Raw genomic sequence first — 55978 nt, 5'->3', positions numbered from 1 at the left:
GCCGTCCCGTACCTGGTCCCGGACGCGCTGGGCAAGCGCGTCGGCCCCCGCCGCAACGCCGTCAAGGCGCTGCGGTTCATCGACGGGGACGTCGCCGGGGCGGCCCGCGTCCACGGGGACGAGGCCGCCGCGGCGGTCGCCGCCCTTCTCGCCGCCGCGCCGCCCGACGCGGCCCCCGCCGAACCCCCGTACACGCCGCCGCCCCTGCCCAAGTGGCTGGACCTGGACGCGCTGCCCGGACCCGCGCTGCGAGGGGGCGGGGAGCTCGCGCCCGACGCGGTCCGCAACCTGCTGCTCGCCATGACGGTGCCGGGAAGCCGGGGGATCGACGTGAACCCGGTCCTGGACGGGGCGGTCGAGGTCTGCGGGCGGGAGGCGCTGGCGGAGTTCTCGCGGGCGCTGTTCGCGGCCTGGCTGGAGGCGGGCCTTCCGGGCCGCAGCGGCTTCGTGCTGTCCATGCTCGGCCGGTTCGGCGACGAGGAGACGGTCCGCCTCCTCGCCCCGCACATCAGGAGGTGGCCAGGGGAGAGCGGCGGCTACGGCCGCGCGGTCCACGGCCTCGGCGTGCTCGCCGAGATCGGCGGCGACGTGGCCCTGACGCACATCAGCGGCATCGCGCGGAAGTCCAAGTACAAGGGGCTGAAGGCCGAGGCGGAGCGCAGGCTGGAGGCGGTGGCGAAGCGGGAGCGCCTGACGCCGGACCGGCTGGCCGACCGGCTCGTCCCGCGGTTCGGCCTGGACTCCGCCGGGACGCTCACGCTCGACTACGGTCCGCGCCGGTTCATGGTCGGCTTCGACGAGCAGCTCAGGCCCACCATCGCCGACGAGAACGGCCGGCCCCGCAAGTCGCTGCCCAAGCCGGGGGCGAAGGACGACCCGGACCTCGCGCCCGCCGCCCACAAGCGGTTCGCGGAGCTGAAGAAGGACGTCCGCGCGGTCGCGTCCGGCGAGGTGGCCCGGCTGGAGTCGTCCATGGTCATGGGCCGCGCCTGGGCGCGCGCCGAGTTCGCCGAGTTCCTCGTCGGCCACCCGCTGATGTGGCACCTCGCCCGCCGGCTGGTCTGGCTGAGCGGCGACCGGGCCTTCCGCATCGCGGAGGACCGCACGTTCGCCGACCTCGACGACGACGCGGTCGAGCTTCCGGAGGCGGCGACGGTCCAGCTCGCCCATCCGCTGCGGCTGGGCGACTCGCTCGGCGCGTGGTCGGAGCTGTTCGCCGACTACGAGATCCTGCAGCCGTTCCCGCAGCTCGGCCGGCCCGTCCGCACCCTCGCCGACGGGGAGGCCGCGGACGGCCGGCTGGAGCGGTTCGAGGGCCTGACCGTCCCGACCGGGAAGATCCTCGGCCTCACCCGGATGGGCTGGCGGCGCGGCGCCCCGCAGGACGGTGGCGTCGAGCACTGGATCTCCTGGACACTCGACCCGAAGGTGACCGTCGTGGTCGAGCTGAGCCCCGGCGTCGCCGCCGGCTCCGTCGACCTGTTCCCCGAGCAGAAGATCGCGCGCGTCCGGGCCGGCCGGGCGGCCGGGGAGTACCACCCGTCCCGCACGGCCGAGAACGGCCTCGCCGACCTGGACGCGGTCCTCGTCTCCGAGCTGCTCGCCGACCTGGAGAACCTGACCGCCTCCTAGACGAACCTGCTGCTCGGCACCGGCCCGGGGGAATGCACCGTGTCCCTCGGGCCGCTGAGCCACCGGCCGGCCGCCGCGCGGGCGAAACCGGCGAGCACCTCGTCGGGGTCGGGCGGCGCGCCGTCGTCCGCGCCGTCGTCGGGCTCGTGGGGATCGGCGCGGACGATCTCCTCGGCCAGCTCCTCCACGGGGCGCTCGTCCGGCGGGACGGTCTCGGTCTCGCCGCTCGGCGAGAACCGGAGCTGCTCGCCCCACGGCGCCTTCACCACCTGGTGCAGGAGGCCGGTGACGTCGGCGCTCACCGCCGGCGGGTCCGTCCAGCACGTCGCGTGCTCGAACAGCACCTGGCCCTCGGCCCGTTCCCACAGCCCCTCGGCGTCCGTCTCGTTCAGGTCGTAGGCGACCGCGAGCACACCGGGACGCCCCGGGGCGAACGGCTCGGCGGGCAGCCCGAGCAGCCGCGCCGCGGCCAGCCCCAGGATCCGGCTCGACCGGTCGGGCAGCAGCCCGACCGACGTGGGCCGCCGGCCCGCCGCGTCCAGGACCAGCCGCAGCCGGTCGAGGCTGCGCCGGCACGTCGAGAAGGCGTCCGAGGTGAAGGCGAACCGGCCGGTCATCCCGTCGCCGTACCCGTACGGCGAGATGGTGAGCAGGACGCTCCCGCCGAGCGCGTAGTGCCAGCCGCGCAGGTCGGTGCCGTCGAGGGGGCTGACGTCCCGCACCGCGCGGGCCCGCTGGAGCATGCGCGCCAGCCGGTCGCGGGCGGGCGTCCAGGTGTCGTCCGGCGCGGGCAGCCGCCCCGCCTCGTGCTCCGCGCGGGCCAGGTCGCCGGAGAACAGCGCGTTGTAGGCGAGCAGGTACCGTGCGGGCCACGGGTCCAGGGAGTCGACACGCGGTTCCAGTGCCGCGACGGCCTCGGCGTGCCGGTTCTCGCGCTCCAGGGCCGACACGAGCTCCATCAGCAGCGCGGGCTCGTCGGGCAGCATCTCCAGCGCCCGCCGCAGCGGCGGAATCGCCAGGAACGCGATGCCGCGTTCGATGCACGCGTAGCCGAAGTCGTACAGCTCCTGCGGTGTCTGCTCGCGGGCCATCGCCGCGGCCGCCTCGCGCATGTCGTCGAATCCCGACAGGGTCGCCGCGCCCTCCATCAGACGCCCGACCTCGGCCAGGTCCATGCCGTCCGCGTTGAAACGCAGATGCCGGATCAGCCCGGCGATGTCACCGCTCTCCAGGAGTGCCCGCGCGTCGCTCATGGGCCGCCACGCTACAGCCGGCGGCCATCGTCGATCATGGGATTTTCGCCAGAGCCTGGAGGACGTCCGCCACGAGGTCGCCGGTGTCCTCGACCCCGACGGAGAAGCGCACGAAGCCGGGATCGACGGCGTCGCCGCCCCATCGCCCGCGCCGCTCCGCGGAACTGTGCACGCCGCCGAAGCTGGTGGCCTGCATGACGAGCCGCAGCGAGCCGAGGAACGCCTCCGCGGCCGCCTCGTCCCGCAGCGAGAACGACACGACGCAGCCGTACCGCCGCATCTGCCGGGCCGCGACCTCGTGGGCCGGGTCGTCCGGGAGCCCCGGATACCTGAGCCCGGAGATCTTCGGGTGCTCCCGCAGCGCCTCGGCCACCGCGAGCGCGTTCGCGTCCTGCCGGTCCAGCCTCAGCTGCAGTGTGGCGAGCGACCGGTGCGCCAGCCACGCCTCCATGGGCCCGGGGACGGCGCCCACGGTCTTGCGCCAGAACCGGACCGCGTCGGCCGACTCCGGATCGCGGGTGGCGACGTGGCCGAGGAGCAGGTCCCCGTGCCCGGTCAGGGCCTTGGTGTCGCTGGCGACGGAGAAGTCGGCGCCCAGGTCCAGCGGGCGCTGCCCGAGCGGGGTGGCCAGCGTGTTGTCCACCGCGACGAGCGCCCCGGCCGCGTGCGCCGCCTCGGCGATCCGCCGGATGTCGCACACGTCCAGCCGGGGATTGGACGGCGACTCCAGCCACACCAGCCGGGTGCCGTCCAGCAGGTCCAGCTGCGCGTCGCGCGCGGTCGGCCCCATCCGCACGACCGCGCCGAACGATTCCAGCCGGTCCTTCAACGCCCGCGTGGTCTGGTAGCAGTCATCGGGCAGGACCACGACATCGCCGGCGCGCACCTGCGACAGCAGGACGCCCGCGACGGCCGCCATCCCGGAGGAGAACGCGACGACCTCCGCGCCGCCCTCCAGCTCGCCGATCGCCCGTTCGAGCAGCGTCCACGTCGGATTCGAGTCGCGCCCGTAGGTGTAAGGGCCGCTCGCTTCCCCGGCGAGGTGGTAGTACGCCGCGAACACGGGCCCCGGCAGAGCCGGCGCGTGGTTCTCCGCCTCCGGCCGTCCGGCGCCCACCGCCAGCGTCCCGTCCCCGACCTGCACGCCCGCCCCCCTCAGAAGACCGGACGCCATCCTGCCATCCGCGGTTCCGCGCCGGTGCGCGAGGCCCGCTAGAGCAGTAGGACCGCCGCCAGGACGATGACCACGGCGATCAGGACGAGGCCGGCGACGCCGGCGCCGATGAGGGCCGCGACGAGACCGGCCTTCTCGGCCCCGCTCCGCCGGAGCGTCCAGCCGAGCGCCGTGGCGGCGTCCACGACGAGCCGGCGCGCGTCGTCCGTGCGGAACCGCTGCTCGTCGATCTTCCCGAACGTGCCGTCCTTGCGGCGGCCGAAGGTCATCTCGAAGCTCCTGTGGGAGTACCGTCCGCGCTGCGCCGAACGGCCGCCCTCCGCGTCCCGCCCCCGGATCTCGTCGGTGATGGTGAGCGTCCTGGTCCGCTCGTCCAGCCGGACGTGGTGCGTGACCCCGGCGATCATTTCGCGGTCTCGAAACGGCGAGCTCGTGTGGACGACGAAGCCGTCCTGCGTGGGCACCAGCGTGGACGCGGTCCCCTGGACGGCCGCCTGGACCCGTGACATCAACTCGGCCCGGGAGCCGGCCGGTCGAGCCATCCCCATCGCCCCACCCCTCCGGTAGCGAACGGTTCACCGTTGGACGGCCCCGCCCGCGGCCGGGTTCCTGCCCCCACCGGCCCGTGTTCTCGCCGGATCAGGCGGATTTGTCGGCGTGCTCCTCTACGGTTGGGCGACATGGAAGATCACCTCCCCGACGAAGACGTCCTCACGATCCCGGACTCGTGGCGGCGGTCGCTGCACGCCCGGCGGGGCGGAGCGCCCGGCCCCACGATCAAGGTGGACGCGGCGGCGCCGGACGCCGTCCGGGACCTCATCGGGCAGGAAGGCGACAGGGTCGGCGCGCTGCGGGAGGGCGGCGCGGGCGACCCGGCCCTCACCGAGGCCGCGCGGCGGCACCTGGACGGGGAGGCCGATCCGTCCGGGGCCGCGGTGGTCGCGGCCGTCACCGCGGTGCGCGCCGGGCGGCTCGGGTCACCGCGCAGTGACAAGGTGCACCGCGCGTTCGTCGACGCCTGGATCGTCGAGCACGGCCTCCCGTTCGCGGCGTGCGCGCTGGTCGAGCTGAGCCGTACCGAAGCGGCGTTCGCGGAGTTCGGGACCAAGGTGGGCGCCGTCCACCTGAACGACGATCACAAGGTCGCGGTGCCGGCGGACGACGCGCGGCGCGTCCGGAACCTGCTGGCCGCCGCGGACGAACCCGTCTATGCAGAGGCGATCGACCGGCTGGCGGAGCACAGGTCGGGCTGGATCACGCGGTGGCTCGTGTCGTACCTGGTGCCGACGCGCGAGGACTGGGTGGACGAGTGCTGCACCGCGCCGATCCCGCCGCAACGCCGCTACGACCTGCTGTGGATGGCGGCGGGGGCGCTCGGGAGAGGCGACCAGCTCACCACGCCGATCATGGCGCGGGGTCTCTTCTGGGGCCAGGCGAGCCGGGGGCTGCTCATCACGCTGGCGGACGGGCTCGGCGCGGACGCGCTGCCCTGGCTGGCCAGGGAGGCCGGCAGCGGGTACCTGGAGGCGGAGGACCGCAAACGCATCCTGGAGACGATCGCCCTCCTGCCGTCGGACGAGGCGTTCCAGGCACTGCTCGATCGGCAGGACCAGAAGTACGCCCGGGCCGCGCTGGGCGAGGCGGCCCGGCGCTTCCCCGTCCGGGCGCTGCGGATGCTGGCGCGGGCCGGCGAGCACGACATGCTCCGCGGCCATGCCGCGGCCAACGCCGACCTGGTCGCCGCCGTCCTGCCGGACCTGCCGGACGACGTCGCCGCGGTCGTCGGGCGCGTCGCCGACACGTCCGCGCGCGTCCCCGACGCGGCACCGGACGACCTGCCCGCCGTGCTCACCGAGCGCCCGTGGCTGCGACCCCGGCGCCCGGTCCTGCCCGGCCTGAGCCTTCCGGAGCCCCGGCTCGTGTGGCGGGAGGGCGAGCGCCAGGCGTGGCTGGAGACCGATCCGCACATAGGGAAGCCCGACAGCGACGACTGGGAGATGCTCGTCGAGGCGTACCGGAGGGGCACGCCCAAGACCGCCCCCTTGCAGCTCCTGGTGCACGGGCCGGAGGAGCTGATCCGCCCTCTCCTGCGCGACTACGCCTACAGCCGCCCGGCCTACGCCCACCAATGGAAGCGGGTCCTCCTGGCCCGGTACGGGCTGGACGCGCTGCCCGTGGTCACGCCGACGTCGTCGACGGCTCCGGATCTCGCCGTGGACCCGCTGATGCCGTGCCTGGACGCCGGTGTCGCCATGATCATGGCTGAGTGGGCGACCAAGCGCGGCTCGTTCCTCGCCCCCGCACGCGCGTGGCTCGACCGGCACGGGCTCGACGCGGTGCCGCTGCTCGTCCCCGCCGCGCTGGGAAAGAAGGCCAAGGACCGGCGGCACGCCGAGACCGCCCTCCGGTACCTGAAGGAGGCGCACGGAGTCGCCGGTATCGCGGACGCCGCCCGCGGCGCCCATGGCGACGAGGCCGCGGGCGCGGTCGCCGAACTGCTGTCCCTGGCACCCGCCGAGACGGGCCTCGACCAGCCCGCGAAGGTCGGCGGATGGGTGGACCCGGCGCCGCTCCCGCAGGTGCTCCTGCGGGGCCGCGAGCGCGCGCTGCCCCTGGACGCCGCCCGCCACCTGATCGACCTGCTGACCCTCCAGACTCCCCATGGGACGCAGGAGCTGAAAGAGGCGTGCGAGCCGGATTCGCTGGCCGAGTTCGGCTGGGCGCTGTTCGAGCAGTGGCGGGGAGCGGGGAACCCGTCCAAGGACGGCTGGGCGCTGCGCCAGCTCGGCCGCCTCGGCGACGACGAGACCGTCCGGCGGCTGACGCCGGTCATCCGGGCCTGGCCGGGGGCGGGCGGGCACAAGAACGCCGTCAACGGCCTCGGCGTCCTCGCCGAGATCGGCTCGGACGTGGCGCTGATGCATCTGCACGGCATCGCGCAGAAGGTCAAGTTCAAGGGCCTGCAGTTCGAGGCGCAGGAGCGGATCCGGCAGGTCGCGGACCGGCTCGGCCTCAGCACCGAGCAGCTCGCGGACCGGCTCGTGCCCGACTTCGGCCTGGACGCCGACGGCGGCATGGTGCTCGACTACGGGCCGCGCCGCTTCGTCGTCCGGTTCGACGAGCAGCTGAAGCCCTTCGTCGCGGACGAGGACGGCAAGCACCGCAAGGCCCTGCCCAAGCCCGGCGCCAAGGACGACCCCGAACTCGCGCCCGCCGCCTACAAGGCGTTCGCCGGGCTGAAGAAGGACGTCCGGACCGTCGCCTCCGACCAGCTCCGGCGCCTGGAGCAGGCCATGGTGACGCAGCGCCGGTGGACCTCGGCCGAGTTCGGCGAGTTCATCGTCCGCCACCCGCTCGTCTGGCACATCGCCCGCCGCCTCGTCTGGATCTGCGAGGACGGCGACACCGCCACCGCGTTCCGCATCGCCGAGGACAGGACGCTGGCCGACGCCGGCGACGACGCGTTCACCCTGCCCGCGGCGGCCCGGGTCGGCATCGCCCATCCGCTGCACCTCGGCGACACCCTCGGCACCTGGTCGGAGGTGCTCGGGGACTACGAGATCACGCAGCCGTTCCCGCAGCTGACCCGCGCCGTCCACACGCTGACGGACGACGAGCGGAACAGCGAGCGGCTGGAGCGGTTCGAGAAGCTGAAGGTCCCGTTCGGCAAGGTCCTCGGGCTCGTCAAGCTCGGCTGGGAACGCGGCGTGCCGCTGGACGGGGGCGGCGAGCGGTGGATCTCCCGGCGGGTCGCCGACGACCGCTACGTCCTGATCGACCTCGATCCCGGCATCTCGGTCGGTCACGTGGACGCCACCGGTGACCACCAGGTCCTCGACTACGTGTGGCTCGGCGCCGAACTCACCGACTACCGGTACCGCAAGGACAACCCGCTGACGTTCGGCGAGCTGGACGACGTCATGGCGTCCGAGATCCTCGCCGACCTGACCACGCTCGCCGAGGCGGCGGAGCGATGAGCGGCGCCGACCGCCACCAGAGGCCGCCGGCGGAGGTGCGCTTCGCCGACGAGCTGGACCGGCTCCGCGAGGACGACTCCGGACCGGTGCCGCCCGGCTGGGCGCTGAGCCTGACCGCCGCGCGGCGGTTCATCGTCGGCGACGAGGCGCTCGGCGTCACCCGCAAGTTCGTCGGCGACACCGCCCTCATCGACCGGGCCCTCGTCACCCTCGCCACGAGCCGCGGGCTGATGCTGGTCGGGGAACCGGGGACGGCGAAGTCGCTGCTGTCGGAGCTGATCGCCGCGGCGGTCAGCGGCGCGTCCACGCTGACGATCCAGGGCGGCGCCGCCACCACAGAGGACCAGATCAAGTACTCGTGGAACTACGCGCTGCTGGTGTCGGAGGGGCCGTCCGCGCGGTCGCTCGTACCGGCGCCGCTGCTGACCGGCATGGCCGAGGGGAAGATCGTCCGGTTCGAGGAGATCACCCGCTGCCCGCTGGAGGTGCAGGACTCGCTGCTGTCGCCGCTGTCCGACCGGGTTCTCGCGGTCCCCGAGCTGTCCCGCGCGGTTGCCGGGGGGCGTGGGGGGTCGTCCCCCCACACAGAACAGAGCCCGGACGCGATGGTGTTCGCGCGGGACGGGTTCAACGTCATCGCGACCGCGAACACCCGCGACCGGGGCGTCAACGAGATGAGCGCGGCGCTCAAGCGGCGGTTCAACTTCGAGACGGTGTTCCCGATCGCCGACTTCGCGACCGAGCTGGACCTGGTCGAGCAGGAGGCGACCCGGCTGCTGGAGCGCAGCGGCGTCGGCGTCGCGCCCCGCCGGGACGTCCTGGAGGTCCTGGTCACCACGTTCCGGGAGCTGCGCGACGCCACGACCGGCGAGGGCCGGCCGATGGACCGGCTGTCGGCGGTGATGAGCACCGCCGAGGCGGTGTCGGTCGCCCACCAGATCGGCATCCGCGGCTGGTTCCTGCGCGGCGAGCCGGGCGGCGCCGCCGACATCGTCGAGTGCCTCGCCGGGACGGCCGCCAAGGACAGCCCCGACGACCTCGCCCGGCTGCGCCGCTACCTGGAGCGGCAGGCGGCCCACCGCGGCGGCGAGCAGTGGGAGGCGCTGCACGCCGCCCGGCACCTGCTTCCCGGCTGATGGCGGTCACGTTCATCGGGGTGCGGCACCACAGCCCCGCGTGCGCGCGGCTCGTCCGGGACACGATCCGGCGGCTGCGCCCCGCGTACGTGCTGGTGGAGGGCCCCGCCGACTTCGGGGCGCGGGTGGACGAGCTGCTCCTCGGCCACGAGCCGCCCGTCGCGATCTTCAGCTACCACCGGGACGCCGAGCGCGTGCACGCCTCGTGGTCGCCGTTCTGCGCGTACTCGCCGGAGTGGGTCGCACTCGGCGAGGGCCGGGCGGCGGGCGCGGAGCTGCGGTTCATCGACCTGCCGGCGTGGCACCCCGCCTTCGCCGCCCGCAGCAACCGGTACGCCGACGCCGAGCTCCGCTACGCGGAGGTGACCGCCCGGCTGTGCCGCGAGTTCGCCGTCGACACCACCGACATCCTCTGGGACCACCTCTTCGAGATCGACCCCGACCGGGCGGCGGAGCGGCTCGACGCCTACTTCGGCCTGCTGCGCGGCGAGGCGGAGGCCGGGGAGGACGACACCGCCCGGGAGTCCTACATGGCGGAGTGGATCCGCGCGGCCGACGCCGACGCCGGCGACCGCCCCGTCGTGGTGGTGACGGGCGGGTTCCACAAGCCCGCCCTGGAGGCCCTCGCCGCGAGCGGCGGCACGCGATGGCCGGACGTGCCGGAGCCCGCCGAGGGCGCGACCGGCGGCAGCTTCCTCGTGCCCTACTCCTTCCGGCGGCTGGACGCCTTCACCGGATACCAGTCGGGCATGCCGTCGCCCGAGTACTACCAGTGCCTCTGGGAGAGCGGCCCGGAGGGAGCCGCGTCCGGGCTCATCGAGCGGGTCGTGGCGCGGCTGCGCGAGCGCCGGCAGGTGGTCTCGACCGCCGACCTGATCGCCGCCCGCACCCTCACCGAGGGCCTCACCCGGCTGCGCGGCCACCGCGCGCCCGCCCGCACCGACCTGCTGGACGGCCTGGTGTCCGCGCTGGTGAACGACGACCTCGACCAGCGGCTGCCCTGGACGTCCCGCGGCGCCCTCGCCCCGGGCGCCCACCCGGCCGTCGTCGAGATGGTCGCCGCGCTGAGCGGCGACCGCACCGGCCGCCTGCACCCCCGCACGCCCGCGCCGCCGCTCGTGCACGACGCGACCGCCGAACTGGAACGGCTCGGCCTCGGCCGCGGCGGGCCGTTCCACCTGAAGCTGACGACGCCGCGCGGGCTGGAGCGCAGCCGCGCCCTGCACCGCATGCGCGTCCTGCGGATCCCCGGCGCCGAGCGCGAGTCGGGGCCGACGGCCGGCACCGACCCGGTGCTGGAGGAGCGCTGGGTCCTGGACGTGGCCGACGACGGCGGGCGGCGGCACTCCGCGCTCATCGAGGCGGGCGCGTACGGGCCGACCCTCGCCGCCGCCGCGGCGGCCGCCCTGGACGAGCGCGTGACCGCCGCCGGCACCGACATGCGGGTGCTCGCCGGCGCGCTGTTCGACGCGGCGCTGTGCGGGTGCGCCGACCAGTCCGGCCGGATCGCCGCGTCGATCGCCGCCGGGGTCGCCGGCTCGTCCGACATCGCCGCGCTCGGGGCCGCGCTGGACACCGTCCTCGGCCTGTGGCGGCACGACCGCGTCCTCGGCACGGCCGGCAGCCCGCTGTTCGGGACGGTCATCGAGGAGTGCGTGCTCCGCGTGCTGTGGCTGGTCGAGGGGGTCCGCGGCGGGCCCGCCCCCGCCGACCTCGGCCGGCTGCGCGCCGTCGCCGCGACCCGGGACGCGCTGCTGCACGCCGCCGGCCCGCTCGGCCTGGACCGCGGCGCCGCCCTCGGCGTCGCCCGCCGCGTCGCCGCCCACCCGGACGCCCCGCCCGATCTGCGGGGCGCCGCGTTCGGGCTCGGGCGGGCCCTCGGCGACGCCGGCGACGCCGGCGACCCGGCGCGGGCGGTGCGCGGCGCGGCCGGGCCGAAGACGTTCGGCGACTGGCTCGCCGGCCTGTTCGCGCTGGCCCGGCAGGAGGTGCTCGACCCGGACGCGTCCGTCCTCGGCGTCCTCGACGAGTTGATCTGCGGCCTGACCGACGAGGAGTTCCTCGTGGCGCTGCCCGCGCTGCGGCAGGCGTTCGAGTTCTTCCCGCCGCGCGAGCGCGAGACGATCGCCGGGGGGCTGCTGGAGCGCCGCGGCCTGCGCGGCTCCGCGCGCTCGCTGCTGCGGGCGCCCGCCTCGCCGGCCCTCGCCGCCGAGGCGCGCGCCCTGGAGACGCGGGTCGACCGGGCCCTCGCCGCGGCGGGGCTGGGGGAGGGAGGGTCGTGATCCCGCCGGATCTGGAACGCTGGCGCCTGGTCCTCGGCACGCCGGCCGAGCCGAGCCTCGGGGCGCCCGGCGGCGCGGGCGCCGAACGGGACGCCGCGCTCGACTGGCTCTACGGCCGCGACCCCGACCTCGGCGAGCGCGGCGTGCGGCGCGGGCCCGGCGGGCCCGGCGACGGCGAGGCGTCCCCGTCAGGCGACCGGACCGGCGGCGACGGGCCGTCCCGGCTCACCACCGTCGACTGGCTCGACGCCGTGCACCGGCTCTTCCCGAAGGAGACGATCGAGCGGCTCGAACGCGACGCCGTCGAGCGGTACGAGATCCACGAGGTCGTCACCGACCCGGCCGTCCTCGCCCGGATCGAGCCCGACGCGACGCTGCTGCGCGCCGTCCTGCGCACCAAGCACCTGATGAACCCCGAGGTGCTCGCGCTCGCCCGGCGTATCGTCGAGACCGTCGTCCGGCAGCTCATGGAGAAGCTCGCCACCGAGGTGCGCACCAGCTTCCACGGCACCCGGACGCGGCGGCCCAGCCGGATCAAGAACTCCCGCAACTTCGACTTCCACGCGACGATCCGCGCGAACCTCGCGCACTACCGCCCGGACGAGAAGCGGCTGTACATCGAGAACCCCCGGTTCGTGTCCCGGACGCGGCGGCACGTCGAGCAGTGGCAGCTCGTGCTGCTGGTCGACCAGTCCGGGTCGATGCTCGGGTCCGTCGTGCACGCGGCCGTCACCGCCGCGTGCCTGTGGGGTCTGCCGGGCCTGAAGACGCACCTGGTCGCGTTCGACACGGCGGTGGTCGACCTGACGGCCGACGTCACCGACCCCGCCGAACTGCTGATGAAGGTCCAGCTCGGCGGCGGCACCGACATCGCGCGGGCCGTCGCCTACGGGGCGGGGCTCGTGGAGAACCCGCGCCGGGCCATCGTCGCGGTGATCACCGACTTCTTCGAGGGCGGCGACCCCGGGCGGCTCGTCCTGGAGGTGCGGCGGCTGGTGCAGCAGGGCACCCACGTGCTCGGCCTCGCCGCGCTCGACGAGCACGCCAACCCGTCCTACGACCGGGGGACCGCGCAGCGCCTCGCCGACGAGGGCGCCCACGTCGGCGCCATGACCCCCGGGGAGCTCGCCGCGTTCGTCGCCGAACGGATCGGCCGATGACCCGCACGGACCTGCTGTCCCTGACCCCGGACGCGCTCGCCGCCCTCGCCAACCGCGGGCTCGTCAAGCGCGCCGCCAAGGACCTGGACGCCGGCAACGGCCCCGAGATCGCCGTGTCCCCCGACGGCGGCGTCGAGGGCACGTTCCCCGACGGCACCACGACGTCCCTCCCCGCCGGCGCGGGGCTGGAGGCGGCGGCCTGCTCCTGCGCGGCGACCGGGACGTGCCGCCACCGGATCTGCCTCGTCCTGGCCTACCAGCGCACCGCCGCGGGCGCGGCGGACCCGGGACCGGACGGCACCGGGCCGGAGCCCGCGACCGCCTGGTCACCCGGGGCGTTCGACGACGGCGCGCTCGCCGGCGTGGTCGGGCAGCGCGCCGTCACCGCCGCCCGGCGCACCCTGCGCGCCGGCTACGCCGCCCGGATCCGCCGCCCCACCGCGCAGGACCCGGTGGCCCAGGTCGAGCTGCCGACCTGCACCGTCCGCTTCCTCGTGCCGGGCGAACTCGGCTACGTGGACACCGACGCGAGCGCGTCGGTGCGCGGCGAGATGACCGTGCTGGCCGCGTGGGCCTTCCGGGCGGCGGACGAGCGCGGCCTGACCGGCGACGAGGCCCGCCTCCTCGTCGGCGGCTCGGCAGCGGCCGCCGCTGACGGGCCGGAGCGGGTGCTCGACGCGGCGCTCGACCTCGCCGACCAGGTCCTGCTGGACGGCGCCGCGCACGCCGGCCCCGTGCTGCCCGGCGCGCTGCAGCGCACCGCCGCCGAACTGTCCGGCCGCGGCCTGCACTGGCCGGCCGGTGCGCTGGACGACCTGGCCGCCCAGCTCGCCGCCCACCACGAGCGCCGCGCCGACCACGACCCCGGGCGGATCGCGGAGCTGCTCGCCGAGGTCCACGCCCGGCACCGCGCCGCGGCCGGGGGCGCGGACCGGGCCCAGGTGCTCGGCACGAGCGAACCGGCCGAGACGCCGCTGCGCCGCGTCCGCCTCGCCGCCCTCGGCTGCCGGATCGCCGGCACCCCCCGGACCCGGACGGCCGACATCCACCTCGCCCACACCGGCACCGGGGTCGTGCTCGTTCTGCGACGCCGCTGGGACGTCCCCGAGGGCGAGCGGCTCACCGGCGCCGACCTGGCGGGCCGCCGGATCCTCGGCGCCTCGCTGCGCTCGCTCGCCGCCGCGAACGTCGTGTCCGAGAGCGCCACCCGCAGCGCCCGCCGTGTCGTCCGGGTCGCCGCCGGCCGGGTCGCGAAGACCACGGTCACGCCGCTCGGCGAGGCGTGGGAGACATTGCCGGACGGGATCCTCGTCCGGGACCTGGCGGCGGAGGGGCGCGCCCTCGACGCGCTGCCGCCCCGTCTCGTCCGTCCCCGCATCGAGGCCGAGCTCGTCCGCGTCGTGGCGGTCGCCGAGGTCCGCGACATCGGCTACCACCCGGGCGCGCAGCGCCTGGACGCGCTGGTCGCCGACGCCGCGGGCACGACGGCGGTGGTCTCGGCCGACTACAGCCCGCACCGTCCCGCCGCGCTCGACGCCCTCGCCGAGGCGCTCGCCGCGGGTCCGCGCTACATCAGCGGCGCCGTGCGCCGGGACCGCGGCCGGCTGCTCGTCGCCCCGCTCGCCGTCATGACGGAGGGCGGCGTCGTGGTCCCCGACCTCGCCCCCGGCGACGGCACCGCCGCGCTGGGCGGCCCGCCCCCGCCCGTCCCCGACCCCCTCGCGCAGGCCCTGGACGAGGCGCTCACCGCCTGCGCCGATGCCGCCCAGCGCGGCCTGCTGCGGGCGTCGCCGGCGTCGCGCGACCGCATCGGCCGCGCCGCGGAGGACCTGGAACGGGCGGGCCTGCGCACCGCCGCCGGAACCGTCGCCGCGCTGGCCGCCGCGCTCGGCGGGGACGACCCGCGGCACATCACGCGGGCCTGGGCGACCGCGCACATCCGCCTCGTCACGACGTCCGAGCTCCGCTGACCCGGCCCCATCGCGGCGAGGGGGCGGCGGCGCGTCACGCGCGGCAGGTGAGGGGCCGGCCGCCGTTGTAGGTGATCATGTCGTTGAGGGCGGCGAGCAGGTCGATCGTGCCGCCGGGCTCGACCCCGTCCAGCTCGGCGTAGGCGCGGTGCAGGTTGCCGACGATCCGCTCGGAGTCGGTCAGCTCCGCGAACGGGCCGAGATCGGCCTCCCGCGCCGCCTCCAGCGGGGACAGCCCGGCGTTCTTGGCCGCCGCGGCCGTCGCCTGGACGAACCGCGCGTAGGCCAGCACCGGCTCGATCAGCTCCGGCCCGCCGACCGGCCCGTGGCCGGGGACGATCGTCTCCGCGCCGAGCGGCGCGACGACCTCCTCCAGGACCGTGATCGCACCGGCGATCGACCCCTGCATCAGGAACGGGGTGCCGCCGTTGAACAGCAGGTCGCCGCTGAACAGCACGCGCCGCTCCGGGATCCACACGATCGAGTCGTTGGTGGTGTGCGCGGGCGTCCCGACGTGCCGGACCTCGCAGCGCAGGTCGTCCACCCAGAGCGTCACGCCGTCGGTGTAGGTGAGGAACGGCGGCTCGATCTCGATGTCGCCCCACTCGACCTTCGTCCAGTACGGCTCGTCGAAGGGCTTCCCCCAGGCGAGCGCGCCCTCCCGCGTCCCCTCGTGGCCGACGACGGTCGCCCCGGAGAACAGGTAGTTGCCGAACGTGTGGTCGCCGTGGTGGTGGGTGTTGACCAGCGTGCGGACGGGCCGGTCCGTGACAGACCCGATCGCCTCCAGGTACGCGCGGGTGCGGCGCTCTGTCGAGCACGCGTCGACGCCGGTGACACCGCGCTCGCCGGCCAGGAACCCGGTGTTGTTGATCCACCAGCTGCCGTCCGGCTGGACGTAGGCGAAGATCCCCTCGGAGACCTCCTGGAGCCGGGGGGTGCCGGTGCCGTCCCGGCCGGGTGCGTCGCTCATGGCACCGGACTCTAACGGGGCGGGAGCCGGTCGTCCGACGGGCGGGCCGGTTCCGGACCGTCCGGGCCGACGCGGACGATCCGGGTGACGCGGACGATCCGGAACCGCCGGCCGCACGCGACGAACTCCACGCCGTCCCCCGCCTCGACCCGGTCGGCGGCCCGGGCGTACTCGGCCAGCTCGCCGGGGCTCGCCGGCGCGCACCCCTCCTGCGTCTCCTTCGGCAGCAGCACCCGGAAGTAGAACGCCAGCGCGGTGCGCGCGTCCTGCGGCCCGGTGCCGCCGGTGATCGGGCACCAGTGGTCGTCGCGGTCCTCCAGGACGTCGAACCGCGGCGGCAGCAGCACCACCCCCGGATACGCCCGGACCGCGGCGGCGGCCTCGCGGCGCAGCGCGTCGGGGACGGTCCCGGCGGCGGGCAGCAGGCCGAGCAGCTCCAGCCGCAGCGCCGCGTCCGCCGGGGCGACCGGGGCGGCGGGGTCGATCCGGAACGAGCGCAGCGGCCCCGACTCGCCGTCGGTCACGCGGGCGGGCTCCGGCCCGTCGTTGCCGGACCGGGCGAAGCCGGGCACGCGGACGACCCGGTAGCGCAGCGGCCCGGCGGCGCACTCGTCGCGGGCGTCCGGCTCGCCGTCGGCCGGGGCGAGCAGGGCCGCGAGGCGCAGCATCTCCGCGCGCACCGCCGCGCCGTGCCCGCCGGCCGCCTCGCGCAGGTGCCCGCCGAGATCGGCGCGCGCCTCGCGGGGAGCCCGCGCGCCGAGTCGCAGGATCCGCCACACCCCGGCCGCCTGCTCGGCGACGCCGAACACCGGCGGCCCCAGCTCCGCGAGGCGCGGGTACGCGCGCCGCCGCTCGGCGGCCTCCTGGTCGCGGACGGCCGCCACCGGCTCCAGCTCGCCGGCGACGTTGATCACGTCGTGTCCCGGCATCCCTTCGAAGGCCATGCACCCATCGTGACGCGGCGGTGCACCTCGCGTAGCGGAAACGACCCGGGGGTCAGTACTCCGGCACGGCCGTCAGCAGATGCGGGCGCGGGGAGCCCGCGCGGGCGGACGGCTCCTGCGAGCGGGCCGAGCGCAGCACCTCCCCGGCGCCGAGCACGGCCGCGTCGCCGGTGTCGTCCCCGAGCCGCGCGTCCAGCCCGGTCCGGTCGTGGATCAGCCGCTCCAGCCCGGGCAGCCGGGCGCAGCCGCCGGTGAGGGTGACGCCGACGCCGAGCAGGTCGCCGGAGATCTCGGGCGAGCAGCCGGCGAGGCCGGCGCGGATGGCGTCCACGATCCGCGCGACCGGCCCGGCGATCGCGCGGCCGACGTCCACGGTGGTGAGCACCAGCCCCCGCGGCATGCCGGTCGTGATGTCGCGGCCGTTGACGACGGTCTGCCGCACCGGGTGCCGGCCGAGCGGCGGCACCGCGCCGACCTCCAGCTTCGCGGCCTCCGCGGCGGACGGCGACAGCACGACGCCGTGCTCGCGGCGGACCAGCGCGACGATGGCACGGTCCAAGGCCGACCCGCCGATGGGCGCGGTGTGCGAGGAGACGAGGCCGCCGAACGAGATGACGCCGACGTCGGTGAGGTCCGCGCCGATGTCGGCGATCACGGTGATCTCGGACCGCCCCGACGAGGTGAGGCCCATGCCGATGGCGGCGGCGATCGGCGTCGGCACGAGGGTGAGCCGCCGCGCGCCGGCCTGGAAGGCGGAGAACTGCAGCGCCCGGTAGTGGACGGACGTCATCCCGCTCGGCACGGTGACGACCAGCCGGGGACGCGCCGTGTAGTGGCGCCGGTGGTGGCGGCGGACCAGGTGCCGCATCAGGTACTCGGCCTCGTCGGTCTCGGTCGGCGCGCCCTCGCGGATCGGCCGGACGAGGGTCACGTCCGGGTTGCGCCCGGCCATGTCCCGGGCGGGGGAGCCGAGGGCGAGGATCCGCCCGGTGTGCCGGCACCGGGCGAGCAGCGACGGTTCCCGGCACACGACGCCGCGGTCCCGTACATGCATCCGCACGGTCGTGCTGCCCAGGTCGATAGCGGTGTCACGGCCCGCGAAAGCCCACATCGCGCCCCTCCCAATCGCCCCGTAAGTCGCAAGCGCCCGGATCATTCCCGTGCCGGTCGCGGCGATGCCCACGGCCGGGTAAGCGAATCGCAACGTCCCGGCGAACGCGGGTCCGGCATATCCGGAACGGCGGCGCGGAGGCGGTGCGCGCCGGGCGCACCGGGCCGGGCGGGCACCAAGAGATCATGTAGAGATCATGTGGGGACGGTGTCGAGCCGGGCCGGGCCGCGCCGCGCGGTCCAGCCCCGCCGCGCGCGGACGGCGCCCGCCGCGCGGCAGACGCCGTACAGCAGGAACGAGATCGTCGTGACGTACGGGCTGATCGGGATGCTGGAGCCGATCGACAGCAGGATGCCGCCGACCACCGACACGGTCGCGAGGACCGTGCTCAGTACCGGCACGAGCACCGGCGACGCGGTGACCCGGACCGCCGCCGCGGCCGGGGTGCAGATCAGCGCGAGCACCAGCAGCGCCCCCACGACCTGCACGGACACGGCCACCGCGAGGCCGAGCACGAGCATGAACATCAGCGACAGCGTCCGGACGGGCACGCCCCGCGCCGCCGCCACGTCCGCGTCGAGGCTCGCGAACGCCAGCGGGCGCCACATGACGGCGAGGCACACCAGCACCACCGCCGACGTCGCCAGCAGCCAGGACAGCCGGGGCGTGTCGATCGCGACGATCTGGCCGGTGAGGAGGCCGAACTTGTTGGCCGACCGCCCCTTGTACAGCGACAGGAACAGCACGCCGAGGCCGAGCCCGAACGGCATCAGCACGCCGATGACCGAGCCCCGGTCGCGGGCGCGGGCGCCGAGCACCCCGATCAGCGCGGCGGCGGCGAGCGCACCGGCGATCGAGCCGCCCGCCACGCTCGCCCCGAGCAGCAGCGCGGCCGCCGCGCCGGCGAACGACAGCTCGCTGATGCCGTGCACGGCGAACGCGAGGTCGCGCATGACGACGAACGTGCCGGCCAGCCCGCCGACCAGCCCGAGGACGGCCCCGGCGACGAGCGAGGTGCGGACGAGCCCGAGCAGCGCCCCGTAGTCCTCGAAGTTGAAGATCTCGTGCCACATCGCGTGCCAGCTCATGCCGTCTCCCGGTGCGGGGCGGGCGACCCGGCCCGCGGGGCCGGCGCCGCCGCGGGCCGGACCTCGCCCATGTCCAGGACGCGGTCGGCGAACGGCAGGACCGGGCCGGCCTCGTGGGTGACGAACACGACGGCCGTCCCGTGCTCGCGCCGCCTCCGGTCGGCCAGCCCGCTCACGATCCGCTGGTGCTCGTCGTCCAGCGAGGAGAGCGGCTCGTCGCAGAGCAGGACCCGCGGGTCCGACGCGAGCGCCTGCGCCACCCGCACCCGCTGCAGCTCGCCGCCCGACAGCACGTGGAGCGGGACGTCCGCGAACGGCGCGGCGCCCACGTCCCGCAGGACGTCCTCGACCCGGCGGCGGGTCTCGCGGCGCGGCCGCCACGGCCCCCACCGGTGCCCGTCGACCCCGAGCCGCACCAGGTCGCGCGCCCGGAGCGGGGTGTGCGGCGGGACGGACCGGTGCTGCGGGACGTAGCCGACGAGGTCGCCGCCCCGGCGCGGGCGGCGCCCGTCCACCGTGACCGTCCCCGAGGAGAGCCGCTGGAGGCCGAGCAGCACCCGGAGCAGGCTCGTCTTCCCCGACCCGTTCGGCCCGACGACGACCAGGAACTCGCCCTCCGCCACGTCCAGGTCCAGCCCGCGCCACACCGTCCGCTCCCCGTAGGAGAGGGCGGCGTCGCGCAGAGCGATCATGAGAGCGCCTTCTGGAGCGCGGTGATGGTGCCGTCCATCCAGGTGAGGTAGTCCTGGCCGGCCGGGAGGGTCTCGGTGACGGGCACCACCGGCACGCCGCCGTCCTTCGCCGCCCGCTGGACCCGCTCGGTCTGCGGCCCGCTCGTCTGCGCGTTGTAGACGAGCGCCTTCACCTTCTTGTCCGCGAACAGCGCCAGCGTGTCCCGCAGCACCCTCGGGGGGACGTCGTCGCCCTCCTCGATGGCCTCGCTGAACTCCTCCGGTGTCTCGTTCTCCAGGCCCGCCGCCTCCAGCAGGTAGCCGGGCACCGGCTCGGTGATCGCCACGGCCTCACCCGCGTGCGCGGCCTTCAGCGCCGCCACCTTCCCCTCCAGGGCCTTCAGCCTGGTCTTGAAGGAGGCGGCGTTCGCGGAGAAGACCGCGGCGTCCTCGGGAGCGGCCTTGGCGAGCGCGGCGGAGATCCGGTCGGCGAGCCGCGCGACGGACGCCAGGTCGTACCAGACGTGCTCGTTCAGCTCCTCGCCCGCCGGCGCGGCCTTCCCGGAGATCTCGACGGCGTCGAGCACCTCGGCCTTGGAGCCGGCACCCTTCAGCAGGGTGCCCATGAAGTCGTCGTAGCCGCCGCCGTTCTCGATCACCACGGCGGCCTTGGCGACGGCGAGGCGGTTGCGGGCCCCCGCCTCGAAGGAGTGCGGGTCCTGCGCGGGGTCGCTGATGAACGACGTCACCGTCACCTCGCCGCCGCCGATCCGCCGTGCGATGTCGCCGTACACGTTGGTCGAGGCGACGACGGCGACCGGCCCGCCGGCCGGCTCCGCGGCGCCGGACGACCCGCAGGCGCCGAGCCCGAGCACCGAGGCGGCGACGGCGGCGGCCGTCCCGAGCACGCGGGCACGCTGAGCTGAGATCATGGGGGCTCCCGGAAACGATAATGGTTTTCAGATGCAACTTAGCATGGCTCGTCCGGGTAGGTCCCATTCGTGTTGCCGTCCCGGCAAGTCCGGCGGACATGCGAGAGGCCGCCGCCCCGGTGCCGGGGACGGCGGCCTCTCGCCCGCGAGGTTCTCGGTGGCCGCTGCCGGTTCGACGGCTCTTACCAGGCGAACGCCTCCGGGGCGGGTCCGGGGCCGGGGAAGATCTCGTCCAGGGCCGCGAGGAACTCCTCGGACAGCGTCAGCCCGGCGGCCCGCACGGCGGAGTCGAGCTGTTCCCGGACGCGCGGGCCGACGATCGGGCCGGTCACGCCGGGGCGGGTGAGGAGCCAGGCGAGGCCGACGTCCCCGGGGTCGAGGTCGTGCTTGCCGCAGAGGTCCTCGTAGGCCTGCACGCGGGCCCGCTCCGCCGGGTCGGCCAGCATCTCGGCCGCGCGGCCGGACCGGGAGCGCGAGCCGCTCCCGTCCCGCTCCTTGCGCAGGGCGCCGCCCAGTACCCCGCCGTGCAGCGGCGACCACGGGATCACGCCGAGCCCGTACGCCTGCGCGGCCGGGACGACCTCCATCTCGACGCGCCGCTCGACGAGGTTGTACAGGCACTGCTCGCTGACCAGGCCGAGGGAGCCGCGCCGGGCGGCGGCCTCGTTGGCCTGTGCGATGCTCCAGCCCGGGAAGTTGGACGAGCCGGCGTACAGCACCTTCCCCTGCTGGACGAGGACGTCGATCGCCTGCCAGATCTCGTCCCACGGCGTCGTCCGGTCGATGTGGTGGAACTGGTACAGGTCGATGTGGTCGGTGCCGAGCCGCTTCAGCGACGCCTCGGCGGCGCGGCGGATGTTCAGCGCGGACAGCCGGCCCTGGTTCGGCCAGGGCGCGCCCTCCGCGCCCATGTCGCCGTACACCTTCGTGGCGAGGACGGTCTTCTCGCGGCGCCCGCCGCCCTTCGCGAACCAGGTGCCGATGATCTCCTCGGTCCGGCCCTTGTTCTCGCCCCACCCGTAGACGTTCGCGGTGTCGAAGAAGTTGATCCCCTCGTCGAGGGCCGCGTCCATGATGGCGTGGCCGTCGGCCTCCTCGGTGAACGGGCCGAAGTTCATCGTGCCGAGGACCAGGCGGCTCACCTTCAGGCCGGTGCGGCCGAGCTGCGTGTACTCCATGGGTTCTCAGCCAAGCATCTGGAGCGCACTCCAGGTCAAGCACGCCGCGCCCGGTCGCGGACGCCCCGGCGCCGGGCGCGGCGGACGGGCCCCGATCAGGGGCTCGGTCAGAGGCCGGCGTACTTCGCCCAGGGCAGGGACTCCCCGCGGTGCCAGTGGCGGTGCCGGCTGGAAACGATCTTGCGGAGGTCGAGCCGCGGCCGCGGTCCGGGCTTCGCCCTGCCGGGCGGGCCGGCGGGCGTCCCGCCGGTGCGCGGCGGTGGTGCCGCGGAGTCGTCATCGTCCGGCACCGAGGGGCGGCCGCCGGGTGGCGCGGTCTGCTGCGCCGGGTTCGGCCGGGGGGCGATCATTGGGGGATTGTCGGTTTTCTTGGGTGATGTAGCGGCGGGCGGCGGAATCTGGGGGGTCCGCTCCTTATCTGGCGGTTTCCGGTCCGCGCGCTTCTCCGCGCTCATTCTGTCGATTCTCTCGACGAGTTCCTTCACCGACGGCGACCATTCCTTGTAGGCCGGTGCGCCGGGCCTCACCGCGCCGGCGAACTGCCTCTTGCGCCGGGCGCCGAACTTGTCGATGCGCACGTTCGCCCCGGAGTGCGGCGCGTGCAGGAACCGGCCGTGCCCGGCATAGAGGCCGACGTGGCTGCGGCCGTGGAAGAAGACGAGGTCCCCCGGCTTGAGGTCCTTCAGCCTCACCTTCCTGGCCACCCTGCGGTACTGCGCGTAGGTGACGCGCGGGATCTTGACGCCCGCCCTGCGCCACGCGGCCATGGCGAGCCCCGAGCAGTCGTAGCCGTGCGGCCCGTCCGCGCCCCACCGGTACGGCTTGCCGATCTGCTTGCGCGCGAACCGCATGGCCTTCTTCGCGCGCTTGCGCTGCTTCGCCTCCCGCGTCCGGTACCTGTCGTACGCCTGCACCTTCTGCATGGTCGCCGAGTCCAGGTGGAGGCTCCGCAGCACCGCCGGATTGACCGCCGCCAGCGCCTGCGAGCCCGCCGGGACCGCCAGCGCCAGCCCGGTCGCCGTCACGGTGACGGCCATGCGGAGCAGCGTCTGTTTTCGGGTGGCCGCCGGATTGCGGCCGTTATGGCCGGCGAATGCTCCGCAACCGTTTCCGTCTCCGTGCGAGTGGCGCGCGATGGACATTCCGGTGTTCTCCGTTCCCCGTTCGGTTACAGCAGGTGATCATCCTGCCGAGAGATCGGGTACCCGGGGAACGCGCCGGAATTGGACGAGCGCGCCGATTTTACATGATCATGGCGCTGAATTGGATGCGCGCTTCAGTGTCTTTGATCAAGCGGTCAGGTGAGCCAGCGATTTCAGCGGGACGGGCAGCCAGGCCGGCCGGTTCCGTGCCTCGTACCGAACCTCGTAGACCGCCTTCTCGAACTCGAAGGCGCGGATGAGCGCGGCGTGCGCCGCCGGGTCGGGCCCGCCGGCCGCCGCGTAGCCGGCGCAGAACGCCGCCCGGTTGCGCGCCGCCCAGGCGTGCGCCCGGGTCTCCAGCCACGGCCCCGACTCGGTCGGCACCGTTCCGGGCTTGGTGATGAGGAACCGCGCCGCGTACTCGAACGAGCGGAGCATGCCGGCGACGTCGCGCAGCGGGTGCGCGAGGGCACGGCGCTCGCTCTGCGTCCGCGCCGGCTCGCCCTCGAAGTCCAGCAGCGTCCAGCCCGTCTCGGTCCGCAGGACCTGGCCGAGGTGGTAGTCGCCGTGGACGCGCTGCACGGGCAGCGGCTCCGCCTGCGCGGCCAGGTCGAGGAACGCCGCCGTGAGCGCCTTGGCGTGGGGCGCCAGGCGGGGCACCGCGCGGCAGGTGCCGGTCAGCTCGGCGTTCATGCGCGCCGCCATCGAGCGGACCTCGGCCGCGGGGAGGGTCGTCACGCCGAACGCGTCCGCGAGCGCGCGGTGCACCGCGGCGGTGGCCGCGCCGAGCCGCCCGGCCTCCGCGGCGAAGTCGCCGCCGGCGGCGCTCGCGTCCAGTTCCGCCCACTCGCCGTCGCCGGGCTCCGGCGTGTGCGCGTACCAGTCGCGGACGCTCGCGATGGCGAGGCTCCAGCCGTCCGCGCCCGTGTACAGGTAGTCCGACAGCAGCCCGAGCGTGATCGGCTCGCCGGTTCCGCCGGCGAGCGCGCCCGGATCGAGGTCGATCCAGCCGAGGACGGCCGGGACGTGCGGGCAGCCGCCGCGGGTCAGCGCGAGGTTGACCTCCAGGTCCAGGTTCACGCCCTGGCTGAGCCGCCGGAACAGCTTGCAGATGTAGGCGTCGCCGAACAGCAGGGACGTGTTGCTCTGCTCGGAGGTGATGGGCAGGCTCGCCAGGTCCGTCCGGATCCGGGCGCCGCCGGCGCGGTGGAAGCGCAGCGGCCCGGCGGAAGCCTCGCGCGCCAGATCGTCCAGCAGGATCCGGGTCAGGTCCGGGTCGTGGGCGGCGTCGTAGAGGCGGACCTCCGCGCCGTGCTCACCGGTGGGCGTGCCGATCTCGGCGTAGCGGAGCCGGTCGGGCAGGTCGCGGCGGACGCCGAGCAGGACCTGGTAGTGGTCGGTGTCGGTGTTCTGGCGGACGTCGATGATGAGGTGGTGCAGGGCGGGGTCGCCGGGGTGCAGTTCGGTGGCGGTGGTGATGGCCAGGTCGTCGATGGGGCCGTCCTTGCCGCCGAACCACCGCTGCCGGGGCAGCCATTCGGCGAGGTGGCGGACGAGATCCGGTGCGGGCGGCAGCACGTCAGGCGGTCCTTCCCGCGCCGGGGCCGGTGACGGCGGGAGCGTCCGCGCCGCCGTCCTCCGGAGGAACCAGCTGGAACCAGAAGAAGCCGTGCCCGGGAAGCGTCATCAGGTACGGCAGCTCACCGATGGCCGGGAACTGGACGCCGCCCATGCACTCGACGGGGGAGTAGCCCTCGAAGCGGCGCAGGTCGAGCTCCACCGGCTGCGGGAAGCGCGACAGGTTGCTGACGCACAGGATCGTGTCCATCTCGCCCCACGGGCTCTCGTCCTCGGTGATCTCGCGGGTGAAGGCCAGGACGGAGGGGTTGGAGGCGGACAGTTCGACGTAGGAGCCGACGCCGAAGACGGGGTGGCGTTGGCGGATCTCGATCATTTTGCGGGTCCAGTGCAGGAGGGATCCGGGGTTGTTGGCCTGGGCTTCGACGTTGACGGCTTGGTAGCCGTAGATGGGGTCCATGATGACGGGCAGGTAGAGGCGGGCGGGGTCGCAGTGGGAGAAGCCGGCGTTGCGGTCGGGGGTCCATTGCATGGGGGTGCGGACGGCGTCGCGGTCGCCGAGCCAGATGTTGTCGCCCATGCCGATTTCGTCGCCGTAGTACAGGACGGGTGAGCCGGGGAGGGAGAGCAGGAGGGCGGTGAAGAGTTCGAGTTGGTTGCGGTCGTTGTCCAGGAGGGGTGCCAGGCGGCGGCGGATGCCGATGTTGGCTTTCATGCGGGGGTCTTTGGCGTATTCGGTGTACATGTAGTCGCGTTCTTCGTCGGTGACCATCTCCAGGGTGAGTTCGTCGTGGTTGCGGAGGAAGATGCCCCATTGGCAGGAGTCGGGGATTTTGGGGGTTTGGGCCATGATTTCGGAGATGGGGTAGCGCTGTTCGCGGCGGACGGCCATGAAGATGCGGGGCATGACGGGGAAGTGGAAGGCCATGTGGCATTCGTCGCCGCCGGCGGCGGGGTCGCCGAAGTATTCGACGACGTCGGCGGGCCATTGGTTGGCTTCGGCGAGCAGGACGCGGTCGGGGTAGAGGCGGTCGACTTCGGCGCGGACGCGTTTGAGGTAGGTGTGGGTTTGGGGGAGGTTTTCGCAGTTGGTGCCTTCGCGGGCGTACAGGTAGGGGACGGCGTCCAGGCGGAAGCCGTCGATGCCCAGGTCGAGCCAGAAGCGGAGGTTTTCCAGCATGGCGTCTTGGACGGCGGGGTTGTCGTAGTTGAGGTCGGGTTGGTGGGTGAAGAAGCGGTGCCAGTAGTACTGGCCGCGCACAGGGTCGTAGGTCCAGTTGGAGGATTCGGTGTCGATGAAGATGATGCGGGCGTCGGGGTAGCCGGTGTCGTCGTCGGCCCACATGTAGAAGTCGCCGAAGGGGCCGTGGGGGTCGGTGCGTGAGGCCTGGAACCAGGGGTGTTGGTCGGAGGTGTGGTTCATGACCAGGTCGGCGATGACGCGGATGCCGCGGGCGTGGGCTTGTTCGATGAGGTCGACGAAGTCTCCGAGTTCGCCGAATTCGGGGAGGATGCGGGTGTATTCGGCGATGTCGTAGCCGCCGTCTTTGAGGGGGGATTGGTAGATGGGCAGGAGCCAGAGGCAGTCGACGCCGAGCCATTGCAGGTGGTCGAGTTTGGAGATCAGGCCGCGCAGGTCGCCGTAGCCGTCGTTGTTGCTGTCGGCGTACCCGCGGACCGACACCTCGTAGAACACCGCCGTCTTGAACCAGTGCGGCGTGCGCGGAGCCTTCTCGTCGAAGGGGTCGGGTACCGGCCCGGCGGCGGGCCCCGTGGCGGGTCCGGCGGCGGGCCCGGTGGCGGGCGGCGGGGCGTCCGGCGGCGGCGCGGTGCCCGCCCGCGGTGCGGTGACCTCGTCGGACGTGCTGCGGGCGGTGTTCTTCGGCTGGCCGTGCATGGGTCACCCCGGGTGTGTTGGAGACATCTAGATCAGCAATTCCCGCGGCGCGCGCCGGGGACGTGCGGGGCGGGCAACCATCCGTAAAAGGTTCGGTGCCGGTGATCTGCACGCGGCAGGGCCCGGAAAAGCGGTGGTGAAAACACGGTCGTTCGCGGCCCGTCCGCTGGCGCCGGCGCCCGCGAATACTTGCCGGGGGAAGGTTGTGTCATGTCCGTGTTTTTAGGTTCGTCGCTTTTTCTGTCGCAACCCCCGGGTAGGTCATTTCCAAGCTCAGAACCCGCCCCCGCGGCGGGTTCTGTTCGGTTCGGGCGGAAGACGTCCGTCCAAAGCGATCGGAGGGACAGTGGAGCGCTGGGAGAAGTCGCCATCGGTCGTACCGACGCGCGATGACCTCGTGGCGCGGCTGCGCGTCCGCTTCGCCGACATACCGGTGGAGCGCGTGCGCCGCTGCGTGGACGACCTGTGGTGCTGCTGCACCCATCTCGGGGTGCGGCCCGAGGAGCGGACCATCGAGCGCCTCGCGGCGTCCCGGCTGACGGGCGTCGTGCGCGGCGCCCGCCCGCCCTACCCGGACGAACGGCCGGCGACCCGGCCGCCGGGCCGTCTCACCGCTCCGCCCCGGCGCGCCCGCGCGGCCGCTCGAACCCCGATCGGGATGTGACAGATGAAGGACACGACCATGCCGGGCCTGAGCATCGAGACCCGGCGAGGATTCATCGTGCTCGGCCTGCCCGCGCAGATCAGCTGGCAGAACTACGCGGGGATCCGGGAGGGGGTGAGCAGGGCGCTGTCGCTCGCCTGCGCCGGCCCGCACGGGACGCGGCGCGGGGGAGTCGTCGTCGACTTCGGTGACGCGGTCCTGCTGGACGCCGCCGGGCTGGTGCTGCTGGCCCGCGCCGAGACCCGGGCGCGGCTGCTCGGCTGCACGCTGCGGGCCGTGGTGCCCGCCCTGTCCGCCCATGTGCGCAGGGCGCTGCACCTGACGGGGCTTGCGCGGCTCGTCCCGGTGTTCGCGGACGTGGCGTCGGCGACCGCCGCGCCCGTCCCCTCCGGCGCCGGCGGGGAGGCCGACACCACGCACGTGCTCGACGCGATCCGCGCCCTGCATCCGGGGGACGCCGGGCTCACCCCGACGCCGCCCGCGCCGTCGGAGCTGACGATCACCACGACGGCGGCCGGGGACGGCGACCACACCGTGGTGCACCTGTCCGGCATGCTGGACGAGGCCACCGTGCCGCGGCTCGGGGAGACGCTGACGACCCTGGTCGAGGGGAACCTGCGGCATCTGATGGTGCGGATGCACGACCGGCTCGGCGTCCGCTGCGACCCGCTGCCGATCCTGCTCGGCATCCGCTGGCGGGTCGCCGCCGAGGGCGGCTGCCTGGCGCTGCCCGCGCTGCCCGCCAGGCTCCGCGAGATCATCGACCGGGAAGGCCTCGGGTCGGTGTTCACCGGCTGCCGGTCCATCGAGGACCGCCTGCTCAGCGGCGCCGAACCGGCCTGACCGCGGCGTCATCACCACCGGCCCGCCCGCGTCCCTCGTTCCGCTCGAACGTGAGGATGTGGGCGGGCTTGGTGCGCGGGTCGAGGCGGACGTAGTTGGACTGGGTCCAGGTGTAGGTGGCGCCGTCGAGTTGGTCGGTGACGGTGTGGGGGTGGGTGGGGTCGTCGGGTAGGCCGAGGGCGGGCAGGTCGAGGTGCACGGTGGCTTCGCGGGGTTGGTGGGGGTTGAGGTTGACGATGGTCAGGATGGTGTCGTGGAGGTGGCGTTTGGAGAAGGCCAGGAGTTCGGGTTGGTCGATGTGGTGGAAGTGCAGGTTGCGGAGTTGCTGGAGGGCGGGGTGGGTGTTGCGCAGGGTGTTCAGGCGGGTGATCAGTGGGGCGAGGGTGGCGCCGGTGTGGTGGGCGGTGTCCCAGTCGCGGGGGGCGGTACTGGTATTTCTCTGAGTCGCGGTATTCCTCGCTGCCGGGCCGTACGGGGGTGTTCTCGCACAGTTCGTAGCCGCTGTAGATGCCCCAGGTGGGGGAGAGCAGCGCGGCCAGTACGGCGCGGATTTCGAAGGCGGCGCGGCCGCCGTGCTGGAGGTATTGGTTGAGGATGTCGGGGGTGTTGGTGAACAGGTTGGGGCGCATGTAGGTGGCGGCGGGGCCGGTGAGTTCGGTGAGGTAGTCGCGTAGTTCTTCGGCGTTGTTGCGCCAGGTGAAGTAGGTGTAGGACTGGTGGAACCCGATTTTGGCCAGGGTGTGCATCATGGCGGGTCGGGTGAAGGCCTCGGCCAAGAACAGGACGTCGGGGTCGGTGGTGTGGATGTCGGCCAGTAGCCGTTCCCAGAACGCGACGGGTTTGGTGTGGGGGTTGTCGACGCGGAAGATCCGGACGCCGTGGTTCATCCAGTGGTGCAGCAGGGTTTTGACGGCGTCATACAGGCCGTCGGGGTCGTTGTCGAAGTTGAGGGGGTAGATGTCCTGGTATTTCTTGGGCGGGTTTTCGGCGTGGGCGATGGTGCCGTCGGCGCGGGTGGTGAACCATTCGGGGTGCTGGTGGACCCAGGGGTGGTCGGGGGAGCATTGCAGGGCCAGGTCGAGGGCGATTTCCAGGCCGCAGGTGCCGGCGTAGTCGACGAAGGCGTCGAAGTCGGCCAGGGTGCCCAGGTCGGGGTGGATGGTGTCGTGGCCGCCGTCGGGTGAGCCGATGGCCCAGGGGGAGCCGGGGTCGTAGGGGCCGGCGTCCAGGGTGTTGTTGGGGCCTTTGCGGTGGCTGGTGCCGATGGGGTGGATGGGGGGGAGGTAGAGGACGTCGAAGCCCATGTCGGCGATGGCGGGCAGGCGTTTCATCGCGGTGCGGAAGGTGCCGGAGGTGGGGCCGCGGCGGCCCATCGGGTCGAAGGAGGCGCCCTCGGAGCGGGGGAAGAACTCGTACCAGGCGCCGTACAGGGCACGCTGGCGGTGCACCACCAGCGGATACCAGTCACTCACCGTCAGCAGATCCCGCAACGGATAGCGCTCCAGCACGTCCAGGATCGTCGGAGCGCCGGCCGCGGCGAGGCGTTCGAGCACGTCCTCGTCCTCGTCGGCCAGGAAGCGGGCGAGCCGGGCCAGCACGCGGCGGTCCTCCGCGGGGACGTGCCGGGCGGCGCGCATGAACAGCGCCACTCCTTCGGCGAGCATGAGCTCGGCGTCCTGCCCGCGGGGGACCTTGATCTGCGCGTCGTGCCACCAGTGCGCGATCGGGTCGCCCCACGCCTCCACCCGGAACGACCACGACCCCATCTCGGTCGGCGTCACCCGCGCCGACCACCGGTCCAGCCCCGCCCCGACCTCGGCCATCCGCCGCGGCGGCAACTCCTCCCCGTCCGGCGTCCGCAGCACCACCGCCGCGCCCAGCATCTCGTGCCCCTCACGGAACACCGTCGCCGACACCTCGACGGTCTCACCCACCACCGCCTTGGCCGGCCACCGGCCACACCCCACCACCGGCGCCACATCCAGGATCGGGATGCGACCGAGCTCCGCCTCCAGCTTCACCTGCATGTGCCCGCTCCCGCTCGTCGGCGCCGTCACCCGGCCTCGGTCCCAGGGATCCATGCCCCGTCCGCAACTCCGCGGCCCCCACGGCACCACAAGATCACGCAAAGAACCGCTCTCCGCGGGGGCAATGTCCATCAGGGAGGAATTCGGTGGATTTAAGGCAGATTTGATCTTTGAACTCCTTCCCGCCCGGCCCCGTAACCAGGGGTGTTCGTCGATAGAAGGAGCAGAACATGGGCCGGACGGTTTTCGCGCGCACGGTGCTCGGCACGGCCGGGCTGGTGGCGGTGCTGGGCGGGGCGGTCGCCTGCGGGGGCGGGGAGACGCGGGTGGCGGGCCAGGTCGCCGGGGAGTCGTCCGCCTGCGCGCAGATCCGGCAGGACGTCGCGGCGGGCCGGGCGGTGAACGTCGGCGCCGCGCAGAACTGCGACCAGACCGAGTTCGCCGCGCTGGAGAACCAGCGCCAGGCGGCGCGGGCGAAGGGCGAGAAGCCCGCCATGCAGATCAGCGCCACCTGCCAGGCGGTCAACGCCCGCGCCGCCCAGGGCGATCCCGCGCTGGACTTCGGGCTGGCCTTCCACTGCCGCCAGCGCGAGCGGTTCGCCAACACCACCAACGCCGTCAGCGGCCTCGGCCCGGCGAACAAGATCTCGTCGTTGTGCCTGGGGGAGCGGGCCAAGAAGGCCCGCGGCGAGACCGTCGACGCGTTCACCGAATCGTTCTGCGGCAAGGAGGAGGCGGCCGCCAAGTCCGGCGCGTCCGGCGGGGCCCAGGGGTCGGGGCAGCAGGCGCCGCCCACCCGGAGCGCCGCGCCGGAGCCGTCGCAGAGCACGGCGCCCGCCGCGTCCGGTGAGGTGGTGTGCCCCGGATCGACGGTGACGCTGTCCGGCGAGGCGGGCGCGCCGGCCGCGTCCAGCGGCACGCTCCCCGTCGGGACGAAGGTGAAGGTCACCAACCTCGACAACGGCAAGTCGACGACCGTGGAGGTCACGTCGGTGTCCGGCAGCTGCATGCTGCTGAACGACGCGGCCTTCGAGCAGGTGCGCGAGGCCGGCAAGTTCCTCATCCGGCGCGCCCGCGTCGAGCGGGTGGGGTGAGGGGAGCCCCCCGACGGTCAGCCGGCCGCGCGGATCACCGCGGAGACGCCGGCGGCGGTGGTGACCTGCCGCCGGTACTCCGGCTGCCGCAGCTCCCCGCCCATGAACGGGTACGGGTTGCGGTGGACGGCCGGGCTCGGCTCCTCGCTCAGCGCGGCGAAGTGGATCTCGCGGGCGCCGGTCGCCTCGACGACGCGGGCCACGTTGCGGTCGGTGATCCCGCCGCCGGGCATGACGATGATCCGGTCGCCCGCGCGCTCCACCAGCTCCGCGATCAGCGGCGCGCCCTCCAGCGCGCTCACGTCCTGCCCGGACGTCAGGACGCGCGCCACGCCGAGGCCGGCGAGCGCGTCCAGCGTGGCGAACGGGTCGGCGGCCATGTCGAAGGCCCGGTGGAAGGTGACCGGCAGCCCGTCCGCCGCGGCGATCAGCCGCTCGACGACGGGACGGTCGATCGTCCCCTCCGGGGTGAGCGCGCCGATCACCACGCCGTGCGCGCCGGCCTCCCGGACGAGCGCCACGTCGTGCTCCATCGCCGCGACCTCGTGCTCGTCGAAGACGAAGTCGCCGCCGCGCGGGCGGATGATGACGTTCACCCTGATCGACGTCACGGCGGCGAGCGCGGCGCGGACCGTGCCGAGGGTCGGGGTGAGGCCTCCCTCGAACAGCGCCGCGCACAGCTCGACGCGGTGGGCGCCCGCCTTCTCGGCGGCGATGGCGCCGGCGACGCCGTCGATGCAGATCTCGTAGGTGAGGCTCACGTACGTCCTTCCTCGGTGGTGCGGATCTCGCCGACCGGGCGCCCGCCGCCGAGGACGGGGACGGAGCCCAGCGGCTCGGCCGGGGTGGTGTCGGCGCCGAGCGCGGCGAGCGCGCGCAGCGCGATGGCGGTGGTGGCGCGGGGGCTGCCGTCGATGACCTTCACCGCGACGGCGTGGCCCTCGGCGGTGGCGGCGACGAACACGCCCTCGGCGCCGCCCTTGGCGACCGAGCCGGGCAGGGCCCGCATGAACTCGGTGTTGGCGTGTCCCGTCCCGCCGACGTATTCGGGGTAAGCCCGCATGGCGGCCGCGACCGGCCGGGCGTCCTCGGACAGGACGAGGGATCGCGCGGCCCGTGCCAGGCCCGCCAGCGTGAGGCCGAACAGCGGCGCGCCGCAGCCGTCCACCGCGACGGGCGACGGCTCCTCGCCCGCGCAGCCGGCCATGACCTCCTTGACGGCCAGCTGCAGCGGATGGTCGGGGGAGAGATAGGTGTCGAGCGGCCATCCGCTGGCGACGCACGCGGCGAGCATGGCGGCGTGCTTGCCGGAGCAGTTCATCCGCACCCGGGACTCGCCCTCGCCCGCGCGGATGAGCGCGGCCCTGGCCGGCTCGTCCTCGGGCCAGGAGGGCGGGCACCGCAGCGCGTCCGGGCCGAGGCCCGCGCCGGCGAGGATGCCCTCGACCGTCTTCACGTGGAAGTCCTCGCCGGTGTGGCTGCCCGCCGCGATCGCGAGGCGCTCGCCCTCCAGCGGCGCGCCGGCCCGCAGGCAGGCGAGCGCCTGGAACGGCTTGGTCGTGGAGCGCGGCAGGACGGTCTCCGCCACGTCGCCGCGGGCGTGGGCGAGCGTCCCGTCCGGGGCGAGCCCGGCGACGCTGCCGTAGTGGCGGCTCTCGACGAAGCCGTTCCGGACGACCTCGGCCAGCACGTCGTACATGGGATTCCTCACGGTTGCGCGGCCGGGACGGCCTCGCGGACGGCGCGGGACGGGCGGGTCCGCTGCCGGGCCTCCAGCGTCCGCGCGAGCTTGGCCAGCGACGCGTTGATCACGAGGTAGACCAGCGCGATCACCAGGTAGGTCTGGATGAGCAGGTGGTTGTAGTTCGCCAGCACCTTCCCGCTGTACAGCAGCTCGGCGTAGCTGACGACGTAGCCGAGCGAGGTGTCCTTCAGCAGGCCCGCGGACTGGCTGACCAGCGACGGCAGGACGCGCCGCGCCGCCTGCGGCAGGACGATGAGCCGCATCGCCCGCCCGCGCGTCAGCCCGAGCGCGAGCCCCGCCTCCAGCTGGCCCCGCTCCACCGACCGGATCCCGGCCCGGAAGATCTCGGCGAACGCGGCGGCGTTGGACACCGACAGCGGCACCACGAGCTTCCAGAACAGCGGCAGGTCGACGCCGTACCTCGGCAGCGCGAACAGCACGACGTAGACGAGCAGCAGCGCCGGGATCGTCCGGACGACCTCGACGTAGGCCGCCGACGGGACGCGCAGCCACCGCGCCGGCGACAGCCGTCCGAGCGCGAGCACGACACCGGCCGCCATGGCCAGCGCGATCGACACGACCGCCGCGTACACCGTGGAGCGCAGGCCCTCCAGCAGGTACCGCCACATCGGCCACGTCCCGTACGGGCGCCACCGGTCGGCGGCGAGCTGGCCGTTGTCGGCGAACTGCCGCAGGGCCAGCCCGGCGAGGACGGCACCCGCCAGCAGGGTCAGCGCGGTGGCGATCCGGATGCGGCGCCGGGCGCGCGGCCCCGGCTCGTCGAACAGCAGGCGGGAGGAGCTCATCGCAGGATCGCCAGCTTCCGTTCCAGGCCGCCGGTCACCAGCCCGAAGACCGCCGACAGCGCCATGTACGCCAGCCCCGCCGTCACGAAGATCCAGATCGGCCGGGCCTCGGCCAGGTTGACCCGGTTGGCGGCGGCGGTCAGCTCGACCACGCCGACCGCCGCGGCCAGCGCGGTGTTCATCAGCGTCATGATCGCGATGTTGCCGAGCGGCTGGACGACCGTCCGCAGCGCCTGCGGAAGGACGACCAGCCGCAGCGACTGGACGAACGTCAGCCCGAGCGCCCGCGCCGCCTCGCCCTGCCCGGCCGGCACCGCGTTGATCCCGGAGCGGATCGCCTCGGCCGTGTACGCCCCCTGGTAGAGGGCGATGACGACGACCGACGTGGTGAACAGCCCGGCGATCACCCCGATCTCGGGGAGCCCGAACACGGCGATGACGAGCCACACCAGCAGCGGGATGTTCTGCAGCACCTCGACGTAGGCCATCCCGGCGGCGCGCAGCACGCGCACCGGGCTGACCCGCATCGCGGCGACGGCGATCCCGGCCGCCAGCGCGCCGGCGAGCGACAGCAGCGTCAGCTCGACGGTCAGCAGCAGGCCGTCGCCGAACTCCCCGAGATGGTCGGTGATGACGTCCATGGGGCGGGGGTCACTCCGAGCCGGGCGCGGACCCGATCGCGGGCGGCTGCGGGGCGTCGCCCTGCACGACCGTCCCGATCGAGTTCTTCCAGACCTTCGCCCACAGGCCGGACGCCTGGATCTGCTTGAGCCAGTCGTTGACGAACTGCTTCATCTGCGTGTCGCCGTGCTTGAGGCCGATCCCGTAGGGGTCGCTGGTGAACGGCTTGCCCTGGATCTGGATCGTCGGGTCCTGCTTCGCGGTGGCGAGCAGCACCGCCTCGTCCTGGACGTAGGCGTCGCCGCGGCCCTGCTTCAGCGCCTGCACGCACTCGGGGTCGCTGCCGAACGTGACGATCTTCGCGTCCGGGGCGGCCTTCTTGATCGCCGGGATGGCCGGGGTGTTGGCGCCGGCGATGACCGTCTTGCCCTTGAGGTCGGCCGGGAGCTTGATGCCCGTCTCGTCCTTCTTGGTGGCGATGACCAGGCCGGAGCTGTAGTAGGGCCCGGCGAACGCGACCTGCTTCGCCCGCTCCGGGGTGATGCTGTAGGTCTGGAACACCACGTCCACGGTGCCGTTGGCCAGCAGCGCCTCGCGGGTCTCCGACGCCGAGTTGACGATCTTCACGTTGGGCTTGCCGATGATGTACTTGGCGAGGAGCCGGCCGAAGTCGGCGTCCAGGCCCTCGACCTTCTTCGTCGCCGGGTTCTGCTGGGACAGCAGCGGCGCGTCCAGCGAGCCGCCCACGATCAGCTCGCCGCGCTGCTTGATCTTCTCCATCGTGGAGCCGGCCGGAATGTTCGACGCCACCGGCGCCGAGGCCGCCAGGTCGTCGGTCTTCCCGCCGCCGGAACCGGGCACGGCCGAGTCGGAGTCGCCGCCGGAGCAGGCCGCGAGGCCCGTCAGCGACAGCGCGGCGACCGCGGCGACCGCCGCCCGCCGCAGCCCCGCAGGGGTACGCACCATGATCAACAACCTTTCTCGGGTGGCGCGCCATGGGCGGCGCGCCGGGGGTCGCACTAGTGGCTGAGGACCTTGGCCAGGAAGTCCCGGGCCCGGTCGCTGGCGGGGGAGTCGAAGAAGGCGGACGGCGTGCCGGTCTCGACGACCTCGCCGTCCGCCATGAACACCACGCGGTCGGCGACCTGGCGGGCGAACCCCATCTCGTGGGTGACGACCACCATCGTCATGCCGTCGCGGGCGAGGCCCGTCATCACGTCCAGGACCTCGCCGACCATCTCCGGGTCGAGGGCGGACGTCGGCTCGTCGAACAGCATGGCCTTCGGCCGCATCGCGAGCGCGCGGGCGATCGCGGCGCGCTGCTGCTGGCCGCCCGACAGCTGCGCCGGGAGCTTTCCGGCCTGCTCGCCGATGCCGACCCGGTCGAGCAGCTCGCGCGCGTTCCGCTCCGCCTCGGCGCGCGAGAGGCCGCGCACCCGCGTGGGCGCCAGGGTCAGGTTCTGCAGGACGGTCTTGTGCTGGAACAGGTTGAACGCCTGGAACACCATGCCGACGTCGGCGCGCAGCCGGGCGAGGGCGCGTCCCTCGGCGGGCAGGTCCTCGCCGTCGACGCGGACCGTGCCGGCGTCCGGCGTCTCCAGCCGGTTCAGGCACCGGCACAGCGTCGACTTGCCCGACCCGGACGGGCCGATCACCACGACGACCTCGCCGCGCGCCACGTCGAGGTCGACGTCGCGCAGGGCGGTGTGCTCGCCGAAGCGCTTGTGGAGGCCGCGCACCTCGATCATTCGGTCACCCACGTTCCAGCTTCCTTCGAAATCGAAGTCAATGAGGACGATAGAACTTCAAATCGACGTAAGTCAACGCGTTGCCGTACCAAGTTCGCGCATGCTATCTATCTGGGGTGCGTAACAGCAGGGATGACGGATCGGCGGCGCTGGTGCGGCTGGTGGCCACCGGCCGGGCGGAGTCGCGGGCCGAGCTCGCCCGCCTGTCCGGCCTCGCCGCGTCCAGCGTTCTCGCTGCGGGTCGAGCAGCTCATCGAGGCCGGCCTGTTCGCCGAGGAGGGCGCCGGGGCCTCGCGCGGGGGCCGGCGGCCCCGCCGCCTCCGCCTCGCCCGCGGGGCGGGCGTCTTCCTCGTCGCCGACCTCGGCGCGCACCATGCCCGGCTCGCCGCCGTCGACCTCGCCGGGACGCCCCTCGCGCTGTCCGACCTCGCGTGCGACATCGCGGTCGGGCCGGAGAAGACCCTCGCCACGGTCATCGGCAGCCTCCGCGCGCTCGCCCGCGACCACGGGCTCGCGGACGTGCCCGTCCGCGGCATCGGCATCGGGCTGCCGGGCCCGGTCGACCCGGCGACGGGCCAGGTCGTCTCGCCCTCGCGGATGCCGGGCTGGAACGACTTCCCCGTGCGCGACCACGTGACCGGCCTCGCCGGCGTCCCGGCCCTGGTCGAGAACGACGCCAACCTCATGGCCGTGGGGGAGCACCGCCGGTCCTGGCCGTCCCTCGACAACGTCATGGTGATCAAGATCGGCAGCGGCATCGGCTGCGGCGTCATCGTGGACGGGCGGCTGCACCGGGGCCGCGGCGCGGCGGGCGACATCAGCCACGTCCGGATCCTGTCCGAGGCCACCGTCGACTGCTCCTGCGGTCACCCCGACTGCCTGGAGGCCCACGCCAGCGGCGCCGCCCTCGCCGCGTCCCTCGCCGCCCAGGGCATCCGGGCCGGCAGCCCGGCGGAGATCGTCGACCTCGTCACCGACGGCGTCCCGCAGGCCACCAGCGCGGTGCGCACCGCCGGACGCCTCATCGGGGACGTGCTGACCGCCCTGGTGAACTTCTTCAACCCCGACGCCCTGGTCATCGGCGGCAGCCTGTCCAACGCCGAGCCGCTCGTCGCGACGATCCGGGGCGTCATCTACGAGCGCTGCCTGCCGCTGGCCACCCGCAACCTGGAGATCGCCACGTCCCGCGCGGGCCGCGACGCGAGCATCCTCGGCGCGGGCCACCTGCTCCTCGGCAAGTCGGACGCGTGGATCGACCGCGTCCTGGAACGCTGACCCCTACCGGCGGGCGGTCGCCGCCAGCGCCTCGCGGGCGGTCGCCACGTCCGGCGCGATGGCGACGCGGCGCTGCAGCCCCGCCACCTCCGACACTCTCCGGACGATGCCGCGCGGCGGCAGCACCACCCACATCGGGACGCCGAGCTCGGTCGCCCGCATCTGCGAGTGCGTGATCACGTGCAGCCCGTTGGAGTCGCAGAACGTGCAAGAGCTCAGGTCGAGGATCAGGGCCGGCACCCCGGCGTCGAGAAGCTCCCCGGCCTGCGCGAGGATCGCCGCCCCGTTGCTCAGGTCGACCTCGTCCGGGAACGTCAGCGTCCCGCAGGTCTCCGTGCGCTCCACTCGTGCCACTCCGAGATCCATGACTCGCCCCAAAGCCGGTTTCCTCACCTGGACGACGACGGGGGGGTACATCACTGCGACTGTATGCCCCGAACCTGGACGGAATCTGAAAGAAATGGTCAAGTCTGGGACGTCCCTCGCTCATTCCGCGGCGGTCCGGTGCACGCGCGGTTCGTCCCGCCGCCTCGCACGGAACCCCGATCTGACCACCCCGCTTGTCACACCAAAGCCCTATATTTCCCTCTGCGGCGTGCCGGCCTCGCGGATCAGGGGGTGGAGATGAGCAGGGACCCGGTCGTCATCGACGGCGGCGACAAGTCCTGCGTGCGGCTCCTCCTGGAGCTCCGCGGCCATATCGCCGGCCTGGCGCCCGGCACGGTGATCCACCTGATCGCCGCCGACCCCGCGGCCCCGATCGACCTGCCGGCCTGGTGCCACCTGACGGGCCACACCTACGTCGGGCCGCTGCCCGATGCCGCCGCCCCCACCTATGCCCTCCGGGTGAGCGCCGACCCCCGTCCCACCGAGCCCGACTCCCCCTGGCGCCCCCGCTGACCGGAACCGGTCGATCTCGCGGCTACCGGGCCGTGGACCGCTGCCGTGTCATGGCCTCGGTCATCGGGACGTCGCCCTGGGCGCGGTAGGCCTCGACGACCCCGGCGACGTCGGCCTCCGGGCGGTTCTGGCTCATCTTCGCCTTGGCCTCGATCCGCGTGATGACCAGTTCGAGACCCACGATCGCGCGCAGCTGGCCTTCGACGAACGCGGGTGGCGCGTCGTCCACCGACCAGGCCGGGGTCCGGCCGTTCTCGTGGCGGTCGGTGAGGCGGCGGACCATCCGCCCGACCCACTCCGGATCGTCGTGCACCACGAGACGGCCGTAGACGTGCGCGGTGAGGTAGTTCCACGTCGGCACCACGCGCCCGTGCTCGGCCTTGGACGCGTACCAGGACGGCGACACGTAGGCGTCCGGGCCGTGCACGATGAACAGCGACTCCCCGGCGGTGGGCTCGCGCCACTGGTCGTTGTTGCGCGCCACATGCGCCAGCAGCGCGCCGTGCTCACCGGCGTCCGGGTCGTACAGGACGGGCAGGTACGTCGCGACGAGGCCGCGCGGCGTACTGGTCACGAGGTCGGCCGCGCCGCAGCCGGCGAGCAGCTCCCTGACCTCGGCGTCGTCCGCGGAGAAATGCGCCGGTACATACATGATCACGACGGTACCCGAGCCCCGTTGTCGGCACCTCGTGCGATGGTGGACGGGTGAGCGCCGATGAAGAGCGTGACGGGGTCCGGCTGACGAACCTCGACCAGCCCCTGTTCGACGGTGCGGACGCGACGAAGCGCGACCTGGTCGACTACCTGGACGCCGTCGCGGACCGCATCCTCCCGCAGCTCGCGGGCCGGCCGCTGTCGGTCAAGCGCGTGCTGCGCGGCCAGAAGCCGTTCATGCAGAAGAACACGCCGAAGTACACGCCGTCGTGGGTGCGGACGGTCGCGGTGTGGGCCGAGTCGTCGCAGCGCGAGGTGTCCTACGCGCTGTGCGACGACCGGCGCACGCTGCTCTGGTTCGCCAACCAGCGCGCCGTCGAGTACCACCCGCCGCTCGTCACGGCCGCCGCGTGGACCAGGCCCACCCACATGGTCCTCGACATCGACCCGCCGGAGGCGGACGCCTTCGACGCCGCGGTCGCCGCCGCGCATCTCGTCCGGCGGGCGCTGGAGGGCTCGGGCCTGCGCGGCGCGGTCAAGACCAGCGGCGCCAAGGGCGTGCACGTGTTCGTCCCCCTGGACGGTGCGACCTCCATCGAGGACGTCGCGGCGGCCACCCGCGCCCTGGCCGCCCGCGCCGAGCGGCTCGACCCCGATCTCGCCACGACCGCGTTCATCCGCGAGGACCGCGGCGGCAAGGTGTTCCTCGACTCGACCCGCGCGGGCGGCGCGACCGTGGTCGCCGCCTACAGCCCGCGGATCCGGCCCGGCGCGCCGGTGTCGTTCCCCGTGCCGTGGGACGAGCTCGACCGTGTCGCCCCGGCGTCCTTCACGCTGCGGACGGCCGCCGCGCTGGTCGCCGACCGCGACCCCTGGTCCGACCTCATGCCGGAGCCGCAGGGGCTGCCCGCCGACCTGATCGAGCAGGGCCACACGATCCCGATCGCGCGGGTCCAGGCGATGCACGAGGGCAAAAGGCGGGCCCGCGCCCGCCGGAACGCGTGAGCGGGCCCGCGCGCCGCGACGGAAACGACGCCGGGCTCCCGTTTTCCCGGCCATTCGCGACCGGGCCGGGAAAACGAGCGTCGAATTGTTCAGGAATTAAGGTTCACGGGCAGCGTCCGGTGCCCGTTGGAGATGAACGACTCGACCGGGCGCAGTTCGTCCGGCTGCACGGCGAGCGACATATCCGGGAAGCGCTCGAAAAGCGCCGGGAGTGACACCTCGGCCTCCATCCTCGCCAGATGCGATCCCACGCAGAAGTGGACGCCGTGCCCGAACGAGATGTGCTCCTTGTTCGCGCGGGTGAGGTCGAAGGAGTCGGCGTCGTCGCCGTGCAGGGAAAGGTCGCGGCCGGCCGCCGCGTAGGCCGCGAGAATCGCCTCGCCCTTCCCGATGGTGACGCCGTCGACGTCGATGTCCTCGACCGCGTAGCGCAGCGGCAGGTTCGCCACCGGCGCCTGCCAGCGCAGCGCCTCCTCGATCACCTCGCTCCACGGCACCTCGCCCGACCGGACCAGCGCACGCTGCTCCGGGTGCGTCAGCAGCGCCGTGATCGCCTGGTCGAGCAGGTTCACCGTCGTCTCGTGCCCGGCGGAGATCATCAGGATCAGCGTGTCGACCAGCTCGGTCTCGCTGAGCCGCGAGCCCTCCTCGTCCCGGGACGAGATGAGGACCCCGGCCAGGTCGTCGGCGGGCTCGCGGCGCCGGAAGGCGACGAAGTCCTGCAGGATGCCGTACATCTCGGTCTGGTTGGCGATGGCCTCCTCGGGCGTCAGCGCGGTGTTGAACACGCCGTCGACGCAGCGCCGCAGCGCCGGGCGGGTCTCGACCGGGACGCCGAACAGCCGGCAGATCACCTCGATCGGCAGCGGATAGGCGAACGCCTCCCGCAGGTCGACGCGCCCGCCGGGGGCCGCGGCGAGCCCGTCGACGAGGTCGCGGGTGATCCGCTCGACGTCCGGCCGGAGCGCCTCGGTGCGCCGCGGGGTGAACGCCCGCGAGATGATGTTGCGCAGCCGCCGGTGGTCGTCGCCGTAGGCGGTGAACATGTTCCGCACCGAGACCCACAGGCGGAGCGGCCAGTCCTCCGCGATTTCACCGTCGATCCATTTCGTCCAGTGCAGATGCGGGTTCTTGGATACTCGCGGGTCGGCCAAAAGGCGTTTGAGCTGCTCCTGGCCGGTGACCGCCCAGGCGGCGACACCGCCGGGGAGTTCCACGGGCGTCACCGGGCCCCGCTCCCGCAGTTTCGCGGCCTCGCCCTGGACATCGCTGCCGGACGGGTCGATGACGAGCGGATTCTCCATTGGGGACCTTTCCGAGGATCGCGTCGGAGCGCCGCGGCGGGCCGCTCCCGGATGAGCAACGCCTGCCAACGTACGGCGCACTCGGCGGGCTCGCCAGGTCACCCGGGGGACTTACTCGTCTACTCCCCTTTCGGCCTTTCCTTAAATGGCCGCTCGGAAATCCTCGGGACGGGTCTCGTTGTGCTGCGGATCGGTGAAGCGGCTCAGCGGGTCGCCGTCCAGGCCCGGGACGGCGACCGGCGGCGCGGGCTCCCCCCAGCCGTGGCCGGGCGAGACCACGTTGTCGGGCGGCGCCTCCGCCGAGGACCCGTACAGGTAGGAGCCGAGACCGATCAGGAGCCGCTGCACGTCCGCCTGCGGCCGGACGACGAGCCGCAGGAACTGGCTCGTGGAGCCCAGCTTGTTGCCGCACTCGCGGACGAACACCCCGTGGTGGGTGATCAGGTGGTCGCGCAGCGCCACGCCGTCCTTGCCGTCCGGCAGCTTGACCATGATGAAGTTGCCCTGCGACGGGAACACCTTCAGCCCGGGCAGGGACGCGAGCTGCTGGGCCATCAGCATCCGGTCGCGGGCGAGCAGCCGCAGGCTCTCCCGGTACTCGGCGCCGTGCTCGCGCAACAGGAACACCACGACCTCGGCGAAGGAGTTGAGGTTCCACTTCGGCAGCGCCGCCCGGACGGTCTGCGCCAGCGCCGGGTTGGCGACCATGTAGCCGAACCGGATGCCGTGCAGTCCAAAGTTCTTCCCGAGGCTCTTCAGCACGATCACGTTGGGCCGGATGCGGGCCTCGTCCGCGACGCTGGTGTGCGCCTCGGCGTCCACGAAGTCCAGGAACGACTCGTCCACCACGACCAGGTCCAGGTCGATGAGGCAGTCCAGCAGCCGGACGATCTCGCGCCGCGGGACGTACCCGCCGTCGGGGTTGTTCGGGTTGCAGACGACCGCGACCCGCGACCCCCGCGCCCGGACGAACTGGACGAACGCGTCCACGTCGAACTCGAAGCCGCGCAGCTCGTGGAGCTGGAACATGTCGACCCGCTTGCCGGTCTCCATGGGCTGGTCCGTCCACCGCCCGAACGTCGGGATCGGCGTGGCGAGGCTCTCCCGGACGAGCAGATGGTCGATCCAGGTGATCAGCTCCGTCGAGCCGTTGCCCATCACGACCGTCTGCGGGTTGTGCCCCAGCGTGGCGCACAGCTCGGCCGTGATCGTGTCGGCGTCGCTCGGATAGTACTTGAGGATGTGCTCCAGGGAGCCCGACAGCTGGGAGAACATCCCGGGCGTCGGGAAGTACGGGTTGCACGGGATGCAGAAGTCGACCAGGTCCTGACGCCCGGACGACGCCCTCTGGAGGGCGAAGAAGGACGGGCTGTGCGCGTTCTTGCGCAGCAGTCCCGGATCGATCGGGTCCGTTGACACGGAGAAGCTCCTCGCGCGCAGGGGACACGCGCCGCCGGAGGGCGGACGACGTCATCCGGTGGGGGTGTGGCCCGTCGCCCCAGGGATACGCGCCCGCGTCCGCGAGGGTTCAGCGGCGCCCGGCGTCGTCTCGGAGGAGCTCGCGGAGCTGCTCGGACGCGTCCGGTTCGAGCGCCTCGTACCGCTCCCGGTACAGGGCGGCGGACGCGGCGGCCGGCCAGCCGCCCGGGAGGTGCTCGGCGGGCAGGCCGGGGTCGGTGCGCAGCAGCTGCAGCCAGTCGGCGCCGAGCAGGGTGAGGCGGGTGAGCGGGCGCCCGCGCCGCTCGCGGTCGGGCGTCCAGGTGGCGATGAAGGACTCGTGCTCGGCGCGGATCGCCGGCACGTCCCAGGCGCGGTGCAGCAGCCGCGGCACGTCGGTGCCCTCGACGGGGACGGAGTAGAACGCGTCGGCCAGCTCCGCGAGCCCGGCGTACTCGGGGCCGTCGAAGATCGCGTCGATGTCGACGCGGCCCGGCGCGATCCACAGCCCGTCCCGCAGCCCGCCGAACCCGGCCCAGATCAGCCGGGCCCGGATCTGGTGGCGCAGGTCGCGGCGGCTCTCCGGCATGGAGTAGCTGAGCAGCGTCCACTCGCCGCCCGGATGGGTGAACGGCGCGGGTGAGGTGACCCGGGGTGTGGCCTCCCGCAGCAGGTCCTCGGCCCACGGGGTGAGCGAGAACCGCGCGGTGCGCCCCTCCCGGGTGCGGGCGAGCAGGCCCTTGCGGGTCATCCGGGCGAGCGTGGCGCGACCCGCGGCCTCGGCGACGCCGAGGTCCTCCAGCAGGTGCAGGAAGACGCGGGAGCTGATCGGCGGGTGGCCGCGGTCGAGGACCAGGGACCCGAGGAAGCTGAACAGCAGCTGCTGGGGCGCACGCCGTCGTGGGCGTGCGCCCGGGAACGCGTCCTGCTCGGCGGTCATGCCCCCGTCCTTCCCCGGTCCGGTTCACCGGCCGCCATCACACCATGCCGCGGGTCCTCCCGGCGGTGACCCACATTATTCGATCAAATATTGACGCTCGACATCTTCGCATCTAACTTCGGGGGACGAACGGATCTGGGAAGGGTGGCAATGGAGCTGAACGGGAAGGTGGCGGTGGTCACCGGCGCCGGGCGCGGCCTCGGCCTCGCCTACGCCGGGGAACTCGCCCGCGCGGGAGCCGCCGTCGTGGTCAACGACGTGGACGCCGAGGCGGCCGAGGCCGCGGCGCGGCGGATCGCCGGCGCGGGCGGCCGGGCCGTCGCGCACGCCGCCGCGATCGGCACGTCCGAGACGGCCGAGGCCCTGGTCGCGCGGGCGGTGGACGAGTTCGGCCGGCTCGACGTGATGGTGACCAACGCCGGCGTCCTGCGCGACCGGGTGCTGTGGAAGATGACCGACGACGACTTCGACACCGTCGTCCAGGTCCATCTGCGGGGCACGTTCACCTGCGCCCGCGCGGCGGCCGTGCGGTTCCGCGAGCAGGGCGAGGGCGGACGGCTCATCCTGGTCGGCTCCCCGGCCGGGCAGCGCGGGAACTTCGGGCAGACCAACTACTCCGCGGCCAAGGCCGGCATCGTCGGCTTCGTCCGCACCTGGGCGATGGAGCTGGCCCGCGCGAACGTCACCGTGAACGCGATCGTGCCGGTCGCGGCGACCGCGATGACCGAGACGATCCCGGCGCTCGCGCCGTACGTGGAGGCGATGCGCGAGGGCCGCGCGATGCCGCCCTTCGCCCGCCGCGCCCTGGCGTTCGGCACCCCCGAGGACGCCGCCGGCCTCGTCGCGTTCCTCGCCTCCGACGCCGCGTCCGGCATCACCGGGCAGGCCGTCGGCGTCGGCGGCGACCGGCTGTCGCTCTGGACGCACCCGGTCCAGGCGGTCGCCGCCTACCGGGACGGCGGCTGGGGCGCGGACGACGTCGCCGAAGCATGGCCCACCGTCTTCGCCGGGCATGAGCAGAGCGTGGGAGAGGACCTCCCCGAGGCTCCGGAGGCGGCACGATGACGAATCTCGACCTGGAGGCCCTGGAGGCCGTCGACGTCCACGTCCACGTCGAGACCGACGCGCACGGCCACCTGTCGCTCCCGGACGAGTACTTCGAGGCGTCCGCGAAGTACTTCGGCGGCGGGCACCGCACCCCGGACGTCCACGAGATCGCGTCCTACTACCGCGAGCGCCGCATGGCGGCCGTCGTGTTCACGGTCGACATCGAGAACGCCACCGGCCATCCGGCGCTGTCCAACGAGGAGATCGCGGACGCCGCGGCCGAGCATCCCGACGTCCTGATCCCGTTCGCGAGCATCGACCCCGCCAAGGGCCGCGCCGGCGCCCGGACCCTCCGCCGCCTGATCGAGGAGCGGGGGGTGCGCGGGATCAAGTTCCACCCGTCCCTCCAGGGCTTCGCGCCCAACGACCGCAGTGCCTACCCGCTGCTGGAGGTCGCCGCCGAGCACGGGGTCCCGGCCCTGTTCCACACGGGGCAGACCGGGATCGGCGCCGGCATGCCGGGCGGCGGAGGCATCCGGCTCGGCCTGTCGAACCCGATGCTGCTGGACGACGTCGCCGTCGACCTCCCCGACCTGACGATCATCATGGCGCACCCGTCGTTCCCGTGGCAGGACGAGGCCCTCGCCGTCGCGACGCACAAGCCGAACGTCTACATCGACCTGTCCGGCTGGTCGCCCAAGTACTTCCCGCCGCAGCTCGTCCGGTACGCCAACAGCCTGCTGCAGGACAAGGTGCTGTTCGGCTCCGACTTCCCCGTCATCACCCCGGACCGCTGGCGGGAGGACTTCGCGAAGCTGGAGATCAAGCCGCACGTCCGGCCCAAGATCCTCAAGGAGAACGCGGTCCGCGTCCTCCGCCTGGGACCCGCCAAGGACCACGACCCCGACCAGGGAGGCACGCAGTGAGCACGACCGTCGCGTTCGAAGACCTGAAGGGCCTGGCCGGCGCCTCGCTCGGTTCAAGCCGCTGGCTGGAGGTGGACCAGGACCGGATCAACCTCTTCGCCGACGCGACCGGTGACCACCAGTGGATCCACGTCGACCCCGAGCGGGCGAAGAAGGGCCCGTTCGGCGGCCCGATCGCGCACGGGTACCTGACGCTGTCCCTGGTCATCCCGCTGTGGACGGAGCTGCTCGACGTCACCGGCATCACGACCAAGGTCAACTACGGGCTGGACAGGGTCCGGTTCCCGGCGCCCGTCCCGGCCGGGGCCCGCATCCGGCTGTCCGCCACGCTGGCGGAGGTGTCGGACGTCGCCGGCGGCGGCGTCCAGGTCACCGCCGACCTCGTCGTCGAGATCGAGAACGGCGGCAAGCCCGCCTGCGTCCTGCGAGCGGTCTTCCGCTTCTACCCGTGAGGTCGCGGGGCCCCGCGCACGGTTCCGGTCAGGTGTCCGTATGATGGACACCCTGGCCGGCGGCGGGGAGGGGACGATCGATGCCACGGGAAGGCACCGGACCGGATTTCATCGAGGCGCTGGCCCGGGGCCTCGACGTCATCACCGCCTTCGAGGCGCGGCGCCCCGTGATGTCGCTCGCCCAGGTCGCCGAGGCCGCGGGCCTCGCCCGCCCCACCGCCCGCCGCATTTTGCTCACGCTGCGGGAGCTCGGCTACGTGCGGGTGGAAGAGGGCGGCTACGCGCTCACCCCGCGCGTCCTCGACCTCGGCGTCGCCTACGTCCGCTCCATGAGCCTGTGGGACGTCGCGCGCCCGCACATGGAGCGGCTCGTCGCCCGGACGAACGAGTCCTGCTCGATCGCGCAGCTCGACGGGTCCGACATCGTCTACGTCGCGCGGGTCGCCGTCCCGAAGATCGTCGCGTTGACGGTGCAGATCGGGACGCGGTTCCCGGCCCTGCAGACCTCGCTCGGCAAGGTCCAGCTCGCCGCGCTCGACCCGGCCGAGGTCGACCGGATCCTCGCCGAGCCGACCCGCTCCGGGCTGGAGCCGCGCGTCCACCTCACCCGCGAGGAGCGGGACGCCGAGCTGCGCGAGGTGCGGGCCCGCGGATGGGCGCTGACGGACGAGCAGCTCGCGCGCGGCATCCGCTCGGTGGCGGCGCCGCTGCGGGACGGCTCCGGGGCGGTCATCGCGGGCATCAACGTGAACACGCACGCCGCCGAGACGCCGCTGGAGCGGCTGCTGGAGGAGCACCTGCCGCTGCTGCTGCACACGGCGGGGGAGATCAGCGCCGACTTCGCCCGGCTGGAGGCCGTCCCGCAGGTCACCCGGCCGGCCGCGGGGTGAGCACGATCCGGCCCGCCGCCGTCCCCTCGGCCTGCCGCCGCCACGCCTCCGCCGCGTCCTCCAGCGGGACGGTCTCGTGCGCGACGGCCAGCTCCCCGGCCGCCGCCCGCTCGGCGACGAACGCGATGGACTCGGCGCGCTGTTCCGGCGTCAGCTCGTTGTTGGTGTAGCCGAGCACCCGCAGCGACCTGCCCCGGATGGTCGAGGATTCGATCGGGCACGTCTCGCCTGCCGAGCTCCCGAGGTTGACCAGCCGCCCGCCGGGACGCAGCGTCCCGGCCGCGGCCGCCGCCGGGGCGCCGAACAGCGGGTCGAGCACGAGATCGACCGGGCCGTCGGCGGCGCCCGCGAACCGCCGCCCGAGCTCGGCGACGTCGGCGGTGTCGAGGGCGACGACGGCGTCCGCCCCGGCCCGCCGCGCCCGCTCCCGGCCGTCCGCCGACCGCGCGCCCGCGACGACCCGGCGCGCCCCCGCCGCCCGGGCGAGGCGGACGGCGGCCTGCCCGACCACGCCGCCCGCGCCGAGCACCACGACCTGCTCGCCGGCGGCCAGCTCGCCGCGCCAGGTCAGCGCCATGTGGGCGGCGACGGCCGACAGCCCGAGCGCGGCAAGCGACACGGGGTCGGCCCCGTCCGGCAGCGCGACGAGCGCCGCCTCCGGCACGGCCGCGACCTCGGCCATGCTCCCGTCGCCGGGCGCCATCCCGGCCGGGCACGGGAACCACACCGTCCGGCCGCCGGTGGTCCCGACGCCCTGGACGCCCGGCACGTACGGTGTCGCGGGCCGTCCGAAGTAGGACGTCCCGGTGGCGCACAGCAGGTCCAGCGGCGTGATCGGTGCGGCGAGGACGTCGACGAGCACCTCGCCGTCCCCCGGCACGGGCGGCTCGCGGTCCGCCACCACCGGCGGCCGGCCCGGCTCCCTGATCTCGGCGGCGCGCATCCGCTCGGGTCGCGTCATCGGCTCAGGTCGCGATGTCGGGGTAGGGGAGCGTGAACGGCGAGAGCCGCCGCGCGTACTCCAGCTGGAACCCGAGCGGCTCGTCGTGGTCGCGTTCGAACATGGCGATGAAGAGCGTGAGCGTCAGGAACGGGTGCGCGCCCAGCTCGAACAGCTTCGGGTAGTCGTGCCCGGCGAGTGCGGCCCGCTCGGTGTCGTCGAACCGCAGCCAGGTCGACGACTCGCCGCCGTGGCAGTTGATGATGCGGTTGGCCTGCTCCTCCTCCCACCAGGCGACGGTCGCCTCCGGCTCCTCCCGGTAGCGCTCGACGAGCTCCGGGTCGCGGTCGACGGTGTAGAGGAACTTGTTCAGCAGGTACTTGCTCACTGGCCGGCTCCGTTCGGGTACCAGGTGAAGTACGCCTCCATCGTGTGGAACAGGTCGTAGGTGTCGACGTAGTCGGCCTTCCGCCCCTCGCCCGCGACGCCCATCATGAGCATGAAGTCCATGAACCCGTGGGTGGCGTTGCCGGGCGCGTGCAGGCTGTCGAGCGTCACCTCGGCGAGGCACCCCTCGATGTCGCCGGAGGAGATCCACTCCACCGCCTTCGCGTCGAACTCCGGGTCGGGTCCGTGCGGGCCGAACTGGCGCGGGCCGCCGAGCTCCAGCGACAGGTGCCCGGTGCCGATGATCGCGACCCGCCGGTCCCCGGGCCACGACTCCACCAGCTCGCGGATCGTCCTGCCCAGCTGGACGAACCGCTTCGGCCGCGGCAGCGGCGGCGCGAAGATGTTGGTGTAGACGGGCACGATCGGCAGGTCGTTCTGCGGGCGCAGCGTGATGATCGGGCACGTGATCGAGTGGTCGATGCGCAGCTCGTTGGAGAACGCCAGGTCGAAGCCGGCGTCCAGGCCCTCCCGCAGCAGGTACGCCGACAGGTCCTCCTGGCCCTTGAACAGCATCCGCGGCAGCCCGAACTCGCGTTCCTCGTTGTACCAGTTCGCGTCGTAGAACGGCGCCTTGCCGATGAGGAACTGCGGCATGTTGTCCAGCCACAGCTGGTGGAAGTGGTCGGAGCCGACCATCACCAGGACGTCCGGCCGGGCCCGGGTGAGCGTCTCGCGGAACGCCTCGACCTTGCGGACCCACTCGTCCGCGAAGTCGGGGCGGTCCTCCCCGGTCGCCGTGCTCGCGCGGTGGTAGAAGGGGTGGTGGGTCGAAGCGATCACAGCGACCAGTTCAGCCATGACGGTCTCCGGGGGTGTAGGGGGCGGGGTCGACGGACCGGTTGTTCAGGTCGACCGACAGGAAGATCTCGTTGCCGACGGGGCGGCGCAGCTCTTCGGCGAGCTGCCCGATCAGCCCGGCGGTGCGGGCCAGGAGCGCGAACCCGCGCAGCAGCTCCAGCGGCAGCCCGAGGTCGGCGAGGGCGGCGCCGCAGACCCCGGCGCCGTTCAGCGGGAGCTTCTTGCCGAGCACCTCGGGGTGGACGCGGCCGATCGCGGCGAACAGCGCCAGGTGCGGGCCGAACGTCCCCTCCTCCGCGGCGATCCGCATCAGCCGGGGGGTGCGCGGGTCGCCGTCCTTGTGCACGTGGTGGCCGAGGCCGGGGACGAACCGCCCGGCCTCCCGTTCGGCCCGGACGGTCTCCAGCGCCAGCGCGTCCCAGCCCGCCTCGTCCGCGGGGGGCTCGCCGGCCGAGGCCAGGACGTCGTGCAGGAAGCGGCCCGTGTCCTCCGTGACGCCGAGGAACCGGGAGCCGCCGCCCAGCAGCCCGGCGGCGAGCGCGCCCTGCACCGAGTCGGGCGCGGACAGGTACGTCAGCCGGGTGACGATCGCGGTGGGGGTGAAGCCGTGGTCGGCCAGCGCCGCGAGGACGGCCTCGAACACGCGGGTCTCGCCCGGCGCGGGACGTCGCTGCGCCGCCAGCCAGAACGCCAGCTCGCCGAACCCGACCTCGCCCATCACCTCCTCCGCGAGGTCGTGCCCCAGCAACGTGATCGTCTCGCGGCTGGACGCGCCCAGCGCCGTCGGGTACTCGCGCGGCTCAGCCACGGCCGTCCTCCCGCGGTGCGCGGAGCCACTCCCGCAGCTCGGCGCCGTGCTCGTCGAGCTCCGGCGGCGGTAGCCGGTACGTCGCGGGCGTCCGCGAGAACCGAATCGGGTGCCGGGTCGTCGGCACCGCGTGGGCGCCCCCGCCGACCACCACGACCGGGTCCAGCTCGAACCGCTCCGCCATCGCGAACCCGCCGTCGATGGTGTTGATCGGCCCGCTCGGCACGCCCGCCTCCACCAGCAGGTCGAACCACTCGACCGCGCCGCGCTCCTTGAGCCGTTCGACCAGGAGGGGCCGCAACTCGTCCCGGTTCGCGGTGCGGGCCGCGTTGGTCGCGTAGCGCGGGTCGTCCGGGATGTCGGGGATGCCGAGGACCTCGCACAGCCTCCGGAACTGCCCGTCGTTCGCCGCCGTGACGATCAGGTCGTTGTCGGCGGTCGGCAGCGGCTCGTAGGGGAACACGCTCGGGTGCGCGTTGCCCATCCGGTACGGGACGGTGTCGCCGGCGACGAAGGCGGAGCTGTGGTTGACCAGCCCGGTCAGCGCCGACGACAGCAGGTTCACCTCGACGAGCTGGCCCTCGCCGGTCGCGTCGCGGTGCCGCAGCGCCGCGAGGATGCCGATCGCGGCGTGGTTGCCCGCCATCACGTCGAACACCGAGATCCCCGCCCGGTACGGCGGGCCGTCCGGGTCGCCGGTCAGGCTCATCAGCCCGGAGATCGCCTGCACCATCAGGTCGTACCCGGGGACGTGCCGTCCGGCGCCCGACCCGAACCCGGTGATCGAGCTGTAAACGACGCCGGGGTTGCCCGCGCGCACCGTGTCGTAGTCGAGCCCGAACCGGGCGAGGCCGCCCGGCTTGAAGTTCTCGATGACGACGTCCGCGCGGCGGGCCAACTCGCGGGCCGCCGCGGCGTCGTCCTCGTCCCGCAGGTCCAGGGCGATCGAGCGCTTCCCCCGGTTGACGCCGAGGTAGTAGGTCGCCGTGTCGCCACGTGTCGGCGGCGTCCACGACCGGGTGTCGTCGCCCTTCGGCCCCTCCACCTTCACCACGTCGGCGCCGAGGTCGGCGAGCAGCATCGTCGCGTAGGGACCGGCGAGGATCCGGGAGAAGTCCGCCACCAGCACCCCCGACAGCGGCCCCTCGCGCGCGGTGTCCGTCATCCGGCTCCTTCGATCGTCCGTTGGACGGACGTTCGTCCGTCACCTCGATTCTGGCACGCCGATATCTGGACGGGTCAAGTGGTTGACACTTTGACTACCGGTGACAAGAGTGGCCACAAGCAGGTGTGACCGTAGAGCGGACATGAGTCCGTGCTGCTCCCGGCGGTCGTGTCCACGGACGAGGAGTGCAACCGATGAGCGAGTTCGAGCCCGGCCGTCCCCTGGTGCTGCGCGGCGGTACCGTCCTGCCGATGACCGACGGGCGTGCGGTGCTGGACCGCGCCGACGTCCTCCTGGAGGGCGAGACGATCACCGCGGTCGGCCCCGACCTGCCGGTACCGGACGGCACCGCCGAGATCGACGCGTCCGGCGGCATCGTCATGCCCGGCATGATCGACACCCACCGGCACATGTGGCAGACCGCGATGCGCGGCTACGGCGCCGACTGGACGCTGACCCAGTACTTCGTCTGGTACTACCTGGAGCACGGCAAGCGGTTCCGCCCCGACGACATCCACGCCGGGAACGTGCTCGCCGCGCTGGAGGCCATCGACGCGGGCGTGACGACGGTGGTCGACTGGTCCCACGGCCTGCAGACCCTCGACCACGCCGACGCCGCGGTGGACGCGCTCCGCTCGGTGCCCGGGCGGTTCGTCCTCGCCTACGGCAACATCCAGGCGCCGCCCGCCGAGTGGACCGGCACGCCGGAGTTCCGCGACTTCGCCGGCAAGCTCATCGGCGGCGACATGCTCGGCTTCCAGATCGCGTTCGACGTGGTGGGCGACCCGGCCTTCCCGGAGAAGCCCGCCTTCGAGGTCGCCCGCGAGCTGGGCGTCCCCGTCACCACCCACGCGGGCGTGTGGGGCGCGACCAGCGACGAGGGCATCAAGCAGATGCACGACCACGGGTTCATGACGCCCGAGACCGTGTACGTGCACGCCGCGTCGCTGTCGGCCGACTCCTACCACCGGATCGCCGCCACCGGCGGCTCCATCTCCGTCTCGACCGAGAGCGAGCAGAGCGCCGGGCAGGGCTACCCGCCCACCTGGTTGCTGCGCGCGCACGACATCCCGGTGTCGCTGTCGATGGACACGAGCGTCTGGTGGAGCGGCGACCTGTTCTCCGCGATGCGGACCACGCTGGGCGCCGACCGCTGCCGCATGCACATGGAGGCGCACGGCAGCGGGGACACCGTCACGCACTGCAGCCTGCGCGCCGACCAGGTCGTCGACTGGGCCACCCGCGGCGGGGCCCGGACGCTCGGCCGCGACGACCTCGGCAGCCTCGAACCCGGCAAGAAGGCCGACGTCGTCCTGATCAAGAACGACGACTCGCCGGTGTCGTTCCCCCTCCTCAACCCGTACGGGCACGTCGCGTTCCAGGCGCAGCGCGGGGACGTCCACACCGTCGTGGTGAACGGGCGCGTCGTCAAGCACGCCCACCGCCTGGTGGACGCGGACCTCGCCGCCGCCCGGCGCGAGGTCGAGGCCACGGTGGAGTACCTGCGCTCGTCGATGGGTGAAGAGGAATGGCGCAAGGGCATGTACCCCGACGTCCCCGAGACGAAGGTCCTCGACAACCCCTACACCTACACCGACTTCCGGAGTTCCTCCACGCACACCCGCTGACGCACCGCGTCCCGAGCGGCCCGCCGCGGCGGGGTCCTGCCTGGACCGATGAGTTTCCGGGACCCGCCTGGTCTGCACTGGTGAAGCGACCTACAGCGGGAGGTAACGATGGCATCCGGACCGTTCATCACGTGCCTGTGGTTCGACGGGCAGGCCGAGGAGGCGGCGAACTACTACGTCTCCGTCTTCAAGGAGGCGAAGATCGGCGACGTCTTCCGCGCGACCGAGGCCGGCCCGGGCGAGCCCGGGTCGGTGGTGACCGTGGAGTTCGAGCTCAACGGCCAGAAGTTCGTGGGCCTCAACGGCGGCCCGCAGTTCACCTTCAACGAGGCGATCTCGATCCAGATCCCCTGTGCGGACCAGGACGAGGTCGACTACTACTGGAACCGGTTCACCGAGGACGGCGGCGAACCGGGCCCCTGCGGCTGGGTGAAGGACAGGTTCGGCGTGTCCTGGCAGGTCATCCCGACCGTGCTGCACGAGCTGATGAGCGACCCGGACCCGGCGAAGGCGGCACGCGCCACCGGCGCGATGCTGTCCATGGGCAAGATCGACATCGCTGAGCTCCGCAGGGCCCACGCGGGGGAGTGAGAGAGCCCGCGCGGGGGAGTGACCGGCGGGCGGCGCGGCGGGGCGCCGCCCGCCCAGGCCGGGTCAGGCCGCCCCGGTCCGCCGGTTGGAGCCGGAGGCCAGGCCGGGCGGCGCGGCGGCGAGGGCCGCCTGGATGGCCTCGACCAGCGCCAGCGCCGACTCCTCGGTCAGCTCGACCGCGACCCGCGCGGACGGCCCGTCGCCGGGATTGGTGAAGTCGATGTTCACCGTGTGCTCGTGGCAGGCGTGGTACGGGTGGTCGACGTAGACCGCGCCGTCGGTCAGCGTGAACCAGCCGGTGGCGCCCTTCGCCGCGCCGTCCAACTGGACCTTCACGGTCTGGTAGGTGCACATGCCGGGTCCTTTCAGGCGCTCAGGTGGCGGCCGAGGAAGGTGAAGATCTTCTGCCAGCCGTCCTTGGCGGCGTCGGGCCGGAACGCCGGCCGCTCGACGGCGAAGAACGCGTGCCCGGCGCCCGGATAGGTGTGGAACTCGTGCTCCTTGCCGAGCCGGGTCAGCTCCGCGTCGAGCGCGGCGACCTCGTCCGGCGCCGGGAACCGGTCCTCCTCGCCGAACAGGCCGAGCAGCGGGCACGACAGGTTCGGCGCCTTGGAGATGATCGAACCGGCGGTGGTCGGGGCCTCCTCCGGCGGGTCGGTCACCACGAACGCGCCGTAGCAGTCGACGGCGGCGTCGATGTCGAGATCGCAGGCGGCGAGGAACGCGTGCCGGCCGCCCGAGCAGTGCCCGATCACGCCGACCTTCCCGTTGGCGTGGTCGAGGGAGTTCAGGTAGGCGGCGGCTCCCGCGACGTCGCCGACGAGCTGGTCGTCGGGGACGCCGCCCTTGGCGCGGGCCGCGGCGGCCTGGTCGTCCGGGCTGACGCCGGCGCCCTCGCGCGAGTACAGGTTCGGGACGATCGCCGCGTACCCGTGGGCGGCGAAAGTCCGGGCGAACTCCTTGGTGCCGGGGTCGTACCCGGGCAGGTGGTGGATCACCACCACGCCGCCGCGCGGCGCGTCGCCCAGCGGCCTCGCCAGGTACGCCTCGAGCTCGTCGTCCCCGTGGCCCGTGATGGCGACCGTCCCGGCCCACATCGCGTCGTCCATGACCATCAGCTCCGTTCCTCGGCGGTGGGCGTGCACGCCGTGCCCGGCACGGACGCGCGGATCTCGACAGTCTCTCGCACGCCGGGCGGGGCTCAGGCGTCCAGGGTCCCGGTGCCCAGCAGGGCGAACAGGAGCAGGCCGATGGCGACCCGGTAGATCACGAAGGACGTGAAGGTGTGCCGGGCGACGAACCTGAGCAGCCAGGCGATGGACGCGTAGGCGACGACGAACGAGACGACGGTGCCGACCACCAGCGGCAGCGGGTCGGCGCCCGACCCGAGCGCGCTCGGCAGCTCGTAGATTCCGGCGCCGGTCAGGGCGGGCAGGCCCAGGAAGAACGACAGCCGGGTCGCGGCGACCCGGTCGAGGCCGAGCAGCAGGCCGGTGGACATCGTCGCGCCCGACCGGGAGAAGCCGGGGAACAGCATCGCCAGGATCTGGGACGAGCCGATCAGCATCGCGTCGGTGAGGGACGTGTCGTCCTCACCGCGCTTGTGCCTGCCGTAACGGTCGGCGAGCCACATCACGACGCTGCCGCCGAGCAGGGACCCGGCGACGACCCACAGCGAGGCGAGCGGCCCCTCGATGAGGTCCTTGGCGGCGACGCCGACGAGCACGACCGGGACGGTGGCGAAGATGACCCACCAGCCGAACTTGTAGTCGTGGTGGTAGCGCTCCGCCGGCTGGGCGATGCCGCGGCCCCACGCGCGGACGATCCGGACGATGTCGGAGAAGAAGTACACCAGCACGGCCGCGATCGCGCCGACCTGGATGACGGCGGTGAACCCGACGACGGACGGGTCGTCCACCGGGATGTCCATCAGGCCTTCGGTGATCTTCAGATGGCCGGTCGAGGACACCGGGAGGAACTCGGTCAGGCCCTCCACGATCCCGAGGACGATCGCCTGCCCGACACTGATCACGCTCAAAGACCCGGTTCCTCTCCTGACCTGCGGCTGTCCGCGGCGAGCCTACTCCCGGCCGGTGATCGCACCGGGCGATGTGGAGGAGGTGTTCACCCATCATTAACCGAACGGACAGGCGGGGGAACGGCCAGGCCGGGGGAGGTCAGCCCCAGACCTCCTCGGCGGTCTCGGCGATGAGGCGAAGCTTCGCGGCCTGCTGCTCGGCGGTCAGGACGTTGCCCTCGACGGTGGAGGAGAACCCGCACTGCGGCGACAGGCAGATCTGCTCCAGCGGGACGAACCGCGACGCCTCGTCGATGCGGCGCTTGAGGTCGTCCTTGGACTCCAGCTCGCCGCGCTTGGTGGTGACCAGGCCGAGCACGACCATCTTGCCGGGCGGGACGAACCGGAGCGGCTCGAAGCCCCCGGAGCGCTCGTCGTCGTACTCCAGGAAGAAGCCGTCCACGGCCAGCTCGCCGAACAGCGCCTCGGCGACGAAGTCGTAGCCGCCCTCCGCCGTCCAGGACGAACGGAAGTTGCCCCGGCACATGTGGGTGGTGACGTTCATGCCCTCGGGGCGCCCGCCGATCGCGGCGTTGATCTGCTTGATGTAGCGCAGGTGCAGGTGCTCGGCGTCGTCGCCGCGCTCGGTGATCATGGCCCGCTGCGCGGGGTCGTTGAGGTAGGCGAGGCTGGTGTCGTCCAGCTGGAGGTACCGGCAGCCCAGCTCGCCCAGCCGGCGCACCTGCTCGGCGTAGGCGGCGGCGAGGTCGTGCCAGAACTCCTCGATGTCGGGGTACACCTGCGGGTCGATCGCCGCCGGCCCGCCCCGGTAGTGCACCATGTTCGGCGACGGGATCGTCAGCTTCGGGGTCACGCCCTCCTCGACCGCGTCCTTCAGGAAGGCGAAGTGGTCGGCGAAGATCGTGTCGTCCAGGCGGACCTTGTCGTGCACGCGCAGGGCGGCGGTGGTGAACTCGATGTCCCCGTCCGCGCCGTGGAACCGGACCTTGATCTTCTCGTCCGCCGGGCTGATCCCGCCGAGCCGGTAGATGAAGTCCATGTGCCAGGACGTGCGGCGGAACTCCCCGTCGGTGGCCGACCGGAGC

Annotated in this window: 51 protein-coding genes and 1 pseudogene (2 of these 52 running past the window's edge); 18 read left to right on the top strand and 34 right to left on the bottom strand. The window is 73.4% G+C overall.

Translation table 11 applies throughout. The features are described from left to right. Positions 1-1632 carry the 3' portion of a DUF4132 domain-containing protein gene (locus K8Z49_RS10465; RefSeq protein WP_111831327.1) on the top strand. 537 nt of this gene lie to the left of the window's left edge, so only the last 1632 of its 2169 coding nucleotides appear in the window; the start codon falls outside the window, past its left edge; the stop codon is at positions 1630-1632. Here the strand turns inward: K8Z49_RS10465 and K8Z49_RS10460 are convergent. The 3 genes from K8Z49_RS10460 to K8Z49_RS10450 all read right to left on the bottom strand — a co-directional run bounded on the left by K8Z49_RS10460 (position 1629) and on the right by K8Z49_RS10450 (position 4607). After that, positions 1629-2885: a tetratricopeptide repeat protein gene (locus tag K8Z49_RS10460; RefSeq protein WP_111831328.1), complete on the bottom strand. Its 1257-nt coding sequence runs from the start codon at positions 2883-2885 to the stop codon at positions 1629-1631. The two genes, K8Z49_RS10465 and K8Z49_RS10460, sit on opposite strands and share 4 nt — an antisense overlap. A 34-nt stretch (positions 2886-2919) precedes the next feature. Beyond that, positions 2920-4029: a cystathionine gamma-lyase gene (locus K8Z49_RS10455; RefSeq protein ID WP_412518397.1), complete on the bottom strand. Its 1110-nt coding sequence runs from the start codon at positions 4027-4029 to the stop codon at positions 2920-2922. A 68-nt stretch (positions 4030-4097) separates the two neighbouring features. After that, the gene (locus tag K8Z49_RS10450; RefSeq protein ID WP_146877446.1) at positions 4098-4607 is read right to left on the bottom strand and encodes a hypothetical protein; all 510 of its coding nucleotides are present in this window, start codon (positions 4605-4607) and stop codon (positions 4098-4100) included. Positions 4608-4739: 132 nt separating this feature from the next. Between K8Z49_RS10450 and K8Z49_RS10445 the strand changes: the two genes are divergently transcribed. Genes K8Z49_RS10445 through K8Z49_RS10425 form a run of 5 tightly spaced genes read left to right on the top strand, consistent with a single transcriptional unit; the run spans position 4740 to position 14584 of the window. After that, positions 4740-8036, top strand: a complete 3297-nt coding sequence (locus K8Z49_RS10445) for a DUF4132 domain-containing protein (RefSeq protein ID WP_021595575.1) — start codon at positions 4740-4742, stop codon at positions 8034-8036. Beyond that, a complete protein-coding gene (locus tag K8Z49_RS10440; protein WP_412518395.1) occupies positions 8033-9172 on the top strand; it encodes an ATP-binding protein in 1140 nt (379 codons plus the stop codon). Before K8Z49_RS10445 ends, K8Z49_RS10440 begins: the two co-directional genes overlap by 4 nt. After that, complete coding sequence (locus tag K8Z49_RS10435; protein WP_412518393.1) at positions 9172-11454, top strand: DUF5682 family protein; 2283 nt, start codon at positions 9172-9174, stop codon at positions 11452-11454. Before K8Z49_RS10440 ends, K8Z49_RS10435 begins: the two co-directional genes overlap by 1 nt. Further along, a complete protein-coding gene (locus K8Z49_RS10430; protein ID WP_412518391.1) occupies positions 11451-12614 on the top strand; it encodes a VWA domain-containing protein in 1164 nt (387 codons plus the stop codon). Before K8Z49_RS10435 ends, K8Z49_RS10430 begins: the two co-directional genes overlap by 4 nt. Beyond that, on the top strand, positions 12611-14584 hold the full coding sequence (locus tag K8Z49_RS10425; RefSeq protein ID WP_412518389.1) for a hypothetical protein: 1974 nt from the start codon (positions 12611-12613) through the stop codon (positions 14582-14584). Before K8Z49_RS10430 ends, K8Z49_RS10425 begins: the two co-directional genes overlap by 4 nt. Before the next feature lie 34 nt (positions 14585-14618). Here K8Z49_RS10425 and K8Z49_RS10420 read toward each other — a convergent pair whose 3' ends face one another. From K8Z49_RS10420 to treS, 10 genes are all read right to left on the bottom strand, one after another. Beyond that, on the bottom strand, positions 14619-15557 hold the full coding sequence (locus tag K8Z49_RS10420) for an MBL fold metallo-hydrolase (RefSeq protein WP_412518387.1): 939 nt from the start codon (positions 15555-15557) through the stop codon (positions 14619-14621). 11 nt (positions 15558-15568) lie between these two features. Beyond that, positions 15569-16501 (bottom strand): DUF5954 family protein, encoded by a 933-nt coding sequence (locus K8Z49_RS10415; RefSeq protein WP_024936776.1) that lies wholly within the window; start codon positions 16499-16501, stop codon positions 15569-15571. Positions 16502-16553: 52 nt separating this feature from the next. Further along, a complete protein-coding gene (locus K8Z49_RS10410) occupies positions 16554-17612 on the bottom strand; it encodes a rod shape-determining protein (RefSeq protein ID WP_024936777.1) in 1059 nt (352 codons plus the stop codon). 194 nt (positions 17613-17806) lie between these two features. Next, a complete protein-coding gene (locus tag K8Z49_RS10405; protein ID WP_412518384.1) occupies positions 17807-18700 on the bottom strand; it encodes a metal ABC transporter permease in 894 nt (297 codons plus the stop codon). Further along, positions 18697-19392, bottom strand: coding sequence for a metal ABC transporter ATP-binding protein (locus K8Z49_RS10400; RefSeq protein ID WP_075020562.1), 696 nt, complete (start codon positions 19390-19392; stop codon positions 18697-18699). The genes K8Z49_RS10405 and K8Z49_RS10400 overlap by 4 nt, the downstream gene beginning before the upstream one ends. After that, the gene (locus K8Z49_RS10395; RefSeq protein ID WP_033334335.1) at positions 19389-20303 is read right to left on the bottom strand and encodes a metal ABC transporter solute-binding protein, Zn/Mn family; all 915 of its coding nucleotides are present in this window, start codon (positions 20301-20303) and stop codon (positions 19389-19391) included. The genes K8Z49_RS10400 and K8Z49_RS10395 overlap by 4 nt, the downstream gene beginning before the upstream one ends. Positions 20304-20485: 182 nt before the next feature. Then, entirely contained in the window at positions 20486-21481 is a 996-nt protein-coding gene (locus K8Z49_RS10390; protein WP_021599105.1) for an aldo/keto reductase, read from the bottom strand. Positions 21482-21588: 107 nt separating this feature from the next. Next, complete coding sequence (locus K8Z49_RS10385; RefSeq protein WP_024936780.1) at positions 21589-22518, bottom strand: C40 family peptidase; 930 nt, start codon at positions 22516-22518, stop codon at positions 21589-21591. A gap of 252 nt (positions 22519-22770) precedes the next feature. Next, entirely contained in the window at positions 22771-24201 is a 1431-nt protein-coding gene (locus K8Z49_RS10380) for a maltokinase N-terminal cap-like domain-containing protein (protein ID WP_024936781.1), read from the bottom strand. A 1-nt stretch (position 24202) separates the two neighbouring features. Continuing rightward, positions 24203-26098 (bottom strand): maltose alpha-D-glucosyltransferase, encoded by a 1896-nt coding sequence (gene treS, locus K8Z49_RS10375; RefSeq protein ID WP_412518380.1) that lies wholly within the window; start codon positions 26096-26098, stop codon positions 24203-24205. Between the two features lie 346 nt (positions 26099-26444). Between treS and K8Z49_RS10370 the strand changes: the two genes are divergently transcribed. After that, entirely contained in the window at positions 26445-26762 is a 318-nt protein-coding gene (locus K8Z49_RS10370; protein ID WP_024936353.1) for a hypothetical protein, read from the top strand. A 3-nt stretch (positions 26763-26765) separates the two neighbouring features. After that, complete coding sequence (locus K8Z49_RS10365; protein WP_024936354.1) at positions 26766-27605, top strand: STAS domain-containing protein; 840 nt, start codon at positions 26766-26768, stop codon at positions 27603-27605. Here the strand turns inward: K8Z49_RS10365 and K8Z49_RS10360 are convergent. Continuing rightward, positions 27583-29632: pseudogene (locus tag K8Z49_RS10360) on the bottom strand (alpha-1,4-glucan--maltose-1-phosphate maltosyltransferase). The gene K8Z49_RS10365 and the pseudogene K8Z49_RS10360 overlap by 23 nt on opposite strands. A 230-nt stretch (positions 29633-29862) precedes the next feature. Here K8Z49_RS10360 and K8Z49_RS10355 point away from each other — a divergent pair. After that, on the top strand, positions 29863-30726 hold the full coding sequence (locus tag K8Z49_RS10355; protein ID WP_021598512.1) for a hypothetical protein: 864 nt from the start codon (positions 29863-29865) through the stop codon (positions 30724-30726). A gap of 17 nt (positions 30727-30743) precedes the next feature. Here the strand turns inward: K8Z49_RS10355 and K8Z49_RS10350 are convergent, their stop codons facing one another. Genes K8Z49_RS10350 through K8Z49_RS10325 form a run of 6 tightly spaced genes read right to left on the bottom strand, consistent with a single transcriptional unit; the run spans position 30744 to position 35645 of the window. Then, positions 30744-31487, bottom strand: a complete 744-nt coding sequence (locus tag K8Z49_RS10350) for a copper homeostasis protein CutC (RefSeq protein ID WP_021598511.1) — start codon at positions 31485-31487, stop codon at positions 30744-30746. After that, positions 31484-32425 carry an asparaginase gene (locus K8Z49_RS10345; protein WP_075022041.1) on the bottom strand — a complete coding sequence of 314 codons (942 nt, stop codon included), beginning with the start codon at positions 32423-32425 and terminating at the stop codon, positions 31484-31486. Before K8Z49_RS10345 ends, K8Z49_RS10350 begins: the two co-directional genes overlap by 4 nt. A gap of 8 nt (positions 32426-32433) precedes the next feature. After that, positions 32434-33276, bottom strand: coding sequence for an amino acid ABC transporter permease (locus K8Z49_RS10340; protein WP_021598509.1), 843 nt, complete (start codon positions 33274-33276; stop codon positions 32434-32436). Continuing rightward, positions 33273-33917, bottom strand: a complete 645-nt coding sequence (locus K8Z49_RS10335) for an amino acid ABC transporter permease (protein ID WP_021598508.1) — start codon at positions 33915-33917, stop codon at positions 33273-33275. The genes K8Z49_RS10340 and K8Z49_RS10335 overlap by 4 nt, the downstream gene beginning before the upstream one ends. A 10-nt stretch (positions 33918-33927) precedes the next feature. Further along, positions 33928-34863: a glutamate ABC transporter substrate-binding protein gene (locus tag K8Z49_RS10330; RefSeq protein ID WP_033333719.1), complete on the bottom strand. Its 936-nt coding sequence runs from the start codon at positions 34861-34863 to the stop codon at positions 33928-33930. A gap of 53 nt (positions 34864-34916) precedes the next feature. Beyond that, positions 34917-35645 carry an amino acid ABC transporter ATP-binding protein gene (locus K8Z49_RS10325; protein ID WP_412521028.1) on the bottom strand — a complete coding sequence of 243 codons (729 nt, stop codon included), beginning with the start codon at positions 35643-35645 and terminating at the stop codon, positions 34917-34919. Positions 35646-35777: 132 nt separating this feature from the next. Here K8Z49_RS10325 and K8Z49_RS10320 point away from each other — a divergent pair, with 132 nt between their 5' ends. Beyond that, a complete protein-coding gene (locus K8Z49_RS10320; protein ID WP_412518375.1) occupies positions 35778-36920 on the top strand; it encodes an ROK family protein in 1143 nt (380 codons plus the stop codon). Positions 36921-36923: 3 nt separating this feature from the next. On the opposite strand, the gene K8Z49_RS10315 is transcribed toward K8Z49_RS10320, so the two are convergent. Then, a complete protein-coding gene (locus K8Z49_RS10315; RefSeq protein ID WP_161791057.1) occupies positions 36924-37274 on the bottom strand; it encodes an STAS domain-containing protein in 351 nt (116 codons plus the stop codon). Between the two features lie 270 nt (positions 37275-37544). Between K8Z49_RS10315 and K8Z49_RS10310 the strand changes: the two genes are divergently transcribed. Continuing rightward, a complete protein-coding gene (locus K8Z49_RS10310; RefSeq protein ID WP_021598120.1) occupies positions 37545-37820 on the top strand; it encodes a sulfurtransferase TusA family protein in 276 nt (91 codons plus the stop codon). Between the two features lie 22 nt (positions 37821-37842). Here K8Z49_RS10310 and K8Z49_RS10305 read toward each other — a convergent pair whose 3' ends face one another. Next, positions 37843-38472 carry an FMN-binding negative transcriptional regulator gene (locus K8Z49_RS10305; protein ID WP_412518373.1) on the bottom strand — a complete coding sequence of 210 codons (630 nt, stop codon included), beginning with the start codon at positions 38470-38472 and terminating at the stop codon, positions 37843-37845. Between the two features lie 53 nt (positions 38473-38525). Here K8Z49_RS10305 and ligD point away from each other — a divergent pair, with 53 nt between their 5' ends. After that, a complete protein-coding gene (gene ligD / locus K8Z49_RS10300) occupies positions 38526-39479 on the top strand; it encodes a non-homologous end-joining DNA ligase (RefSeq protein WP_412518371.1) in 954 nt (317 codons plus the stop codon). 89 nt (positions 39480-39568) lie between these two features. Here the strand turns inward: ligD and K8Z49_RS10295 are convergent, their stop codons facing one another. From K8Z49_RS10295 to K8Z49_RS10285, 3 genes are all read right to left on the bottom strand, one after another. Then, positions 39569-40783 carry a cytochrome P450 family protein gene (locus tag K8Z49_RS10295; RefSeq protein ID WP_412518369.1) on the bottom strand — a complete coding sequence of 405 codons (1215 nt, stop codon included), beginning with the start codon at positions 40781-40783 and terminating at the stop codon, positions 39569-39571. A 141-nt stretch (positions 40784-40924) separates the two neighbouring features. After that, positions 40925-42202, bottom strand: coding sequence for a pyridoxal phosphate-dependent aminotransferase (locus K8Z49_RS10290; RefSeq protein WP_021598116.1), 1278 nt, complete (start codon positions 42200-42202; stop codon positions 40925-40927). Between the two features lie 109 nt (positions 42203-42311). Further along, positions 42312-43160 (bottom strand): PaaX family transcriptional regulator C-terminal domain-containing protein, encoded by an 849-nt coding sequence (locus K8Z49_RS10285; protein WP_021598115.1) that lies wholly within the window; start codon positions 43158-43160, stop codon positions 42312-42314. A 150-nt stretch (positions 43161-43310) separates the two neighbouring features. Between K8Z49_RS10285 and K8Z49_RS10280 the strand changes: the two genes are divergently transcribed. The 4 genes from K8Z49_RS10280 (at position 43311) to K8Z49_RS10265 (ending at position 46475) form a co-directional block, all read left to right on the top strand. After that, the gene (locus K8Z49_RS10280; RefSeq protein WP_021598114.1) at positions 43311-44225 is read left to right on the top strand and encodes an SDR family NAD(P)-dependent oxidoreductase; all 915 of its coding nucleotides are present in this window, start codon (positions 43311-43313) and stop codon (positions 44223-44225) included. Continuing rightward, complete coding sequence (locus tag K8Z49_RS10275) at positions 44222-45133, top strand: amidohydrolase family protein (RefSeq protein WP_021598113.1); 912 nt, start codon at positions 44222-44224, stop codon at positions 45131-45133. Before K8Z49_RS10280 ends, K8Z49_RS10275 begins: the two co-directional genes overlap by 4 nt. Next, complete coding sequence (locus tag K8Z49_RS10270; RefSeq protein ID WP_021598112.1) at positions 45130-45585, top strand: MaoC family dehydratase; 456 nt, start codon at positions 45130-45132, stop codon at positions 45583-45585. Before K8Z49_RS10275 ends, K8Z49_RS10270 begins: the two co-directional genes overlap by 4 nt. An 80-nt stretch (positions 45586-45665) precedes the next feature. After that, a complete protein-coding gene (locus K8Z49_RS10265) occupies positions 45666-46475 on the top strand; it encodes an IclR family transcriptional regulator domain-containing protein (RefSeq protein ID WP_021598111.1) in 810 nt (269 codons plus the stop codon). Here K8Z49_RS10265 and K8Z49_RS10260 read toward each other — a convergent pair. The 5 genes from K8Z49_RS10260 to K8Z49_RS10240 are packed head-to-tail and all read right to left on the bottom strand — an operon-like array spanning position 46453 to position 50636. After that, entirely contained in the window at positions 46453-47436 is a 984-nt protein-coding gene (locus K8Z49_RS10260; protein ID WP_235206551.1) for a quinone oxidoreductase family protein, read from the bottom strand. The genes K8Z49_RS10265 and K8Z49_RS10260 overlap by 23 nt on opposite strands. Positions 47437-47440: 4 nt before the next feature. Then, positions 47441-47803 (bottom strand): hypothetical protein, encoded by a 363-nt coding sequence (locus K8Z49_RS10255; RefSeq protein ID WP_021599489.1) that lies wholly within the window; start codon positions 47801-47803, stop codon positions 47441-47443. Further along, a complete protein-coding gene (locus K8Z49_RS10250) occupies positions 47800-48663 on the bottom strand; it encodes an extradiol ring-cleavage dioxygenase (RefSeq protein WP_075022036.1) in 864 nt (287 codons plus the stop codon). The genes K8Z49_RS10255 and K8Z49_RS10250 overlap by 4 nt, the downstream gene beginning before the upstream one ends. Next, the gene (locus tag K8Z49_RS10245) at positions 48656-49471 is read right to left on the bottom strand and encodes a citryl-CoA lyase (protein ID WP_075022035.1); all 816 of its coding nucleotides are present in this window, start codon (positions 49469-49471) and stop codon (positions 48656-48658) included. The genes K8Z49_RS10250 and K8Z49_RS10245 overlap by 8 nt, the downstream gene beginning before the upstream one ends. After that, the gene (locus K8Z49_RS10240) at positions 49464-50636 is read right to left on the bottom strand and encodes a CaiB/BaiF CoA transferase family protein (RefSeq protein ID WP_412518364.1); all 1173 of its coding nucleotides are present in this window, start codon (positions 50634-50636) and stop codon (positions 49464-49466) included. The genes K8Z49_RS10245 and K8Z49_RS10240 overlap by 8 nt, the downstream gene beginning before the upstream one ends. 194 nt (positions 50637-50830) lie before the next feature. Between K8Z49_RS10240 and K8Z49_RS10235 the strand changes: the two genes are divergently transcribed. Together K8Z49_RS10235 and K8Z49_RS10230 are read left to right on the top strand one after the other, a co-directional pair. After that, positions 50831-52264: an amidohydrolase family protein gene (locus K8Z49_RS10235; protein ID WP_021599485.1), complete on the top strand. Its 1434-nt coding sequence runs from the start codon at positions 50831-50833 to the stop codon at positions 52262-52264. 108 nt (positions 52265-52372) lie between these two features. Beyond that, on the top strand, positions 52373-52855 hold the full coding sequence (locus tag K8Z49_RS10230; protein WP_021599484.1) for a VOC family protein: 483 nt from the start codon (positions 52373-52375) through the stop codon (positions 52853-52855). A 63-nt stretch (positions 52856-52918) separates the two neighbouring features. Here the strand turns inward: K8Z49_RS10230 and K8Z49_RS10225 are convergent, their stop codons facing one another. The 4 genes from K8Z49_RS10225 to K8Z49_RS10210 all read right to left on the bottom strand — a co-directional run. Further along, on the bottom strand, positions 52919-53209 hold the full coding sequence (locus K8Z49_RS10225; RefSeq protein ID WP_412518361.1) for a DUF6295 family protein: 291 nt from the start codon (positions 53207-53209) through the stop codon (positions 52919-52921). An 11-nt stretch (positions 53210-53220) separates the two neighbouring features. Next, the gene (locus tag K8Z49_RS10220; protein ID WP_021599140.1) at positions 53221-53970 is read right to left on the bottom strand and encodes a dienelactone hydrolase family protein; all 750 of its coding nucleotides are present in this window, start codon (positions 53968-53970) and stop codon (positions 53221-53223) included. Positions 53971-54056: 86 nt separating this feature from the next. Then, positions 54057-54887 (bottom strand): undecaprenyl-diphosphate phosphatase, encoded by an 831-nt coding sequence (locus K8Z49_RS10215; protein WP_021599139.1) that lies wholly within the window; start codon positions 54885-54887, stop codon positions 54057-54059. A 145-nt stretch (positions 54888-55032) separates the two neighbouring features. Further along, positions 55033-55978: the 3' portion of a 5-methyltetrahydropteroyltriglutamate--homocysteine S-methyltransferase gene (locus K8Z49_RS10210; RefSeq protein ID WP_075022031.1), read on the bottom strand. The gene runs 194 nt beyond the window's last position; the window shows 946 of its 1140 coding nt (coding positions 195-1140); its start codon lies beyond the right edge, outside the window — the gene reads right to left on this strand; the stop codon is at positions 55033-55035.

Source organism: Actinomadura madurae, from assembly GCF_047130825.1.
In the GTDB taxonomy this organism is placed as follows: domain Bacteria; phylum Actinomycetota; class Actinomycetes; order Streptosporangiales; family Streptosporangiaceae; genus Spirillospora; species Spirillospora madurae.
The sequence above is the reverse complement of the archived record's forward strand: the minus strand, read 5'-3'. Positions and strand labels throughout refer to the sequence as shown.

Excerpts from the sequence above, each read along its gene's own strand:
- K8Z49_RS10240 (WP_412518364.1), bottom strand. The coding sequence starts at position 50,636 with ATGACGGACACCGCGCGCGAGGGGCCGCTGTCGGGGGTGCTGGTGGCG.
- K8Z49_RS10355 (WP_021598512.1), top strand. The coding sequence starts at position 29,863 with ATGGGCCGGACGGTTTTCGCGCGCACGGTGCTCGGCACGGCCGGGCTG.
- K8Z49_RS10410 (WP_024936777.1), bottom strand. The coding sequence starts at position 17,612 with ATGTGGGCTTTCGCGGGCCGTGACACCGCTATCGACCTGGGCAGCACG.
- K8Z49_RS10440 (WP_412518395.1), top strand. The coding sequence starts at position 8,033 with ATGAGCGGCGCCGACCGCCACCAGAGGCCGCCGGCGGAGGTGCGCTTC.
- K8Z49_RS10400 (WP_075020562.1), bottom strand. The coding sequence starts at position 19,392 with ATGATCGCTCTGCGCGACGCCGCCCTCTCCTACGGGGAGCGGACGGTG.
- K8Z49_RS10425 (WP_412518389.1), top strand. The coding sequence starts at position 12,611 with ATGACCCGCACGGACCTGCTGTCCCTGACCCCGGACGCGCTCGCCGCC.
- K8Z49_RS10395 (WP_033334335.1), bottom strand. The coding sequence starts at position 20,303 with ATGATCTCAGCTCAGCGTGCCCGCGTGCTCGGGACGGCCGCCGCCGTC.
- K8Z49_RS10305 (WP_412518373.1), bottom strand. The coding sequence starts at position 38,472 with ATGTATGTACCGGCGCATTTCTCCGCGGACGACGCCGAGGTCAGGGAG.
- K8Z49_RS10230 (WP_021599484.1), top strand. The coding sequence starts at position 52,373 with ATGGCATCCGGACCGTTCATCACGTGCCTGTGGTTCGACGGGCAGGCC.
- K8Z49_RS10220 (WP_021599140.1), bottom strand. The coding sequence starts at position 53,970 with ATGGTCATGGACGACGCGATGTGGGCCGGGACGGTCGCCATCACGGGC.
- K8Z49_RS10335 (WP_021598508.1), bottom strand. The coding sequence starts at position 33,917 with ATGGACGTCATCACCGACCATCTCGGGGAGTTCGGCGACGGCCTGCTG.
- K8Z49_RS10320 (WP_412518375.1), top strand. The coding sequence starts at position 35,778 with ATGACGGATCGGCGGCGCTGGTGCGGCTGGTGGCCACCGGCCGGGCGG.
- K8Z49_RS10345 (WP_075022041.1), bottom strand. The coding sequence starts at position 32,425 with ATGTACGACGTGCTGGCCGAGGTCGTCCGGAACGGCTTCGTCGAGAGC.
- K8Z49_RS10285 (WP_021598115.1), bottom strand. The coding sequence starts at position 43,160 with ATGACCGCCGAGCAGGACGCGTTCCCGGGCGCACGCCCACGACGGCGT.
- K8Z49_RS10225 (WP_412518361.1), bottom strand. The coding sequence starts at position 53,209 with ATGTGCACCTACCAGACCGTGAAGGTCCAGTTGGACGGCGCGGCGAAG.
- K8Z49_RS10295 (WP_412518369.1), bottom strand. The coding sequence starts at position 40,783 with ATGGAGAATCCGCTCGTCATCGACCCGTCCGGCAGCGATGTCCAGGGC.
- K8Z49_RS10450 (WP_146877446.1), bottom strand. The coding sequence starts at position 4,607 with ATGGGGATGGCTCGACCGGCCGGCTCCCGGGCCGAGTTGATGTCACGG.
- K8Z49_RS10405 (WP_412518384.1), bottom strand. The coding sequence starts at position 18,700 with ATGAGCTGGCACGCGATGTGGCACGAGATCTTCAACTTCGAGGACTAC.
- K8Z49_RS10415 (WP_024936776.1), bottom strand. The coding sequence starts at position 16,501 with ATGGCCTTCGAAGGGATGCCGGGACACGACGTGATCAACGTCGCCGGC.
- K8Z49_RS10435 (WP_412518393.1), top strand. The coding sequence starts at position 9,172 with ATGGCGGTCACGTTCATCGGGGTGCGGCACCACAGCCCCGCGTGCGCG.
- K8Z49_RS10235 (WP_021599485.1), top strand. The coding sequence starts at position 50,831 with ATGAGCGAGTTCGAGCCCGGCCGTCCCCTGGTGCTGCGCGGCGGTACC.
- K8Z49_RS10330 (WP_033333719.1), bottom strand. The coding sequence starts at position 34,863 with ATGGTGCGTACCCCTGCGGGGCTGCGGCGGGCGGCGGTCGCCGCGGTC.
- K8Z49_RS10445 (WP_021595575.1), top strand. The coding sequence starts at position 4,740 with ATGGAAGATCACCTCCCCGACGAAGACGTCCTCACGATCCCGGACTCG.
- K8Z49_RS10420 (WP_412518387.1), bottom strand. The coding sequence starts at position 15,557 with ATGAGCGACGCACCCGGCCGGGACGGCACCGGCACCCCCCGGCTCCAG.
- K8Z49_RS10340 (WP_021598509.1), bottom strand. The coding sequence starts at position 33,276 with ATGAGCTCCTCCCGCCTGCTGTTCGACGAGCCGGGGCCGCGCGCCCGG.
- K8Z49_RS10250 (WP_075022036.1), bottom strand. The coding sequence starts at position 48,663 with ATGGCTGAACTGGTCGCTGTGATCGCTTCGACCCACCACCCCTTCTAC.
- K8Z49_RS10280 (WP_021598114.1), top strand. The coding sequence starts at position 43,311 with ATGGAGCTGAACGGGAAGGTGGCGGTGGTCACCGGCGCCGGGCGCGGC.
- K8Z49_RS10265 (WP_021598111.1), top strand. The coding sequence starts at position 45,666 with ATGCCACGGGAAGGCACCGGACCGGATTTCATCGAGGCGCTGGCCCGG.
- K8Z49_RS10460 (WP_111831328.1), bottom strand. The coding sequence starts at position 2,885 with ATGAGCGACGCGCGGGCACTCCTGGAGAGCGGTGACATCGCCGGGCTG.
- K8Z49_RS10275 (WP_021598113.1), top strand. The coding sequence starts at position 44,222 with ATGACGAATCTCGACCTGGAGGCCCTGGAGGCCGTCGACGTCCACGTC.
- treS (WP_412518380.1), bottom strand. The coding sequence starts at position 26,098 with ATGCACGGCCAGCCGAAGAACACCGCCCGCAGCACGTCCGACGAGGTC.
- K8Z49_RS10390 (WP_021599105.1), bottom strand. The coding sequence starts at position 21,481 with ATGGAGTACACGCAGCTCGGCCGCACCGGCCTGAAGGTGAGCCGCCTG.
- K8Z49_RS10385 (WP_024936780.1), bottom strand. The coding sequence starts at position 22,518 with ATGGCCGTCACCGTGACGGCGACCGGGCTGGCGCTGGCGGTCCCGGCG.
- K8Z49_RS10365 (WP_024936354.1), top strand. The coding sequence starts at position 26,766 with ATGAAGGACACGACCATGCCGGGCCTGAGCATCGAGACCCGGCGAGGA.
- K8Z49_RS10260 (WP_235206551.1), bottom strand. The coding sequence starts at position 47,436 with ATGACGCGACCCGAGCGGATGCGCGCCGCCGAGATCAGGGAGCCGGGC.
- K8Z49_RS10310 (WP_021598120.1), top strand. The coding sequence starts at position 37,545 with ATGAGCAGGGACCCGGTCGTCATCGACGGCGGCGACAAGTCCTGCGTG.
- K8Z49_RS10325 (WP_412521028.1), bottom strand. The coding sequence starts at position 35,645 with ATGATCGAGGTGCGCGGCCTCCACAAGCGCTTCGGCGAGCACACCGCC.